A 57,671-nucleotide genomic window follows, 5' to 3' on the forward strand; every position below is an offset into this window, starting at 1 on the left:
CCGGTATCAAATGTGTCGCTCGCACAGACCGTAAATCAAAATCAAACACCGGTATCAAATGTGTCGCTCGCACAGACCGTAAATCAAAATCAAACACCGGTATCAAATGTGTCGCTCGCACAGACAGTAAATCAAAATCAAACACCGGTATCAAATGTGCCGCTCGCACAGACAGTAAATCAAAATCAAACACCGGTATCAAATGTGCCGCTCGCACAGACCGTAAATCAAAATCAAACACCGATATCAAATGTGCCGCTCGCACAGACCGTAAATCAAAATCAAACACCGGTATCGAATGTGTCGCTCGCACCAGGGCCGACAATTACTCAAATTGGGCCTGCTGCCGCGCCAATCAATCTCGCACCGATACCGACACTGCTGGGAGTTCCGGAACTCGCAGCCAGCGGGCTGCCCAGCACAAATCCTTTATTTTCCGCCAGCTTGCAACAGCAAAACCAGATATCTAATTCGTTGCAACAGCGCAATTCACCCTCCGCCGCCCCGAATATTGACGCTTCCAACTTGCCACCTAACCCGGGCGCCGTTATTTTTCCCGCAGAGGACAGATTTACTAGGGAGTTTGTCGATTACCTAAATTTGCCACCCACAAATGCGATCGCCACCCTAAAAGATGCTCAAACTACCCTTCGCGGCGTTCAACAAGCTACAGGAATCAAACCAGCTCTCATCTATATCAGCTTTGTACCCAAGGGTTCTACAGTCGATCGGCCTAACAACAGTTCGCCGCTGTTGCGCGTAGAACAGCAAATTCAAGCCTCTGACGAACTGGAACTGATCGCGATCGCGCCTGAAGGCGCGCCCGTCCGAGTGCGCATCTCAGGAACCTCTCGCGCCCAGGTAATGGAAGCTGTTGGGAGATTTCGCAACGAATTGACTAATCCGGTAAAGCGCAATACTAAAACTTATTTACCCTTGGCTCAGCAGCTCTACCAGTGGATGGTAGCGCCGCTGGAAGCACAACTGCAAGCCAAAGGCATTCAGAATTTATCTTTTATCTCGGATATGGGGTTGCGATCGATCCCGATGGCGGCCCTGCACGACGGCAAAGGCTTTCTGATAGAGCGTTACAGCGTCGGCTCCATGGCGAGTCTGAGTTTGACAGATACCAGCGCCACCAATTTCAAAAATACCCAAGTTTTGGCAATGGGGGCGTCGCAATTTGCAGGGATGAGTCGTTTACCTGCGGTGGAGATAGAAGTATCGACAATCACCCCCCAGGAGTGGCCCGGCAAGTCTTTCTTGAACCAAGGTTTCACCCTGGCCAATTTGCAATCGCAGCGCCAGCAGCACCCTTTTGGGATGATTCACTTGGCTACTCACGCCGAATTTAAATCGGGAAACCCCAGCCAATCCTTTATTCAGTTGTGGGATACTAAATTGCGTTTGGATCAGTTGCGGGACATGGGATGGCACAGCCCGCAAGTTGAACTGTTGGTTTTGAGCGCTTGCAAGACTGCTGTGGGCGATCGAGAGGCGGAGTTGGGCTTTGGCGGTTTAGCCGTGCAAGCAGGGGTTAAATCGGCTCTGGCAACTCTTTGGTATGTCAGCGACGAGGGCAGTTTGGGATTGATGGCGGAGTTTTACGGGCAGTTGAAAACGGCTCCGATTAAGGCTGAGGCCTTGCGGCAAGCGCAATTAGCGATGTTGCGCCAAGAGGTGCGCATTGAAGGGGGGATGTTGCGGACTTCTGTTGGTAGTGTGCCGCTACCGCCGGAGTTGGCCTCCACGGCGACTCGGAATTTTTCTCATCCTTATTATTGGGCTGCTTTTAGAATGATTGGTAATCCTTGGTAATGAGGTTTGTTTTAGTCGATCGACTTTTTGACTGTGCGGGCGATCGACTTTTTGGTTGTGCGAGCGAGCGACTTTTTGAATGGGCGGGATCTCGACTATTAGCTAATTGCGGAAGAGGAAGTATAAATGGATGGATACTGATAATTGCCGATTTTTTAGTGTCTCTTCCATTTTAACTTAATCAGTGCTGCCATCAGGAAGGCAATTCGCTATTGTCATTACTTCGCTTCACGAACCTTACACGGGAAACAGACTCGCTTTTATCTATCATATTGCGTTAGCACCTCAGCCAATTTGTAAACTTCCATCTGAGTCATAAAGTCAATCAAGTCAAGACAACGCACTTGTAGGTTTTTGTCTTGGCTTTGACTATACAATTGCAGCAGTAATTGACTAACTTCGTCTGCTTTAATACTTCCACGCTGGCGAACATCAGCCTCATCAGACCTCAAGCCTTCGAGAAAGCGATCGCACACTCGATAAGTAACCTCATTTGGAAGTTTAGCTGTTGTCTTTTCCAAGGCATGAATTAAGTTGTATTCATCACTAGAAAATGCTGGACTATCAACAAATGCCTCCACTAAACTGATGTAATCACCCAGTTCATCTCCCTCAAAATGCAAGAAGCACCTAGCTGCTTGAGAACGCACTTTTTCAGTCGAATCATCAAAAAAATTTATTAATGCATTTTCACAAAATTTACGAAAGTGTGCTTGACGAAAGTTGACAACAAATATCTCAGCAGCAGCGATGCGATGAGTTTCTGTACCAGACAAGCACAGTTCTGCCAGCCAACGTGCCTCTTCGATATTTAGAGATGCTACACAGGCTTGTCTAGTCCCAACCTTTACTACTTCCGGTAACTCACACATAATCATCCGTTCAACAATCGATGCCAGCATTTCAAAATGCGTTTGTAAAGCGTAGAACAAGAAATACTCAACAGTCTGAGTTCCTAGAAGTGCATCTTCGGTATCACAAAGTTGCTGAAACAAGCTGACAGCTAAGTCTCGGTCATAATTCAACATTGCTGTTAGTGCTTCAACAGCACACGATCTAACAGCAATGGAAGAGTCTTGAACTATCTGTTGGAGATGTTGCCGAAAGTAAGATGCGCGATTTTTATCCGCAAAAATTAGTTTGGCGATGGCACTTACAGCACTACCTCGCGTGGAATTAATTCCAACATTTAAAATATCACCACCATAGTAAACCTGTCCGTTAAAACTCTCTTGTTCTGGGTTAGGGTCGTTTAAGGCATACCAAGTTACAATATCAAAAGCCTCTTGAGACCAAGCTAAATCAGCTAATTTCCCCATCAGCCAACTAATCGACCGACCACAAGGAGAATTAGGTAATTGGTGGCAACGCTGACATACCATAAAAGCAGTTTCAACATCTAGATAAACTTCTGCAAAACCGCGTAAAATTGCATCAAAGTAAGATGAATTCGCGGGATCGGGAAACCGCCATATTAGTTTAGCAAAGCGTACAGGCTCCTGTTTTACTTGGCTTTCTAAAAGTCTAGATAACTCATAAGCTCCACCTATTATTTGCCCAGTCCGCTGAAATCCACTTCTAACATCATTGTAATCATAACGAGCAATAGCCTTTAACCATTGCTCATCAGTCATCTTTTCTGCTGCTTTTTTAGGTATTGGAGAACCAACAATAGAAGCTATAATTTCCTCTGGTGGTTCGATTTTCTCTGATGGTATTAACTGTAGGGCGGTGAACTTGCGTTTCCATTCCTGTAACCGACGATTAGCTATTTCTGTCCGTCGCGAGGAATCAATAGCATCTAGCAAAAGAAGCTGTGGATAACCTCGGAATTTAAGAGCTACGGAATCGATAATTAATGGCTCATAGTAGCTGAGAATTAATGCCTCAAGTTTTACCAACTTTTTTTCAGAGCAATGTGGAGTAGTTGCTTCTATTAGCTGTCTGGTAGCCCAATAGGGAGCAGCCAAAGTATTTCCATTACTCACTAAATATCCTGTTTTGAGTCGTACTGGTTGTTCGCAGAGGTAATCAATGGCTTCATCGGCAAATATTTCTCCATTCGCAGTGTAGGCACGAATCAACAGAAACTGGATTGTTTCAAAATTGGAGTTACGAAGATGCTGCTCTGCGAGGATCGAAAAGTCTTCAGGATGGTTCGCCGCCAAATTCGATATTGCCTCTTCCATCCCACTTAATAAGGCATCATGAATGTCATAGCCTTTACCATAATGTCGGTAATACCAGACTGAATCAGGCCAAGGTGGATTATTTTCCTGCTGAGACGTTACCTCCATTACCCGAAGCATGAAAGGCAGTAGGTGTTCAATAAAAGCTCTGGGAACATTACGGGCGCTTGCCATTAAAATTTTTTCGTGAAATTGGCTGTGAGGTAGAGTGCCAAAGTTGCGATCAAATAAATTGGGTTGTCCAGCAGCAATACTTAAATCTAAATACCGATTGAAATAGCAACCAATAGCTTCACAAGCCCATTCAGGACGCTTTTGAAGTAAAGAATAAATTTGCCTCCCAAAGTCGCGAGTGGAATCGATTCTTCCTCCTGGTTGGTCAAGAATCCCTTCACGAATCAGTCGCAGGAAAAAGTCAAAAAAACGACGCTCAGGAACAATTTTTGCCCCTTGTATAAGGTGGTTTAGCCGATTATGCCATGCTTCTGATACACCAATAAAAGGCTCTGCTAGCTCAGCCACCTGCTCTGGTATCTGCCTCTGCATAATAGAGAGCAGCGTTATCGTTTGCTCGATACGCTCGTCGTTCTCATCCCTGAGCCATTTTTCTATTAATCGTAGAGAGTCTAGTAGTTGGAACCAACGAACCGAGCTACGCAAAGTTCGCCAGACTTGTTGTGTGATAGGCTCGGATTCGTCACCCATCAAGGGGGCTATAATTTCCCACTCCTCTTGTGTGGGGTCATCTAGCGCTGCAAGCAGGGAAAATACTACCTTTTTTATGTGAAAACGAATGTTAGAGCTAGTGAGTAAAGCTTGGAGGTCGGCAAGATAGCGATCGCGATCTGCATCCCTTTCGTAAACCAAAATTTGTCGAACTTGAGCCCGGCGAAACAGATGTTGCTGTTCTCTACTTCCCAAAAAGCCCAATAATTCCTCATCCTCACCTGCAAAACGACGGGCAAAAGCATAGTCAAAAAAACCTTCATGAAAAAATGAATACTGCTGCCCCTCTAGAATCAATACGTGTTCAGATGCCAGCCATTCAGCAGTCTTTCCATATGTATCCACACGAGCTTTGGGAGCAGACAACCTCTGATGTTTACTCATGTAATCACAGAGAGTGTATATTACATCCGTCCAATGCTCAGAAGCACCAAGCCGACCGTAGATAACATCCTTTTTATAGTCCCAGAACTTATCGTATATATCTTTGGCTGTCGTAAAGTTGAGGACATTAGCTTTTGAAACTTCTGCAACTTCTGCTAGCAATCTCAAGTGCAAAGGAATAGATAACAATTCTAGTTGCTGATTGTTCAGTAAGCTGCTATCTAATCCCAGTTCTGCAACCATCTCTCGCACTTTTTCGTGAGACAGGCGGCTAATTATCACTGTCTCGGCAATGCCATTCTCACCTGTTAAACGCTTAAGTCTGTAGTCATAATCTAGGTCAAACTTGCGACAGGCTAGCAGTAGACGCATTTGTGGATAAGCTTTAACCTGGTCGATGATTAGATCGATACATTCAAAAAACTGAGGATTGCGACCAGAAGCTGTACTTACAGCATCAAGCTGATCGATAATCAGGACACAATCACGCCCTTGTGCAATATTTGCTAGAACATGAGCAGGAGAACCGGGTAAATTTTCTAGCTGTTTTCCGATTTGATCGGGTGAGTCTGTTGGGTCTAAACGATCTACCCGAAAAGCTATTAACGGGATACCCTCTTTACGAAGCGCTTCCACAGCTTGAAGAATGACGCCGCTTTTACCAACTCCAGCTTCACCAGCAACTAATACACCGCCTTTACTATCTAGTGAGGTGAGCTTATTTAAAATAATGTCTACCTCATCTCTGGGGATTACTGCTCCTGCGATCGCTTCTTTCTGCAAACGAGAAAGGTAGCGATCGTTCACTCGATCGACAGCAGCCAAAACGTGAGGGTCTTTGCCCCACTCGCGACGGCGATAGCCTCTTTCTTCCAATAGGTAATGCCAGATATCATGTGCTGTTAACTCATTCCTAATTCTGTTTAGTGCTAGTTCAGCCAGTTCAATCCTTACAGTTTTTGAATCGCCCTCAACTAAAGCTGCTAAACGATTATCAACAGTATTAACCAGAAATTGCTCGCCAACTGTTTCCACTTTAACTCGCTTGATCGCTTCGTAAGCATCTGTGCGAGAACAATTCCCCCATTTCTGAAGGAGCGTATCGAAGTGACCAGATAGTTTTTTATTAAGATAAGTTTGCTCAAAGTCTGTCAATGATGCAGCATCTCTTGCATCCATCGCTAACCTTTGCAATTCTTCTGCATCTTGAGTAGAAATAAATACACAAGAAACATCTGGATTCCTAAGACTTCTCCAAAAGTCAGATAGGACTTGAACTTGTTGATCTTCCAAAGATTTTAGTGTCCAGCGCCCAAGCCCACTTTTTTGTCGCTTAACTTGGTGATACTCCAATTTACCATTTCGACGAATAAAAAACTCTATGCCGTCTATACCTGGTGGTTCTAGACTAATAGAATCGGCTTTCTCATCCATGACATCAACCATACAATGCACAGTCCACCGACCTTCGTAGCGATTGCCTAGTTTGTCTGCTACCCCACCAGCAAAAGTCATATCGTTCCTCTCTTTTTAATATCTGCTTAAAAAGGTTGCAGTATAAAACTTGCCACATCGTTATCTGTTAACCATTATGTGCGATCGCACCCTTAACATCCTCTCAGCAACGGCGGATGCACCAAAAGAACCATAAAACCCAGGAAGTAGAGGGGGAGTACGTTTGATGTGTTTGTGCGCGTAAAGGGCGCGATCGCCCCCTCAAGTGCAATTCCTAACCTCGTATCAATCTCCCTGCGGCAAATTCTCCAGCCAAACCTCTAAATCCTCGATCGACTGAAAATCTAACAATTCCTCTGCTAGAGTCTCAATTTGCTCGATCGACAAATCAGCAATTTTGGTAGTGATAGATTCCGGTAATGTTCCAACTCGCCGATTTAACAGACGGCGATTTAACAGACGTAAAATCAAGGCTCTTCCTTCTTGTTCGCGGCCTTGCACAATGCCTTGTACAATGCCTTGCACAATGCCTTGCTCAAGGCCTTGCTCGATGCCTTCTTCCTTAGCTTCCCGATAAAACCGAGTTTCCTCAAGCGTAATCCCTAACATCGCCTCTGCCTCCCTTCGGTTCAAATTTGTAAACTTGTAAACCAGTATCGTCGTCAGCATCTCTATTATGGCGCGACTCGCTGCTTCCGATTCCTCCCGCTGCGATCGCGCCAGCAACAATCGCGCCGCTTCCGGCGTACTCGCTTCGTCGATCGTCGTCAACGCCATCAGCGCCACCCCCAGCGGCAACTGTTCGATCGCACCCAACTCATCCAAATATACCCGATGCACCTGATTGCTGTTCAAAAGCGATCGGTACGGATGCGTTTCTGATTGTTCAGTCGATCGACTCGGATAAATTACGACCGCTTCCCAATCTGTAAACCGCTGACGGTTGCGATAAAAATACAAAAACGACTCACCAAACAATCGCTCATACAACAATTCATCCCGCTGAAACTGCACCTCACAGAAATAGACAACTCCCGGCTCAGCATCCGGCGGCAAAAACACCCCATCAATTTCAAACTTCGGTTCCTTCACAGCAACCGAGTCAAATCGATATTGTTCCGCATTCGAGGGTGACTCTTCCAATAGCTCAAACAGCAGCGTCGGAGCTTCTTGAAATAACTTGTAAAATATTGAATCTCGACGCATTAACCCAACATCTCCTCTAGCGTGTGCCACTCATCCAACCGTCAGTCGATTAAAGAATTGAAGAATTTTAGATTTTAGAATTGACTCGCCTCGATCAATCTGGGAGCTTGAGCTTTGGTCTAAAATTTGGGGAGTATCCACAACGATTGTACGTGGCACGGTACCCGTTTTTTGCTGGTTGCAAAAACAGCAAGTCGGTAATCTGCTCAATCAATTCTAAAGGATTCCAGATAGCCCCAGATCGAAAAACATCCTATATTTTCAGTCCTAGAGGCACTCCCGACAAAGAAACCGGGTTTTTTACGCTTATCTTCGAGTACGAACGAAGGATTTTCCTCCATCAAACCCGGTTTCTGCCCCCCCGTGCGTAAGTCGTAATTTTGTTAATCGGCGATCGAACTTAGCCCATCAGCATTCGGTGTTTCCTTACTTTCAACTCGTCCAACCTCAAGCCGTCAGCCAGAATCAACAAGCGTGACTTGACGGGGTGACACTCGTCTAGTGGGTCAATGGTAGCTTGTTTGATGCGTCCGCGCGATCGCCCGCGGGCACCTCAACAACCGCTAAAAACTCAGAATTGCCACAAAAATTCAAAAACCCAAACCCAAAACTGCCCAACCCCAGTACGATCGATCTAGTTAGCAAAAATAAGTAAAAACCTTACGAGGGTAAATTATATGGATCTGGTCGTACTCCAGAACTGGCTGGACAACATCTCCTTCGCCATCTTGTTCACAACAATGCTCATCTACTGGGTGGGCGCAGCCTTCCCCGGCATTCCCTACCTATCCGCCCTAGGCACCGCAGGAATGGCCGTCGCCAACCTTTCCATCGCCGCCTTACTAGGTTCTCGGTGGATAGAAGCCGGCTACTTCCCCCTCAGCAATCTTTACGAATCCCTATTTTTTCTAGTTTGGGGAATCACCGCCATCCACCTAGTCGCGGAAAACATGAGCCGTTCCCGCCTAGTAGGAGTAGCCACATCCCCCGTAGCAATGGCAATATCCGCCTTTGCAGCCCTGACTCTGCCCGCAACCATGCAATCTGCAGAGCCCCTAGTACCAGCTCTCAAATCCAACTGGCTGATGATGCACGTTAGCGTCATGATGCTCAGTTACTCAACTTTAATGGTAGGAGCATTGCTGGCGATCGCATTTTTAATCGTCACCCGCGGCCAAAAAATCGAACTCACCGGTAGTTCCTTCGGCACCAACAGCACCCGCAACGGCAACTACCGCCTGCAACGCCCACAAAACCCCGAACCTCAAACCCTCGAAACAGTCGCCGACAGCGCCTTAGCATTCAGCGAACCATCTTTCAACTCCAACAATAACGGTTTTGGCACCACCGCAGTGCTCGAATCAGCAACCCTTCAAACCGCATCAACTCCCCAAACTCAAACCGCAGAAGTTCTCTCGCCCCAGCGCTTGAATCTAGCAGAAACCCTTGATAACATTAGCTATCGCATCATCGGTTTAGGATTCCCCTTACTAACAGTTGGGATTATTGCCGGTGCAGTGTGGGCGAACGAAGCTTGGGGCTCATACTGGAGTTGGGACCCGAAAGAAACTTGGGCGCTGATTACTTGGTTAGTATTTGCAGCCTACCTGCACGCCCGCATCACTCGCGGCTGGCAGGGAAGACGCCCAGCAATTTTAGCCGCCACAGGTTTTGTGGTAGTTTGGATTTGTTATCTAGGCGTCAATCTGTTAGGCAAAGGTTTACATTCCTACGGTTGGTTTTTCTAATTTCCGAGCCACAAATCAGCCCCCAAAAAACTGCCTAAATCAAAAAATAGGGATTAATATCATCTCCGGTTGTAGGGCGGCAATTTACCAGCAAAGCGTGTCTGTTCAAGCCTAAAATCCTTTGTATATCTCGTTTACAGCAGAGTCTAGATCCCCCTAAATCCCCCTTAAAAAGGGGAGTAGGGGTCGACTTTGAAACTGCTCTTGTTCCCCCCTTCTTAAGGGGGGCTAGGGGGGATCAGATCCTAATAGTAAAACAGCAGACAGGTACTACGTTTGACGTTAATTTGATACCAATGCAATGCCCAGCTTACTCAACTACCGAGACCGTAAAACTTTCTTCCCTCTTCCCTCAGATTTTTTCCCTCAACATCCGTTAAATCCGTTACAAAATCCGTTGCCGAACTTTCTTCATTAAAATAATGACAATTGATATGGACGATTCACAAATATTTCTCAAAGAAGACGATGTTTTGTCTGCTCCTACCAGCGCTTTGATGTATCAATGTACGTTCAAAGTCAGCGAATATATGACAATTCTGCATTCAAGATTGCTAGAAGAAAAAATATTTTCAGATGGCATGGATTGCGAGCTTTTAAGTGCCGGACAAGCCTGGACACAAGGAAAAGTTAGATTGCGCCTGGAGTTCCTTCCCCTCGAACCTGAAATCAAAGAACAAAAAGCCCTTCCAGCAGCCCCGGAAGAATCAGACGCCGCGCAAAACAACGGCGAAGATAGCTCAGACTCAGAGCAACTTGATACAAATGAGCAATTAGATGTCAGCGACTCAACACAAATAAGTAATGATTTTCCTATTTCTAGGTATCCAGACAGCGACCCCCAGAGTTTAGGAATGTGGAGCTAAGCTGCTACTTACGGCAGAGGGAAAGGAGGAAGATTTTTTAATTTTAAGTTCAGAGTTTTGAGTTGAGGAGCTTAAAACAGCATCCTTCCTACAACTGACAACTGTCAACTATCAACGGGCAACTGTCAACTGTCAACTGTCAACTGTCAACTGCCAACTGTAATGCCTGAATCTTCCAATTGGACGCACCTCCACGCTCAACTGCACCGGACGCTGCTGCACCGACAAATATTGCCCTCAAATCAGCGATTGTTAGTAGCAGTATCCGGCGGACAAGATTCTCTGTGTACGCTCAAATTACTGCTCGATTTGCAGCCAAAATGGGGCTGGAACTTAGCGATCGCACACTGCGATCACCGCTGGCGTTCAGATTCCCAATCTAATGCCAATCATGTAGAAAATTTAGCTAAAAATTGGGGAATATCCTATTATTTGCAAACAGCCGGAGATATCCCGAAAACAGAAGCAGCGGCCAGACAGTGGCGGTATCAAGCTTTAACCGAAATTGCGATCGCCCGCAACTACCCCTACATTGTCACAGGCCACACAGCCAGCGATCGCGCGGAAACACTCCTCTACAACCTGATTCGCGGCAGCGGCGCAGACGGACTTTCCGCCCTCACCTGGACGCGGCCCCTTGCCGATGTTCGATTGCCGATTTTAGATTTTAGATTGGGGGATTCCGAGGAAAATCCCAACTCCCAAATATCGGCCGATTTTCGATCGCACAATCAAAATGAAAATCCGCAATCGAAAATCCCAAATCCCAAATCTAAAATTCACTTGGTTCGTCCTTTGCTGGAAATCACCCGATCGCAAACAGGTCAATTTTGTCAAGAGCAAAAACTCCCAATTTGGGAAGATTCCACAAATCAAGACTTCAAATATGCCCGCAACCGCATTCGATCGCAATTATTGCCTTATTTAGAAACTCATTTCAACCCAAAAGCCCAACAAGCCCTCGCCCAAACAGCCGAACTCCTCCGCGCCGACGTAGAATTTCTCGAACTAGCTGCTACCGACTTGCTACAGCGAGCAATCTCTCCCATTGCAGACAACGAGCCGGTGAAAATTCAACTTCCCGTCAAGTTAAATCGCCAGATTTTGCGAGAAGCACCCCTGGCATTGCAGCGGCGGGCTATGCGGCAGCTACTGCAACAAATATTGCCCTGTGCACCCAGTTTTGACAGCGTAGAAAAACTCACCAGCTTAACCGCAGCCCCCAACCGATCGCAAACCGATCCATTTCCAGGAGGAGCGATCGCCAGAGTTGAAAACCCTTGGATAATTTTAGATATTAAATTTTAAGCCGTCATAAAACCCGAAAGAGCTTGCCGCAAATCGGAAACTACCCGATCTTGCTCCTCTCCACTCTGCTGCACGCGATCGAGTTCTCCCGCCACCGCTTCCAGCTTTTGGCGCAGCCCGCTCAAATTGTCCTGCACCGGTTGCAACATTTCTTGATAAACATTCACCCGGCCCCAGAGTTCCGCCACTGCACCTTTCTGGTTGAACAAATTCTGCTCTAACTGCTTGAGTTCGTAGCGTTTCGCCTCACTTTCCCCCTGAAGGCGGTTGACATTTCCCTCAATTTGAGATATTACTTCCCGCACCTGCTGAATTTCATTTTCCAGCCTTTGCAATTCTTGGCTTTGCTGCTGCCGTCCCGAATTAAGCTGTGCGACGATCGGCCCCAAATCAATATCGCGCTCTTGTTTGGAAGCAGTGGCAGTACCCAAGCGGCGCCACAGCACCCCCTGATGCTGCTTCAAAACATTTTCCCGTTCCTGCAAGCGGAGGCGCTGTCCCACCAGAGTTTCGTTCAACATCTGATAGCTTTCGAGTTCATCAGCCATTTCATTTTCCAAAGCCATGCGATCGTACTCGGAAGCCGCTTGAATTTTGGCTTGCAGCTCCTCGATTGTCTCCCGCTGGAGAGTCAACTCCTCCTCTTGATCGTTAACAAACCGGAACACCTTTTCCAAATCCTGTTGCAAGTGTTGCACCAGCCCCTGCAACTCTTCAACCGGCATCTTCTCCAGAGCGGACACATCTACTTGCTGCTCCGTACCCCCAGCACCCGAAGCAGATGCGAGCCTAGAAAGTTGCTGGTACAAATCCTCAAGGGCCCGCACCTGCACAGACACCGACTGAGCCTGCTCCTGCTTAGCGCTGAGGGTACATTGCTGCCCTTTAAGATCCGCCCGAGCCCCGGCCAAAGCATCTTGAGATTGATACCACTCCTGCCAGCGGTTTTGGAGGCTCTGATTTTGTCGGTCGACCTCTTCCTGCTGCTGTTGAGCGTTTCCCCGTTTTTGCTCCAACTGCTGCCAGTGCAAGTCCAGAATTGCCTGCTGAGCCCCCACAACACCAAAAGACTGATTCAGTTGTTCCCGAACCCCTTGAGCCGAAGAAATTGCTCCTCCCAGCTTGTTCATCAACTCCTGAATCCTCAGTGCCTGCTGCTCGTCAACCACCGCCCCCTGCGGAACCTGAGACTGCTGGTGAGCCACCTGCTGCTGTTCGCCCCGCAACTGCTCCCAAGCCGTCTCAATTTCCACGCGGCTGCGATCGACCTCATCCCGCAGTCGGTTAGCTTCATCGCGAGTATTTTCAATTTCCGAGCGCTGAGCCTCCAGCCGCTCCAGCTCGTCTTCCATTTGAGCCAACTGCTCTTCGCGGGCTTGCATTTCCATTTCCCGGCGATTGAGCTCCTGACTCGAAAAAGTCAGAGAAGCCTTCCACTGTTCGATTTCCTCTTCCTTATCCTTAAACTTGTCCTGCAAGCGCGAGAAATTTTGCAGAATGCTCACCAACTGGCGGGCCGCCTCCTGAATCCGCTGCACTTGCTTGCTAGCGCTCAACTCCACCAGCACCAGCGTGCCGTCGTTAAACTTATTAGCTTCCTCAACTGGGATCGCGTCATCGCCCGGTACGGCGCTCCAATTGTGTTCGCCCCGCTGACAAGCTAGCAGTTTCAGTTCAGCCTTACCGCCACCGAGACCAAAGCCGCTTCTCTGTTTTTGTACTTCTGCTAGATACAGCACACTAATAGTCCTCTCTTTGGTGTCGTTTGCCCAATCCGGGGATAGCATTCTTTCCCAACTGTCTTCAGCACTCGCGCACAGCACTGCCTAAGAACGCAGTGAGTCCAGACAGCACTGCCGCCGCCCGTTTTCTGGACGAATGGGAGAGCAGTATCAATGCCGCTTGATTAAAGACTAGCTCTCACTGCGGGGACTGCCATAGCCCAAAGCCGAAAAATGTCAGTCAGTAAAAAACTTTCATTGATTGTATCAGGCTTTCGTTGCCCGTCGATCGCGATTTTGCCCCAATCTTACTCTAATCCGGCGCCGTCGGCAGTCGAGCTAGGGATTTGAACCGCGCTGCCTTAGAATAGGTTAATGACGCTCGAACTGTGACGCTCACCGCAGGCAAGCAAAAAGGTCGATCGGCAGTAGCGAGTTTTCCTGAAAATTGCCAACAAAGGTTCATTTTGACTGCACCAGATTTTAGGGCTGTGGCAAACCCAAAAAAAACCTCGATCGCAACTCATCCAACCCAACAGACCAGCCTCAAGCTCACATCCGGGATCGATCGGCTGTTTCGGCTGCTGGTAGCAGCGGTAAAACCAGAGAATCCTGGGTATTTTGAAGTTTCCACAAGTCAAGATGTGTGGCCTCAAGTGACGGCATACTCGACCAAAAACTTCAAAATTCTTGCGCTCGAAGACTTGAACCAGTCGTCCATGCCAGCGTTGCACGCTCGAAAAGCCCGGACAATGCAGTGTGATGTGGATTCTACCAGTTGAGGCGACAGTTGGAATACCAGGTGAAACTCTACACTGGGAGAATGCCGCTTTCTTTCGCGGTTTCAGCTTGTGGACTGGTAGCGCGGCCGACTTACAAACAGAAAATTGCCGGCAGTGTCAATTCCCAATTGTGCCAAAGGCATCAAGCGCGTAAATTATTGACCGAAACTAAAGTTAATATCAGCGCCAGCACACAGTCTTTCCGAGCTCAGACGCCAACGGTTTTAAGGAGGACACTTTAGTTGCATGCAGGGAAATTTGAGTGAAATAGACATCCGCAGCATCCTGCAATTAATTGAGTTAGGTCAGCGCACCGGAGAACTGTTCGTAGAGGCATACAGCTCCACCGGCAGCAGCACGGGTACTCTACCTACCCAGCGCTCCCTTGCAGGACAATCCTGGTATGTCTTCTGCTTCAACGGTCAGATTATTTACGCTACCCAGAGTGCGGGCAGTTTGTTTCGCTTGCGCGACTACCTGCGCCGCTACAAAGCAGACACCGCCCTCGACAAAATCCAACTTCCCTATATGGCATCTACCAATGCCCCAGAATACGGCTACCTGTGGGCCCTACTAGAAAACCACATCCTCACCCCAGCTCAAGGGCGCAACATCATCCACAGCATGATCCACGAAACCCTATTTGACTTGCTCAGCCTCCATCAGGGTTCCTTCACTTTTGAAATGGGGTCAGCTTTGGCTCCTCAACTGACCAGCTTAGAAATTAGCTCGCTGCTGGCGAAGATTGTCAAACAGGTGCAGCAGTGGAAGCAGTTTCACCCTCACATTCAGTCGCCCAACCAATGCCCGGTAATTTCAGACCCCGCCGAGCTGCGAGTCGCGCTGCCTGCCAATACCTTTAATACTCTCAGACGCTGGGCCGACGGCCGCACTTCGATCCGCCAAATGGCGCGCTACCTCAACCGAGACGTGCTGACTGTCGCTAAGGCGATTTACCCCTTCGTGCAGCAGGGATTGGTGCAAGTATTTTACGAGCCCTCTGTTGCCCCAGCCAACAACAAAAAAGAATGGTCGTCTCCAGAAACCAAGGTCAAGAGAGTTGTCTGTATTGACGACGACAATGTGATTCGCAAAACAGTCGAGTCAATTTTAAACGAACAGGGTTACGAAGCTACTGGCATCAGCAGCCCCCTTGAAGCCCTGAGTTTGGTTTTTAAACTCAAACCAGATTTAATTCTGTGCGACATCGCCATGCCCGAACTCGACGGCTACGAAATTTGCGCGATGCTGCGCAATTCTAGCGCTTTCCGGCAGACGGCGATCGTCATGCTGACGGGTATCGACGGCTTTATCGATCGCGTTAAAGCCCGCATGGCGGGGGCGACTGACTATTTCACCAAACCCTTTGGCGAAAGCGAGTTATTAATGCTGGTAGAAAAATATGTGGGCCCGGGCTACCCTCGGGCCAATCTATCGGCAAGATTATTAGCACCTGAGCTAGAAGACGAATTAGAAGCCAAATAAATTCCGCACCGGTGGCACCATTGGAGCTTTTTTGTACCGGACGGCGCCAGCGCAGTCTCGACATTCAGAGAGAGAAAGCTCTTTGCTGCGGGCGATCGCACCATAAACTAGAATGTATAAATTCGCGCCGAAACCCTCCGGGCGTCGGTAAAACTCTGTTCAATTTCTCGACTGCTGTCGGGATCAAGTCGCTCAAAGTGCAAATATAATATACTTGTTCTCCACTTTGGGCCGATCGCCAAAACCGATTCGCAGAGCAATGACTCCTTGAGGCTCAAATCTCACCCATACTAGACATACAAGACATCTTCTGTTAAATTTCCCAGGTAAAGCAAACGCTGGCTTTATGGCTAAACCGACCTCGGCTCTGGACTCAAATTCAAAAGAAAAGACCTTCAAACCAAACTGGAATCCGTTTTGTCAAATGATGTCGGATTGGTTGTCATTGCCCGCAAAGCTGGTTGGTGCAGGTTTGGATTCAATCTTATCTCATGTCCGAGCCCTGGATCGAAAACTGAGATATGGGTTCTCAAATCGCGCGACTTTAGCCCAAAACGAGAAATCGTTGAAAATATCCTCGCCATCCTCCACATCTTTAGTTGCAGGCTTGGCGCGAGACTCAGAAAGTACAAACAGCAAGTATGCAAAGACAGTAAGTTACCAAGTTTACCCGTGCCAGGAATTAGCGGCAATCAGGAAAAAGTGGGTGAGCGCTGTTGGCCAAGTTTACAACATTTCAATTGCTGACATCAACGAACATCAAGGTTTTACCCAAATCGGCAAGAGTGGAAGAAAGCGAGGCTTGAGAATGGTGCTAAAAACATCAGGTTTAATTCCTCAATGGTGCATTGATTTAGGGGCGTCCAAACTCTTAGACAATTCATCAATGTCAGCCTGTGAAGCTTGGGCGAAAACAAAACGTGTTAGCGGAAAAAGGACGGCAAAATTTTGCAGTATCCGAGAGCAAAAACTCACGCGGGAATTTGACCCAACCGCTTACAATAAGGGTGGGTGGATGGTTGAAACGACTAAGCACTCAGACAAGCCTGAATTTATTGGGCCTAATTTTTGTATAGTAACCGATCGCGCCACCGAACTAACTTACCAAAAAAGTCGGTGGTTCGCTCGCTTTGTAGTTGAGGCTGAGTGCCAACCAAGTGAGTCAGACAGATTAAGTGCTATCGGGCCAGGAATTCGTACTTTCATCACCGGGTTTGAGGGTAATGAATTCTGGGAATTGGACAGCGGTGATTTTAACAAAATTGCTAGATTATGCGTTCGTATCGATCGCTTAAAGTCAAGACATTACCGGGCGAAGGGTTCTAACTTTAAACGAGTTCGCTATAAATTGCGTAAAGCAATGGCAGTCTTAAGAACCCGGATTCAGGATTTACATTCGGAGTGTCACAAACAAATTGCTTCCCAGCTTGCCCAAACTTACGATGTTAGAGTTTTGCCGACATTTGAGACATCTCAAATGGTAGTAAAAAAAAGCCGTAAGTTAAGGAGTAAAATGGCGAGAGCAATGATGAATTGGGCTTTCGATCGACTCAGCCCAACCTTAGAACACTTGTGTTACCGTTACGGTTCCAAGTGGGTTCGGATTAGAGACGAATATACCTCTAAGACTTGCACGTCTTGTGGACAGGTACACTTAAAATTGGGTGGTTCCAAAAAGTTTAAGTGGCCTCGCGGTGGGTATGAAATCCCTAGGGATTACAAGGTCGCGGTCGGGATTTTAGGGAAGGCTATGCGGGATACCGCCGGGATCGTTCATGCCCTGCTCGATCGTGTTGTACTTAGCATCTAGGATATCTAAAATGTCCCTGGTGTAACGGTTAAAAGTATCAGATAGTTAATACTGGCAACAAAATAAAGACTTGCACAGTCGAATTGGTACCCGCAACCGTTGAAGTTTTAAGGTTTCAACTCAAACAGGATTGGTGCAAGGAATTAGTCATAAATACTGCCAACACATTCACAAAAAGGACGGTTATAGTTATGTTTCATAGACCCAGCGCGCATTTTCCTCCCAACACCGACTTGAGTACGGGTACGGTGTGGGTTTCCCAGAGAGAAGAATTATGATTAGTGGTGGCCCAGACTTTATATTACCAGGACAAGGCATAGATCAGGCTCCGGAATTCCAAGAACTAGAAACTCCCGAAGGCGAGCTGCACCTGCGGTTTTACGTTCCTTCGGGGAACGAGTTCGCACTGCCGGCGACAGGGATTAGAGAGGTGCTATCCCCGTCCCCAGACAGGATGACACCCATTCCCAACGTTTCCTCTTTGCTTTTAGGTACGCTAAACATGAGAGGACGTGTGATTTGGGTGGCAGACCTCGGCCAATTTTTGGGAGACCAAACACCTCTGAATACAGACAGACCCGAAATCCCGATCGTGGCTGTGGAAGACCAAGACACGATTTTGGGGCTGGCAGTCGATCGAATTGTGGGGATGGACTGGCTCGACGTAGACCAACTGCACTCTCAGAACAATGCACCAGACGGCATGATTCCATTTCTGAGGGGAGAATGGATGTTAGGTGCACCAGCGACTAAAGTGCTCCGACTGCTAGATCAAGTGAAAATTCTGCGCTCAGCGCGGTGGGCAGCGTGAAATCGATTTGAGATTTGCGATTTGCGATTTGCGATTGGGGTCTAACTATCAACAGTCACAGGACTTGAGGCGCGCATCTAAACATTCCAGATAAAAATCTAAAATCAAAAATCTAAAATCAAAAATCTAAAGAGGGCGGCAAATGGCAACAAGTACCAACTTTCAGCAGGACTACCAACGGGCAGAAGCGGCCTACATGGATGGCAACTATTCAGAAGCCGCAGCCCTAGTTTATCAATTAGTAGAAGATTTTCCCGAAGACCCGAGCGCTCGGCTGCTGTGCGGGCACATCTACTGCTACGGACTGCAACAGTACGAGGTGGCACGGGAACAGTACACGGTGGTGCTAGGCCTGAGTGACGACCAGAGTCTGGTCGAACACGCTCACAGCGGAATTACCTACACAGACCAATTTTTATCCGGAGAACTGCACACGGAAAATTTGGAGGCTTTGTCTGCTGAAACTGAATTGGAATTCTACCCAGACTTATCTCTGGATCAAGGGTTGGAAGACCCGGACTTGGGACTTTTCCAAGGGAATTCCCCATCCATGTCCTACGGGAGTCAATCTCGACAGGACATGGAAAACGAGGACTTGGCAGACTTGGGCATGAGCGGGTTGGAGTGGGAACCAGAAGACCGCAGTGGCGCGGGCTCTGTCGAAGATTTAACCTCGCATTCTAACCCCTTTGCTGGCGACAGCGGCGCGATGGCAGCTTATGCTGATGCGTCCGAGCCGCTAGACATGGACGAATTCGGCTCGGACTTGGGAGATCCTTTTGGCTTAGATGATGGAGGGTTTGATGCTGCTGACTTGTCAGACAGCAAAGTGTCTGCTTCAAGAGCACCTTATTCAGAAGATTTGTTTTCAGAAGCTCCGACTCAGGTACTCAACGGTCAAAGTTTTGCCGGCTCGTCCACCGGGAATTCCTTCGACTACAACCAACTCGACTCCCCCACCGGGCCGTCTGACAATTTTGGCGAACCTTTTGCGCCGCTCGATTTGCCAGACGAACTCGACATGAACGACGACTACGACTACCAAGCCCCGCCCCAGACGGGGCAAAGTCACGGTCAGAAGGCACCCGCGGCCCCAGAGGCAGACCCCTTTGCCGAGCCGATTTCCCCGTCGTCGGGTTTTGGGTCTTCTCGACCTCAAAACAAGCAGCCGGATGCTGGCTCGGACTACTCGTCCAACTATTCGCTGGCGGAAGATGAAACGCTGCTGATGGGAGGTGCTGTCCCCAATTCTCACTCGTCAAGGTCGAGCCGGGGACAATTTAATTCGGCCGATCGCTCAAACTCCAACAGCAACGGTTACGGCGACTCGAGACCGCCGGCATTTGGCTCGATCGACAGCTTTGAGTTAGACGCTTTTGATGACGACGCTTTCAGCGATTCTTTCTCTCTCGACGAAAACGAGCAAGCCACTGCTTTCGGGGCTGCCACTAAGAACAGCAGCGACTGGTCGTCAAGAACAGGGAACACTCAAGAACACAGCGGCTTTTTAGACGAATTTGACGAGTTTGACGATTTGGGCAATTTGCCGGACTTTGACATCTCAGAAGATGCCAGCAGTTCGATCCTGACTAGAGGTAATACCAATTTCGGCAACTCGACCAGCGGCATGATGGGCACGAGCGGCAGCGGCCTGGACTTTGATAACAGCGACGGCTCGGCAATTCGAGACGACGAGATCTTTAGCATTTCCGGCCCTGCTGATGCGTCGGTGCCGACTTTTGCTCCGACAGAAACAGAAGCGCTCGATACTTCGGTGACTGTGGAACAGGGGGGACTGGCTTTCTTGGAAAATGCCCCTCTGTTTACAAAACAGTTGTACACGGCAATCGGGGCCGGACTGGTTTCTCTGATAGCTGTAGCTTTCGTGACCAACATTGCTTCCTATCAAGCTCTGCGGCAAGACGAGCCGGAGGCGACGATCGTTTACCTGCGCAAAACAGGCTGGGCAATGACCGCCGCCGCTGGCTTGACGAGCTTTGTAACTTCTTGGGGCATCGGCCAGTTGATCGCCAAGCAGGTGCGCAAGTCCTCGGACAATTTGCAAGCTCAGTTCGATGCTGTATCTCAAGGAACTTTGGACGCTCGCGCTACGATTTACTCGGAAGATGAATTTGGCAAAATGGCTGCTAAATTCAACCACATGGCGAAGGTGATCCAAACTACGATTAGCGATACCAGGCGCAAGTCTGACGAACAGGAACAGGCAAAAGAAGATTTGCAGCGCCAAGTGATTCGCTTGCTAGATGACGTGGAAGGAGCGGCTCGGGGCGACTTGACGGTGACGGCGGAAGTTACGGCAGACGTTTTGGGCGCTGTGGCTGACTCGTTTAACTTGACAATTCAAAACCTGCGCGAAATTGTCCATCAGGTGAAGCAGGCGGCTCGGGAGGTCAGCAAAGGCGCTACGGATAGTGCCAAGTTTGCGGGCGATTTGTCTTCCGATGCGCTGCGGCAGGCTGAGGAACTGGCGGCGACGCTGAATTCGGTGCAAGTCCTCACCGATGCGATTCAACGGGTCGCAGAGAGCGCTAGAGAGGCGGAAGAAGTGGCCCGGGGCGCGGCGGCAACGGCTCTGAAAGGGGGCGAGGCTGTGGAGCGGACGGTGGCCGGGATTTTGGAAATTCGAGAAACGGTAGCAGAAACCACGAGAAAAGTCAAGCGGTTGGCGGAAGCTTCTCAAGAAATTTCTAAGATTGTGGCTCTTATTGCTACTATTGCCTCCCGGACGAATTTGTTGGCCCTCAACGCCAGTATCGAGGCGGCGAGAGCTGGGGAAGCGGGCAGGGGGTTTGCGATCGTGGCAGACGAGGTGCGACAATTGGCAGACCGATCGGCTAAGTCTTTGAAAGAAATTGAGCAGATCGTGATGCAAATTCAAAGCGAAACCGGCGCGGTAATGACGGCGATGGAAGAAGGGACGCAGCAGGTGATTGAGGGGACAAGATTGGCAGAACAGGCGAAGCGATCGCTTGAAGATATCATTCAAGTAACTAATCGAATTGACGTGTTAGTGCGATCGATTACTGCGGACACTGTAGAGCAAAACGAAACAGCTCGCGCCGTGGCCTCTGTGATGCAAGCTGTCGAGCTGACCGCTCAGGAAACATCGCAAGAAGCACAGCGAGTTTCCGGTGCTCTGCAAAATTTGGTAGGCGTTGCCCGCGACCTTTTGACATCGGTGGAAAGATTCCGAGTAGAAACAGCAGAAAGACAATAATTAATTGTCTAATGCTCTTTTTAGCGGCTGATTTACAAGCAGATTAGTGTGGCAATGATGGCAGACAAAAAGCAACCTCGCAGTCTTGAAAGCGCTGCGGGGATGCCAATCCAACACCTAAACAAAGTAGGAGTTGCACAGATGGACGATAACATATTAGAGGTAATTCCTGGCATCTTTGGCGAGGTTCAGCCGACGGGCTGTATTATCTCTACCCTAACCAAATCTAGCAGTGGCTATTCCAACAATAGACTTCGCATTAACGGTGAATGGAAAACATTTACCGTCCACCGCTTAGTATTAGAAAATAGCTTAGGTCGTCCGATTAGACCAGAATACTTTGCTTGCCATAGTTGCGATGTCCGAAACTGCATCAATCCTAACCATTTATGGGAAGGTTCTAGGCTGGAAAATTCTCAAGACAGGTTTAGAAAAGGACGAATTAAAGTAGGAAGTAAATCGGCTCCGAAACCTCAAAAAGAACTGCGAGGCAGAGAAATAATTCCCGGGATTCGGGCCCAAATACAGCCGAATGGCTGCATGATTTGCACCTTGGCTAAAAGAAGTGATGGTTACGCCATTAAGGGTACTAAAATTAATGGCAAAACAAAAAGTTTCTACGCTCACAGACTGGTACTGGAACACAAACTGGGAAGGCCTGTCAAACCCGGTTATTTTGCGTGTCACAGTTGCGACGATCGCGGTTGTGTCAATCCAGACCATTTGTGGGAAGGAACTCCCGCCGATAACTCCCGCGATGCTATAGAAAAAGACCGCTTTCCTTTCGTTCCATCTGTCAACCGCAAACTCAAACCCGAACAGGTGGGGGAGATTCGCTATCTTTTAGGTGAGGGGATATCGAAAGCAGAAATAGCTAGGACATTTGCAATATCTCGCAGTCAGATTATTCTGTTGGCAAGGGGACAGATTTACAGAGATATTCTCTAAGACTACTAAAATAGACCCAATACAATAACGATTAAAATCAGGAATAAAACTATGCTGCCGGAGCAACAACAGAGGATAATGGGCTACTTTATTGAGGAGGCAAAAGACCACCTCAATACGATCGAACAAGGCTTGCTGAACCTGCAAGCGACGATCGAAGACCCAGAACTGGTCAACGAAGTATTTAGGGCCGCTCACTCTGTCAAAGGAGGAGCCGCAATGCTGGGGCTGACGAGCATTCAGCAAACATCTCACCGACTAGAAGATAGTTTTAAAGTTTTAAAAGAGTGCAGCGTTAAAGTAGACCAACAGCTAGAGTCCCTGTTCCTGCGAATTTTTGACACTTTGCAAGGGCTGTTAGAGCAACTGTCGGGGCCTTTTGGGCTGACAGAGGAATTGGGAGAGCAGATGGTTCGAGAATTAGAACCGGTATTTGAAGAACTCAACGGGCACTTGGGGGGACTTGTCGGACACTGCGGAAACGATGCAGATGAGAGCAGCCCGCTGCCAGTACCCCAACAAGTTCTGGCCGCTGCTATGGGAGCAGGCGCGTTTAACTCGTCGAAGAGTTTTGCGGACTCGGGTTCAGTTTACGCGCAGTTAGATGCCACAGCAACAGAAGAAAGCGCGCTGCACCTAGTATTTGACTCGGATGTGCCGGCGAGGATGCGGGAAATGCTGCAAGAGTTCAAACAGCCTGAGGGGTCAGACAGCAGGCGGCAGCTCCGGAGCATTTGTCGGAACTTGAAACTGGCGGGGGAGGAATTAGAACTGCCCGAGTGGATAGAATTGATCGCCGTGGTAGAAAAGGCGATCGCCAACCCAGAAAATAACTACCGCACCTTAGCCCCGACGGTCATCAAAGACATCAAACAAGCGCAAGAACAGGTACTTTCAGGTCGCTCCGGGTCGATCGCGCCGAGCGCAAAACTTCTGGCGCTGCTGCCGGCGGTTGTGGTTGCGGAAACGGATTTTGAAGATTTGCTGGCATTCGCTCAACCGGGTAGCTTCGGGACAAATGTGGTTTCGGTTGAGGATGCGGCCTGGGATCTGGCTCTCGATCGCGATTCTCGGGCGGGGGAACAAATGCTGCCGACTATTTCTGGGCTGAGCATAGACGAGCTGTTCGAGCAACTCGACGGCGACTTGAGCGACGATGGCGCCGGGGGACGCGCGGCGCCGCTATCTCGCAGGGAATCGCCCCAGTTTGACAATTCCCCGGGGTTCGGAGAATCGGATCTGGAGACGGGTTCTTTTAGGATCTCGACCCGCACCGGCCCAGAAGTGGGCGCTGCAGAACTCAACAGTTTAGCTGACTTGTTTGACGGCGAGTCGCCGGATCTCGACGGCGCTTGGGAAGAAGAAGAAGATTTGGACGGCGCGCCCTCGAATAGGATGCCGGCGGGGGGACTGCTGGAGTCAGAGGATGATGACAATTCCGGCGATTTTACTGATTTGTTGTTTGACGAATACGGTGTGGAAAATTCGGAAACGAAGGCGCCGCATCCGATAGAAGACCTCACGAGTTTGTTTGGGGACGATTTGCTGTTTGTTCGCGAGCTTGATGGTTCGGGGGTGACGGCCGATCGGGAAAATGCGGGTTTGAGGCAGCCACCAAATCGCAAAAAGCTTGAAACAGGTAACAGGCGGGGTTTGGCTCCCGGAGACGGCACAAACGGCACAAACGGCCGGAGGCAAGCTGATGAAGATGCTTTGGGTACGCTTTTGGACGAAGTAGCGGCCCAAACTTCTGCTGTTGGTGCCGAAGATTCTGATTTGGATAACTTGTTCGGCGATTTAGGTTTATCTGATGGGGCTGCGGGTGTGCCGGCAGTCTCTTCGGAGTATGCTCTCCACAGAGACGCTTTCGACGCAGAATTGGACGATCCCGCAGGTGGTGGCAATGATTCAGGGGATGCCGAAAGGCAGACTCTAACCGAAATAGATGATTTCGAGTTGCTCTCTGAGCTTGGCGACGACTCGGATGTGAGCGAGCTGTTGAGCATTTCTTCTGGTTTCTTTTCTTCTGAAGGCGAAGGTGGGGAGAGCGGGGGCGATCGATTTTTAGCTGCTGGCAGCACACAAAACGAGGAAATTGGCAGCGTTTTTAACATGACATCAAATTCTGATTCTGGTTTAGATATTTCTGCGGATGGAAATTGGCTAGAAGATGCTTTTGGCCTGGAAGACGAGTCTGTGCAATCAGCCAACCTGGAGCTGGACGATACGGATTTAGATGCGCTGTTTGGGGAGATTACCTCGGGCCCGATTTCTGAGGATGAGGAGACTGTGCCGGATCGTCCGGCGGGTGCTACTTCCCGAGAGGCGGCGGATTTGGCTGAGCTGTTCGGTTCTGTACCTACGGGTACTGAGTATGACGGGGAAGCTTCGGGAGCAGTCCGTGGGGATTGGCTGAATTTAGATGGGGATTCTGAATTGGCGAGTGCGGGTGCTGCAGCGGATGAGGGCGACTTGGCGAGTTTGTTCTCGGGATCGGAGGAAACAGTCGCCTCCGAAGGCTTGGCAGATTTGGCAGCGGTAGAACTTGTGCCTCAGGACGATCGTCCTGATGCGGAAATTTCAAATTTCGAGTCAGATGAGGGCACTTTCGATTTGTTGGAGGATATGTTTGGCCAAGAGCCTCAACCGCAGGTGGATGCCGAAGCTGGTATGGATTTGCAGGAGTTGTCGGCCCCTGTTCCTGAGGGTTTGTTGGACTCGGAAGTTGCGGATTTGTTCGCTCGACCGAACCCAGATGCGGTTGGTTCGTCAAGCGACGAGGATGATTTGTTTGAGGCGCTGGAAACGGATTTTTCGGTTGGCGATTTAGAGGCGCTGTCGGCAGAATCTTTCGACGGTATGTTTGAGGGCGATGCTGATTTGCTGGCAGCTCTGGAAACCGGGGCGACTCTCAACACCGAAGAGTTGGAGGCTTTTGATGATTTGTTGGATTCGCTCGATGCTGGGCCTCTGGTGACTTCGGGACTGACGACGGGGTTTTACGACGCTGACGATCGATCGGCCTCGGTGGATTCCGCCGAAGAGTTGGAAGACGAGTCGCTGGCAGACTTTTTTGGCGGCGTTCAATCAGGTGGTGATGATGCCGAAGACAATTTTGACGATTTAGAAGCGCTGTTAATTGCAGGGGGTGCGGTCGCTGCCGCTGCCGCCTCTGGGGGAACAAATCCGAACCCGGTAACTACGGAAGTTTTCTCGGATCTCGAAGATCTGCTGAGCGAGACCGCAACTATGCCGGAAATTCCGGCACCGGCGACAACTGCCCGTAAAGCTCCACCGGCTGCTGCTTCCGAGAGCGACGACGAATTTGGCGATTTGGAAAAATTGCTGGAAGATTCAAAGGACGGGGGCGGCCGCTCACAGGGCGAAGCCAATATCGGGCAGTCGGCGGTGAACAGACCCAGGCGGAATCCCCGCGCGGGCGGGTTCGGCGACCAAACGATGCGGGTGCCGGTCAAGCAACTGGACAACCTCAGCAACTTGATGGGGGAACTGGTAGTCAACCGCAACAGTTTGGAGCAAGACCAAGAACGGATGCGGCAGTTTTTGGACAATTTGCTCCACCAGGTGACGCTGCTGAGCGATGTCAGCCAACGGACTCAGGATTTCTACGAGCGGAGTCTTTTGGAGATTGCTTTGCTGGCAAACCGCCAGGGACACCGATCGGCCTGGCGCACCGAAGACTCATCCCACAACCGGGAAAGTGCCTGGAGACCAGAAGAAATGGACAGGTTTACTCCTTTCCACAGTTTGGCTCAGGAGATTATCGAGCTGATCGTGCGGGTGCGGGAGTCGGCTGCGGACATTGAGTTTTTGGTGGATGAGGCGGATCAGGTGACTCGCCAACTGCGGCAAGTCACGACTCAACTGCAAGAAGGTTTGACTCGCGCCCGGATGAAGCCGTTTGCGGAGACGACGGACAGGCTGTTCCGGGCGGTGCGGGAAATTGGGATTAAGTGCGGGAAGCAGGCTCAGTTGCAGGTTGAGGGTAAGGATATTTTGATCGACAAGATGATTGTGGATCAGCTTTATGACCCGATGACTCACTTGGTGAACAATGCGATTACTCACGGGATCGAACCGCCGGAGGTGCGTCTGGCGGCCGGGAAGCCAGCAGTCGGCAGGATTACGATTCGGGCTTTCCACCAAGGGAACCAAACGGTGGTTTCGGTTTCTGACGACGGGGCCGGAATTGACCCGCAAAAGGTGAAGGCGAAGGCAATTAAGCAAGGTTTGCTGACGGCGGCTCAGGCTCAGAGGATGTCTCGCTCGGAAGTTTACAATTTGCTGTTTATGCCGGGTTTCAGCACTCAGGAACAGGCGACGGAGTACGCCGGCCGGGGGGTCGGTATGAACGTCGTGGAGACTTCCTTGCACGAAATTCGGGGGACTGTGGGGATTGATTCGACGATCGGCAAAGGCACTGTGTTTACCATCCGTTTGCCTCTGGTGTTGAGTATTTCTAAGGCTCTGACTTGCATTAGCGATCGAGCTCGGATTGCTTTCCCGATGGACGGGGTGGAGGACATGATCGATGTCCCGCGCGATCAGGTGACGACGGGGGCCGACGGTTTGCCCTGCATTGAGTGGCGGGGTTCGGTTTTGCCGTTCCGGCCGCTGCGGGATTTGTTGGGTTACAACCGCCATTTGGGCCGGGGCAGCGTTTACGGGTTTAATACTGACGATGACATGATTTCGGTGATCGTGCTGCGCTCTGCTGGGAATTTCTTGGCGGTGCAGGTGGATCAGGTTTCGACGGAACAGGAAATTGTGATCAAGCAGTTGGAAGGGCCTGTGCCTAAGCCGATCGGGATTGCGGGTGCTACGGTGCTCGGGGACGGCCGGATCGTGGCGATTGCGGACGTTCTGGAACTGATCGATTTGGCTACTGGCAGGCTGCGGAAGGAAGCTGGCGGTACGCTTTGGGATGAGAGCGATCGAGCTGCTGCTGAGGCGGAAACTGAGAAGACTGAGCCTACTGTACTGATTGTGGATGATTCGATTACGGTGCGATCGCTCTTGTCGATTACTTTTGAGAAGGCTGGCTACCGTGTGGAAGAAGCTCGCGACGGTAAGGAAGCTTGGGAAAAGATGAAGTCTGGGCTGCCTTGCGATATCGTTTTCTGCGATATTGAGATGCCGAGAATGGACGGTTTGGAACTGCTTTCTCGGATGCAGAAGGATGCGGTATTGTGCGAATTGCCGATCGCGATGCTAACTTCTCGCGGTGCTGACAGACACCGCCAAATGGCTTACAGTTTGGGCGCGAAAGGCTATTTCACTAAGCCTTATTTGGAGGAGCAATTGCTTGATGCTGCTTCTCGGATGTTGAAGGGTGAGGTTGTTGGTGCTCCGGTTGGTGTGTAATGTGTAAGTCTGCGTTTATCTGCGGTTGAAAAAGGGAATTTCTTAACCGCAGATAAGAATTGATAAACGCGGATTAACGCAGATAATCTCTAATTCATCTGCGTTAATCTGTGTAAATCTGCCTATATCTGCGGTTAAAAAAGGGAATTTGTTAACCGCAGATGAAAATGGATTGACGGGGATTAACGCAGATTTATATCGCGCTTTCGGTTTTGGTGATAGGCTGGGAAAGTGGGGTGTAGCGGAATGGCGATCGAGGTGATTTATGAAAGCTGAAGAACTTTTAGAAAGATACGCTAAAGGCGAACGAAAATTTCATTCAGCAGACCTTAGAGAAGAAAACCTCAAAGGTGCGGACTTGAGTGGAATAGACCTCTACGGTTCTAATCTATCTGGTGCAGACTTGAGTGAAGCAAATCTAACTCAAGTAAACTTTAATAGTGCCAATCTCATTAAAGCATCCCTGACAAATGCTAATTTGAGCAGTTTAGTAGGCGCTTCTTCAGCAAATTTGAGTTGGGCCGACCTGAGCGGTGCAGATTTGAGTTGGGCCAACTTTAGTAGTGCTACTTTAAATTATGCTAACTTAGACCGGGGAACTCTGACAGGAGCAAACTTTAATAACGCTAAATTGTTTGGTGTCAATTTAGACGAAGCAAATCTGAGTAGTGCAAGTTTAGATAGTGCTGACATACGAGTAGCTTCTTTGCATAAAGCGAACCTAAGTAAAGCGAATTTGAATAAGGCTGATTTGACTGAGGCATACTTAGTGGAAGCTGACTTAACTCTGGCAAATTTGAATGAGGCGATATTGACATCAGCTAAACTTCAAAAAGCTAAATTCCAGAAAGCTAATCTGCATAAAGTGAATCTGTCAAGAATGAATTTGACTAATGCCAATTTAGAACAAGCAAAACTGGACAGTACAAATCTAAAATATGCTTGTCTGCAAGGTGCAAATCTAGAAAGAGCCAATCTACGATCTTCTAATTTGACCGGAGTTAATCTGATAGAAGCAAACTTAAAAAGGGTAGACTTTAGTTGGTGTGATTGTTATGGCTGGAATATCGAAAAGGCCGACTTAACTGGTGCTATAATGCCCGATGGAGAACTCTACCAGTCCGAAACCTCTGAGCGAGAAATCTACCAGCCAGAAACTTCGGAAAAATTATCCCAAACAGTAACATCTATGACGCGCAAAATTATTCGTACTGACAAAGCACCGGCACCCGTGGGCCCTTACAATCAAGCGATCGCCGCTACGGGCACTATGCTGTTTGTAGCTGGTCAAATTGCGATCGACACTAGACTAAACGATATCGTCTACACCGACGACGTGGCAAAGCAAACCGAACAAGTCATGGCAAATCTCGAAGCGATTCTCACAGAAGCCGGCGCTACTTGGTTGGATGTGGTAAAAACTACGGTTTTTCTTAAAGATATGAATGATTTTGCCGCTGTGAATGCGGTTTATGGGAAATATTTTGATGAGAAAACTGCACCGGCACGCGCTTGTGTGGAGGTTTCGCGTTTGCCGAAAGATGTGTTAGTTGAGATTGACTGTATTGCTGTGATTTGATTTCATCTTCTTTGAGAAACCAGGCTTTTTCAATAAGTCTGGTTTCTGGATATTTTGTTTTTTTTAATATTTAGGAGTGATTTAACCGCAGAGGGCGCAGAGGGCGCAGAGGAAGAGGGGAGAGAGATGAATAATTTGAAAGTTTATTTATAGCAACCGCCGAGGGTAAAGTGCGCGACTGTATTAACTTCTACAGCCGATCGCACTTTTGTCGATCTGTCGCTGTCGCGCACTCTACTCCCAAATCAATCTGAAACAATCAGATTTAATCTCAATTAGCAATTAGCAATTACTAATTACCAGTTACCAATTAGCAATTAGCAATTACTCTACAAGTAATTACCAATTACCAACTCTCAACTATTTATTCAACGCTTCGCGGGCAGCAACCGCTTCGTCGGGATGAATGTTCAAGCGGGTCAAATTAATTCGACCTTTGTTGTCAATTTCTCGCACTTTGACAATGACTTCATCGTTGACAGCTAACTCGTCTTCCACTTTCCCGACGCGGTAGTCCGCTAACTGGGAAATATGAATCATGCCTTCTTTTCCTGGCAGAATTTCCACAAAAGCGCCGATCGGAATAATTCGAGTTACGCGGCCGACATACACGTCTCCTGCATTCAACTTGCGCGTCATGCCTTGGACAATGTTGTAAGCCCGCTGAGCTTTTTCGCTGTCGTTGCCGGCAATTGTCACGGTTCCGTCATCTTCGATGTCAATCTTGACACCGGTTTCTTCGGTGATGGCTTTGATTGTTTTGCCACCGGGCCCAATTACCAAACCGATAAATTCTGGATCGATTTTCAGGGTTAGCAAACGCGGTGCAAACGGCGACATTTCCTTGCGGGGAGTGTCGATGGTTCCCAGCATTCTTTCTAAAATGTGCAGTCTGGCCGGTTTTGCTTGACGGATGGCATTGGCAATCACATCTAAGGATAAACCTTTGATTTTCATGTCCATCTGCAAAGCAGTAATTCCGGTGTCGGTACCGGCTACTTTGAAGTCCATGTCGCCTAAAAAGTCTTCAATTGCCTGAATGTCAGTCAAAATTCGGACTTCATCGCCTTCTTTAATTAACCCCATTGCCGCGCCGCTGACGGGTTGGGAAAGGGGAACGCCTGCATCCATTAATGCTAGCGTTGAGGCGCAAACTGAACCCATTGATGTGGAACCGTCGGAAGAGAGGATTTCTGAGACTACGCGAATGACGTAGGGGAAATCTTCTTTGGATGGCAAAACGGGCAGCAAAGCGCGTTCTGCGAGGGCTCCGTGACCGATTTCTCGGCGTCCGGGCGATCGCATCGGTTTAGTTTCTCCCACGGAAAACGGCGGGAAATTGTAGTGATGCAGGTAGCGCTTGTCTTGCTGCGGGTGCAAGTCGTCTCCTAAGTCTTGGGCGTCGCCTGGGGTTCCCAGGGTGGCTGCGGACAAGACTTGGGTCAACCCGCGATTGAACAGCGCACTGCCGTGTACTCTTGAAGGCAGCACCCCTACGCGGCAAGAAACGGGCCGCACCTCGTCTAGCTTGCGGCCGTCTACGCGGACGCCATCTTCGAGGATTTGCTTGCGCATCATTTTTTTGGTAACGTCTTTGAAAACGTTGCCGATCGCCTTGCTGTTGGCGCCCGCGGCTACTTTTACCGCGTCGTCTTCGGGAAGTTCGGCGATCGCAGCTTCGACTGCATTTGCCTTAACTTCGTCCAAAGCTGCATTGCGCTGGGTTTTGTCTTGTTCAAATTTAGACAAAATGATGCGGATTGGGGCTTCGGCGCGATCGCGAATAAAGTTTTCCAGGGCCGAGTCTAGGGATGGCCGTTCCTCTACCACCAAATCGATGCCCAATTCCGCCATTATTTCGCGCTGGGCTTGAATCAAGTCGCAGGTTGCTTCGTAGCCGAAGTCGATCGCCTCGATGATATCCTGTTCCGGCAATTGGTTGGCGCCTGCTTCTACCATGATTACTCCGTCAGGAGAACCGGCTACCACGAGATCCAACTCGCCTTCTCTGATTTCGCTGTAGGTTGGGTTGATGATGAAATCGTCCCCTACCAAACCGACTCGCACCGCCGCCATCGGCCCGTAAAACGGCATTTTCCCCAGCAGAATCGCTACGGAAGCGCCCGTTACCGCCAAAACGTCCGGCGGCACTTGTTCGTCCATCGAAACCGTTGTTGCTACAACTTGGATGTCATCTCGCAGCCAGCTTGGAAATAGCGGGCGCAGCGGTCGATCGATCAAACGCCCAGTCAAGGTCACTTTTTCTGGGGGACGCCCTTCCCGGCGCAAAAATCCACCGGGAATTTTACCGCCTGCGTAGAGTCTCTCTTCGTAATCCACCAACAGGGGCAGGAAATCAATTCCCTCTCTCCCCGGAGATCGAGTCGCCGTCACTAAAACCGCCGTGTCACCCGACTGAATCAAAACTGCACCGCCTGCTTGAGGCGCCAGTAAACCAATCTTCAGTCTAATATCCCGTCCATCAAAGGATATTGACTTGTCTATCTCTACCATGTAGCACTGCTTCCTTATCTACCACATTCTTTCTCTGTCGGGATCGTAACATTACCGCAGGATGTTTGAGAGTCCGACGGCAAAAGACAGAGATAATCGGCGGGCGATCGACTGTCCGGGCCTCGATTGTAAGCATTTATACTTTTTTATGTTCTCCCGTCAATTCTCCGGTCGATCGCCCGCCAAACGCCTGCCATAGATGGTACGATGAATTTTCGATTTGGTAATTGGTAATTGGGAATTGGTAATTGGGAATTGGTAATTGGGAATTGGTAATGCAGAATCATTTCTAATGACTGATGACTAATGACTGATGACTCCATTTTATGTAGTTCGTTTAAAAAATATCATTCACAAATCAAATAGGACTGCTGTAATAAGTATCGCAATTAAATAAAATTATCAGGATTAAAAAAATGGCAATTTTACACGGCAGTTGGTTATTAGAAAACGAAAAAAGTGGCTTATTTATTTGGGGAGAAACTTGGCGGAAAATAGGGGCGATGGATACCGCTGAATCGGGGATGAATCTTCGCCATCCCTTGGCAATGACCGAAGCTGAATTTAAGATTTTCCTAACTTCCTTGCAGCAGTCGGGCAAACTCAACTGGCAATTACCCGAAACCGCAGAGATTAAGGAAAAAAGCAAGAAAACTAGGATCTCGCCCAAAACTCAAAACGCACCCCTTCCCACGGAAAATTTATCGATTCAGAGGCAAGTTCGGGCGATCGCGCTTCCCACCCAAATCTCGGCAGACAACGCAACTGTGATGCCGCAGCACTCAGCAGCAACACTTGAAGAATCAACTAAAACCGAGGAAATTTACCTTTATCCTTGGCAAGTCGAGGGTTATTTACTAAACCCTCAAGCAGCTTTTCTTTTCTTGCAATCATTACCTCTCAATAGCACAGAATTAGACTATTTTGTGGGTTCAGATTTGCGTTTTTGGTCTCATATTGCTAGGTGGAGTTTGGATTTGTTGGCGAGGTGCAAATTTTTGCCAGCTTTGGAGCAACAATCCGATGGTTCGGCTATTGCTAAGTGGCAACCTTTGTTAGATAGTTCTACTGATATTCTCCGTCTCGCTACTTTTTCTAGGCAAATGCCGACGGCTTGTCGAACATATCAATCGAAGGAAGGTTCGGCAGCGGATTTTGTAACGGATGTAACGGATGTAATAAGAGAAGGTTTGCCAGGGAGTAAGGTACGGGATGTTGCGGTGGATTTGCCGGTGGGGACAGAGGAATTGGTGTTGGGGTTTTTGAGCAGTGTTATAGATGGTGAAGTGCGATCCTCTTCGAGGGCTGCGCTAACGGCTGCTAGCTCAACTTTAGACATCAAAACAGTTTCTCCAACCCGCGAATGGCTGCAAGCTTTGCAACAAGAATCTGGGATTGTGCGCGCAGAATCAGCAGCTTTGGAAAACTTGGCAGCCAAGCTGACTGCTTGGACTGCACCGCTGCAAAATCAACTATCTCAACAAAATCAATTTCACACTTGCTTTCAACTAATACCGCCGTCGCCCGGTAAAGTTAACTGGAGTTTAAATTATTGCTTGCAAGCAGTAGATGAAACCGATTTCTTGGTAGACGCGACAACTGTGTGGAACAACTCAGTCGAGCGTTTGAATTATGCGGGGCGGACAATCGAATTGCCTCAAGAAACTTTGCTCAGCGGCTTGGGTTTAGCCTCGAAACTTTATCCGTTAATTGAACCGACTTTGCAAGCACAGCGGCCTCAATCTTGTCAATTAAATCCGCTGCAAGCTTACGAGTTTATTAAGTCTGTGGCTTGGCGGTTTGCTGATAGCGGGTTGGGCGTGGTTTTGCCGCCGAGTTTGGCTCATACTGATGGTTGGGCGAGTCGTTTGGGTTTGAGCATTCAAGCGGAAACTCCGAAGGTGAATCCGGCGAAAGGCCCGCTGGGATTGCAAAGTCTGCTAAGTTTTAAGTGGGAATTGACGATCGGCGGACAGCGCATTTCTAAGGCTGAGTTTGACAGATTGATCGCGCTGAATTCACCTTTGGTGGAAATTAACGGCGAGTGGGTGGAGTTGCGCGCGCCGGATGTGAAAGCGGCTCAAACTTTTTTTGCCAGCCGCAAAGAGCAAATGACTCTTTCTTTGGAGGATGCTTTGCGTTTGGCTTCGGGCGATTCTCAGACGATTGAAAAATTGCCTGTGGTGAATTTTGAAGCAACGGGTCAACTTCAGGAGTTGCTGAATACTTTGAGCGATAATCAAGCGGTAAGTGCGATCGCAACTCCAGCTACTTTCCGAGGACAATTGCGGCCTTATCAAGCGCTAGGGGCAGGCTGGTTAGCATTTTTAGAACGCTGGGGTTTGGGTGCTTGTCTCGCGGACGATATGGGATTGGGAAAGTCGATCGAGTTAATTACTTTCCTCCTCCACTTGCAAGAACAAGATGCCCTAGAAGCACCGACATTACTGGTTTGTCCAACATCATTATTAGGCAATTGGGAGCGAGAAGTAAAGAAGTTTGGCCCGACGTTGAGAGTGTTACTGCACCACGGAGACCAACGCGCCAAAGGCAAAGCATTTGCAGCGGCAATTAAGGGCAAAGATTTAATAGTTACCAGTTATTCCCTGGTGTTTCGCGATGCTAAGGAAATTCAAGGTATTAAGTGGCACGGATTGGTTTTAGATGAAGCGCAAAATATTAAGAATTCTGAGGCGAAGCAGTCGCAAGCGGTGCGGCAAATCGAGGCATCTTTTAGAATTGCGCTGACGGGAACTCCGGTGGAAAATAGACTGCAAGAATTGTGGTCAATTTTAGAGTTTCTGAATCCGGGATATTTGGGGCCGCGCAATTTCTTTCAGCGCCGATTTGCTATTCCGATCGAGAAATACGGCGATCGCGAATCATTGCATACTTTGCGATCGCTCGTGCGGCCTTTCATCCTCCGCCGCCTGAAAACCGACAAGGAAATCATCCAAGATTTGCCGGAAAAACAGGAGATGACTGTATTTTGCGGGCTGGCCTCTGCACAGGCGGCATTATATCAGAAAATAGTCGAAGAGTCAATAGCTGATTTAGAATCAGCCGAAGGCATTCAGCGCCGGGGAATGATTCTGGCTTTGCTGGTAAAACTCAAGCAACTTTGCAACCATCCGGCGCTTGTGAAAGCAGAAGCTAAGCCTAAAGAATTGAGCATTAACAGCCAAGAATCGGGGAAATTGCAGCGGTTGGTGGAAATGTTGGAAGAGGTTGTCGCCCAGGGCGATCGGGCTTTGATTTTTACTCAATTTGCGGAATGGGGAAAACTCCTGAAACCGCATCTAGAACAGCATTTAGGGCGAGAAGTTTTGTTTTTGTACGGCGGAATTAAGCAACAGCAGCGGGAAGAAATGATCGATCGCTTCCAGCATGACCCCCAAGGCCCGCCGATTATGATATTATCCTTGAAAGCGGGCGGTACGGGCCTGAATTTAACCAGAGCCACCCACGTTTTCCACTATGACAGGTGGTGGAATCCCGCAGTAGAAAATCAGGCAACTGACCGCGTATTTCGCATCGGTCAAACCCGCAACGTGCAAGTCCACAAATTTGTCTGCACTGGCACGTTAGAGGAGAAAATACACGATATGATCGAGAGCAAGAAAGCTCTAGCGGAACAAGTAGTCAGCGCGGGCGAAAACTGGCTCACCGAACTCGATACAGACCAATTGCGGAATTTACTAATTCTCGATCGCAATGCTATTATAGAAACCGAAGAAGAATAATTTTCATGGTTCGATCGTTCGGACTTCAGTCCTTCTTTTTGCGGACTAAAGTCCTCACTACAAACCTTCTTATTTCTTTCTTTCTTCCTTCTTCCTTCTTTTTGCGGACTAAAGTCCGATGCTGCGAACCAGGTTTTATTAATGTATTTAACGCTCAAATGTATTTAACGATCGTGATTTATTCCATCCGTTAAATCCGTTACGCAATCCGTTGCCGAACTTCTTCCTATGATTGACAGAGAATGGTGGACACAACAGTGGTTAGATTTAATCAATACCTACCGCTTCAAAAAGCGCTTAGAACGCGGCTGGCAATACGCGCGCGAAGGTAAAGTTCTCAGCATTAAATTTCCCAACCAAGAAGTAATCGCCCTAGTTCAAGGCACCGAGCCCAAACCCTATCAAGTTTCTTTGGGACTAGATACATTGAGCGATGAAGATTGGGATTACGTGATTGAAAATATGTCGCAAAGAGCGGTGTTTTCAGCTAAACTATTAGCAGGAGAAATGCCGCACAATATTGAAGATGTATTTGCAGCGGCCGGAAAAACGCTATTTCCCTTAAGCTTGTCAGATATTCGATCGCGCTGCACCTGTCCCGACCCGAAAAATCCTTGCAAGCACATCAGTGCAGTATACTACTTATTGGGCGATCGCTTCGGCGAAGACCCCTTCGTACTGTTTCAACTGCGGGGCAGAACCAAAGAGCAAATCTTGAGTGCACTCCGCCAGAGACGGGGTACGCAAGGAGAGGAAAATTCCCAACTCAACGAGGGCGAAAATTCTCCGACTGCGAATGCTAAATTGCCGAAGGTCGATCGCTTTTGGGAATACAACCAGCAGCTAGAATCATCTTTAGTAGTGATTGTACCGCCGCCCAGCAGCGAAACAGTGTTAGATATTTTAGGCCCAATTCCCCTCGCCACCGACGGCAAAGGAACAACTACCAAATCGTCCCCCGCATCAGACGCCATCAAGCAGCATTTTAGCAAAATCTACCAAGCAGTTAGCCAACAAGCAGTTTTAACAGCACTGAAACGGGGCGAAGGAGACTAACAAATTCTTCTTTCTTTCTCGGGATGATGCTCGCGTCTCCGAAACCCGGTTTCTGAGAAAATCTGGGTGGCGCGGCGAAATATTTGACAAGAAACCGGGTTTCTGGGAATAATGCAAAGTCTCAGAAACCCGGTTTCTTAGAAAATTTGGGTGGCGCGGCGAAATATTTGGAAATAAACCGGGTTTCTCTGAATCATCCATCACGCTAAGAAACCCGATTTAGTATACTACAAATTTCACAAAATAATTCAACTAATTCCGTTTAGCAGAAGGCGGGTTGGCGAAACGCAACCAAGTTGCCAAAGTAGCTACCGCGAAAACTGAAGCCAAACTAAAAGTCAAGAAAGTTTCAAAGGCTGACATAATGCTGTTCCTCTTTATTTGAGCGATCGAATAAGTCTTTATCCTTTATCTTTATATCAAGAACGATCGGCTTTTTCAATGCGATCGCGCATAAGTTTTTACTGCTTGAAGTTTTGTTACATTGGTTTACATTAGTTTACATTGGTCTCATCTGACTCATAATTTCTATCAATTCCTGGGGGCGTTCAATCAAAAAATCGGGATTGTGTGCAGCCAAAGCCTCCTGAGAATTAAAACCCCAACCTACAGCAATTATCTTAATTCCCGTTTTTTTTGCAGCGTCTATATCTCGGATTTCATCTCCCACATAAACGACTTCTTCAGGATTTATATGCTCTCTTATCAGCCATCTATTAATAACTTTATGTTTGCCAAAAGTTGAACTAGAGTAAACAAACGTGAAAGTGCCTTGCAAACCGTTGATTTCTACCGCTTCTAAGACATTTTCTAGTGAATTAGAGGTGATAATACCCAGTTGAAAGCCCAGGTTTTTTAACTCCAGCAAAACTTCTTTAATTCCCCCAAATAATTGAATATTGGGAATTTCACGGCGCAACTCCGATCTTAACTTTCTAATCAGCAGCGGGAATTTGAAGAGAGAAATGCCAGAATACCGGAGGATTTGCCAAGAAGTTAAGTTGCTCAGTTGAGCGAGTTCCTCTTTGGTCGCAGACTTAAAGCCGAATTCTGCTGACAAACGGTTGGTGATGCTCAGAAGAATGTCAATTGTATCTGCTAAAGTACCGTCAAAATCAAAAATAATTACTTTGGTCATTGGACAATAGCAAATAAGGAACCGCGAATCATACCATTGAAGAATTGAAGAATTGAAGAATTGAATAATTGGGGAATGACTTACTGCATAATAATGTATGGGATATTGGTGCTTGTGGTGCACCCTACGGTTATTCTCTATAGGGTAAGGTGCTTGTGGCGCACCCGGAGCGCGAACATCTCAACTTTTAATGGTGAATTTGATTTGCTTTCGCATTCCGCCGCAGCATTTCCGGTTTAATTCGCCGCAGCGCCGAAGCTGTAAATCTGCGGTTCCATTCCTCGTCGGAAATTTCGGCTAATTCTGCAAGTGTCGGTGCTATATTTTCAGGATAAGGCTCAAATTCTGCAACATCAGTTGGTTTGGCAAATCTCTGATTCCAGGGACAAACATCTTGACAAATGTCGCAACCTGCTACCCAACCTTGTAAATTAGATGCAATTTGGTCGGGGAGTTTTTCGGCTCGATTCTCGATCGTATGATAAGCTATGCACCGATCGGCATTCACGACAAAAGGCTCAGTAATTGCTTTCGTCGGACAGGCCTCAATGCAGCGAGTACAACTACCGCAATGTTGGGTGTGCGGCGCATCGGGCTCTAACTCCACATTAGTCAAAATTTCGCCCAAAAACACCCAAGAACCGTATTCTCGCGAAATTACATTACCATTTTTGGCAATCCAGCCAATCCCGGCCCGCTGCGCCCACATTTTATCCTGAATCGGCCCGGTATCAGCATAATAACGCGCTTCAATTCCCTCGCCTGGCGATCGCACCCAATTTGCTAACAGCTTCAGTTTTTTGTGCAGAATTTTGTGGTAATCGCGCCCCCAACCGTAGCGAGAGATTTTAGCATATTTTCCAACTGCATCGTCCCCCCCTTCAAAGGCGGGATTCTCAGGGCGTTGGTGAGGCGTGTAGTAGTTGATGGCGACACATATTAATGACTGCACGTCTGGCATGAGCGATCGAACATCCAGCCGCTTCGGGTTGGCCATCCATGCCATATCCGCCTGATAACCCTTGTCCAGCCAAGCCTGCAATCTTTGTTTTTCTCGATCGACATCTGCGTCTGCCGAGGCGATCCCGACTTTGTGAAATCCCAACTCTAGGGCTTTTTGCTTCACCAAAATGCTGCTAATTGGCGCTTTCATTTGACACCAGGGAAATATTTACCTTTTGTATTGACTGTTTTGATTTTATATGATATGCAAAGCGATTTTAACGATCGGCTTCCTAAATAAACTAATTGGGAGCAAAGTCTAGTGACGGCGATCGCAATTTACCAAACCATTGATTATAGTTTTGTAACTCAGCTATATGTAATTTATATTTGCAAATGTTAACAAAACGTTACATGATTTTAATCAAGGGAGTTCAAAATTCGCTAACGACCGTACCTCACTAAAACAGCGAATCTCACAAAATACACATGGCAGTTAGTATTCAATCGGCTCAATCTATTTTCTCCAACACCGAGATTGCTAGCATTGTTCCGGCTACCACGGAAGCGTTCTACAAACTCAGCGTCGAAGACCAACTCGCACTGCTCTGGTATGCCTACACCGAAATGGGCGTTTCCATCACCGCAGCAGCTCCGGGAGTAGCCAGCATGGCGCTTGTCGAAGGCATCCTCAGCGAAATCAAGCAAATGTCGCCGGCTGCTCAAAGCAAAACCATGTTTGACCTGGCCAGCAACGCCGACACCACGATCGGCCGAATTTACACATCCTTGCGCGTCAACACCAAACTCGGTTTCTGGTACGAGTTGGGACAGTTGATGAAACAGGGCCTTGTGGCTCCGATCCCCGCCGGCTATCAAATGTCTCCCGAAGCCACCACAGTTCTTGAAACTATCAAGAAACTCGATCCGGGTCAACAAATTACCGTACTTCGCAATACCGTAGTTCACATGGGCTACGACCCCGATTTCAGCCAAGAGTACGGCAAACGCTCGGCCCCCCGCAGCACTCCTACCGCTGTAGAAGAGCGGGTGAAAACCAAGATTGAGGGTATCAGCGAGCAGACAGTCCTCAACTACATCGACTACATGAACGCCTTCGACTTCACCCCAGCCGTGGGTTTATTTGCCGAAGAAGGCGCTCTGCAACCGCCTTTCCAAAAGCCGATCGTCGGTCGCGAAGCTATCCTCAACTATATGCGGGAAGAGTGCATCGGACTGAAAATGATGCCTAAGCAAGGCGTATCCGAACCCGCAGAAGACGGCTACCGCCAAGTTAAAGTCACCGGCACTGTCGAAACTCCTTGGTTCGGCGCGAATGTGGGTATGAACATCGCGTGGCGGTTTATGCTCGATCCTCAAGGTCAAATTTTCTTTGTGGCGATCGACTTGTTGGCCTCTCCTAAAGAATTGCTCAATTTGATGCGCAAATAGAATATTCTTGTTTGCTCAGTCAAACAGAATTCTACAGAAACCCAGATGCCTTAAGGTGTCTGGGTTTATACTATTTTGGATTTGGGATTTTAGATTTTAGATTGGGGAATTGGGAATGACTTATGGCATAAGGGTTTGGAGCTGACCTACAGTTGCATTTTTTTTGAAAGTAGTATTGATTTTGGTCGATCGCGACAATTGCTGCGATCGGCGCTAGGAGGGTTCCTCCTTTTTTCGGAGAATTTTTTACAGGGTCTACTTATATCTTTTGAGGGATTTGCTGCGACAAAGAGAATGATTACATTAGACTCATTCATCTAAAATCACTTCTTTTATGACCGCAACAACTCGACCTATTTTAACTCGCTCTATAAAGATTGCCGGCATCACAAAGCCAGCGGTACTGCGATATTTTGAAACTTTAAACGCGGGCGATTTTGCAGCGACGGCTAATTTGTTTGCTGGTGACGGGGTTCTGCACGCGCCGTTTGAAGAGCCAATTATCGGGAAAAGCTCGATCGCCGCTTATCTAACAACAGAAGCGCGAGGAATGCAGCTCGAACCGCAGCAAGGTATCAGCCAAATTTTAGAAGATGGCGTAGTTGAAGTTCAAGTCAGCGGTCGAGTGCAAACTTCCGCATTTGCTATTAATGTCGGATGGCTGTTCCTGCTCAATTCTCACCAAGAAATCCTTTCTGTCACCGTCAAGCTGTTAGCTTCTCCCCAAGAATTGCTAAATCTGCGCCCTAAGAAATTTAACGTTTAATATAGCAATTATCAAGTGAGTGAGGTAGAGATTGGTAATGGGTAATTGCTAATGGGGAAAAAGGTAATTGGTAATTGCGAATTGGTAAGAATGCTACCGCAATCAAATTATAAAAACCCGGTTTCTTTGGTATTTGTGGCCAATTCAAGCAGAAACCGGGTTTTTTACCCAACTCTCTGGTGAAATGTCGCCAACGGTATAAAAACCCGGTTTCTTCGGTATTCGTGCACCGGGGACTGTACCCTACAAATTTACAGTCTCTTAGAGAGGGACGAGATTGCACGAAAAAGTTGCTGTCACCGCACGGTGCGACAGACAACCAAAGCGAGTCAAAAAGTGCATTGTCATTGACCGATGACGGCAGGACCGATGACTAACAGCTAATTAAGATTTTTCCGGCAAACTCGCTTCCAACTTCAGACAGTTGCGACCGTCTAATTGCAAACTGTAGTCCACCCGATCCATAAGTCTGCTCATAATCAGCCAGCCATAGCCGCTTTCCTGTTTAGCTTCCGGTCTCGGGGGACTGTAAGTATCCATTTCGTAACCTTTACCGTAGTCCCAAATTTCTAAACCAATATCCCGATTTTTTAAATTCAAGCGAATTAACACCGGCAAATTGGGTTGATCTTTGTGAGCATGGCGGATCACGTTAGAATAGGCTTCTGCTAACACCAAGCGCAAACGATTCGACTGGCGCGGCCAATCGACGTGCTCTCCTAGCTCTACTTCCAAACTGCTCAGCAACCAATTTTCAACAATTGTTAAGAACCGCAAGTCGCTTGGCACATGAAGCTCAGTATTCATAAAAAAATCCTGTAAGTTTGGAAGCCCTGTGTCTTCAGACCAGGGATGAAATACGACACGCCGAATTAATTTGGCGTTAATATTTGTCGCTACATGAAGGATACTCAATAGCGGGCGATCGATGCAATACACTTTTTTTTGAAAGCATTCATCAAAAAGCATCAGTTAAGAGTTAGGCATTGACCCCGCCCAAAAACGGATACCGTGCCGCGTACTTCAGTCGTGGAGAGATAGAACATTTTAGAGGAAAGTTCAAGCTCCCAGATTCACGGCGCTGCGAGTCAAATCGAAAAATGGAAAATCGAAAAATGGAAAATCGACTGACGCGCTAGTTCTGTAACTTTTGCCGATCGCCCGCGTTCCCAGCGGTAATCTGTGGGGCCTTCAACCAGCAATGCTTCAGTTTTTGAGACCCGAAGCCCCCGACTATCCGTCGGGAGTTGCTGGCAGATTCAGAGAACCTCCAGAGAGAGTATGGTTTGGTCGTCTTCCTGAACTGGATTGTCAGCTCGGATGTGAGCCAACAAATTGTCCAAGCTGAAGGAACCAGGCTCCTCAATCAAAAGTTTCCAAAGCCCTTCTTGTTGTAGCATAGAACGGGTTGGTTCAGCCCCGGAGACCGCTTGACTTGTCACGCTAGCTTCAGTAATCCCGTCACTCGTCAGCAGAAATACATCTCCTGACTTTAATTCGATCGCACCTGCTTTGCCTTTCCAGACTGGCAGTATCCCCAAGGGAATGCCGCGAGCTTTGAGGAAATTCGGCTCGGCTGGCGTTGCACCGCTAGCGGCACTCGCTTTCACCTCTGACTGAGACCAAACGATCGGGTAAATGTGACCGGCATTAGCAAAGGCGAGGTGTCCCGTTGACGGAGTGTAACGAGCTACAACCATTGTAATAAAATGGTTGTTGCCGATCAGGTCGTCAGCCATACTGCTATTCATGTTCTGCATAACTCGATCGGGCTCGGGAGAAACTTCTTGAGAAAGTTCGCGCCGCATCACCGAAATCGCGCTCGCCATAAATAGAGCAGCCGGAACACCCTTACCCGAAACATCACCTACCGCTATCCAAATATCCCCTTGCGAGTGGACGTAGACTTCAAAAAAGTCGCCGCCAACTTCCCGCGCCGGATAGCAACAAGCTTGCACCCTGACAGTTTCAAAATCCGGCCAACTTTGGCGCAACAAGTTTGTTTGGATTTGGCGGGCCACTTCCAACTCGTTTTGCATCTGCTTGGCTAAATCCAGAGTCCGCTGGTAGAGCTTAGCTTGAGACAGGGCGAGAGCAGCTTGAGCTGCTACACCTTCTATTAACTCTATATCTTCTGCAGACCAAGGGTTAGTGCCGCCAATCTGACACAAAGCTAGTACCGCCAGCAAGTCTTGCTGGTAAGTCAAGGGCACAGCAATCTCAACCGAGTTACCGTCACTCCCACTGTTGGCGTTGACTTGAGTTTGGCGGCTGGCTACGGCTTGAACCAGCAAATTTTCATCAAATGAAAAGCTGCTAGGTTCGGCGGTTTGGGCTTGGTAGGGGAAGGTACTCGGCAACAGTCGATCGACCTCTACGGGCCGCAGCATACAATAGTTGGCCTCAAAAGTTTGACCTACGGTTTGAACAATAGTTTGTACCATACTAGAGTAATCTAGCGACCCGCGAATCACGCTCATTACCTCATTAAACAGAGATTCCTTGCGTAAAGCGCGGCGCAGTGCAACGCTGCGCTGCTTGTAGTATTTGTAAGTTTCTGACGCTTGATTGATAACTGATTTCAGTTCTTCTGGATTCCACGGTTTGGTGATGTACTTGAAAACTTGACCTGCGTTGATTGCTTCTACCAAGTCTTCAACATCGGTGTATCCAGTCAGCAGAATCCGAATTGTATCGGGAAAGCGATCGACTGTTTTCCCCAAAAACTCGGTACCGTTCATTTCTGGCATCCGCTGGTCAGATATAATCACCGCCATCTCGCCCTGTTCGTCTAGAACGGACAGGGCGCTGAGGGCGCTATCTGCTTTGTAAACCTGAAAGTCGCGTCGAAACGTCCGGTACAGCAAATCCAAGTTGTCGGGTTCGTCATCGACTACCATTAGTTTCAGTTTGCTTCCATCTCCCCGACTCATGCTATTCCCTACTCCTAGGCGAATTAATCAGGTCTAAAACTAGCTTGTCAAGTACCCTTCGCGGATTGGGCCGAGCCGAATCAGCGTCAGGGGTTCGGGTTTCATAGGTCAGTGCCGTGACGGGTGATACAACAAGGATATTCGGAACTTGCATCCGGTCGCGGCCTTACCTGACCCCGCCTTGTTTTGGAACTCATCCTTTACTGCCATTAGTGCCGAATCAAGTTAATTTTTCTGCCAGTCTGAGCTTAGCAGAACGAGAGCGGGGATTTCTAGCTAGTTCGTCGGATTGGGGTACGATCGGCTTTTTTGTCAGTACCTGCAAACACTCTGTTGCTCTCAACTGGTGCTTAACCGGCCTGTCTTCCAGGCTGTGAAAAGTAATAATTCCGATTCTCCCACCGGGTTTTAACCATTTAGGAGCTTCGTTGAGAAAAGTTTCTAAAGACGCAAGTTCGGAGTTAACAGCTATCCTTAAAGCTTGGAAAGTGCGGGTAGCGGGATGGATTCTACCGTTGCGCTGCTTGGGCGGGAAGCTGCTAGCGATCGCCCCAGCGAGTTCTGTTGTAGTTTGAAAAGGACGGCTTTGCACAATCCGCCTCGCGATGCGCCGCGACAGTCGCTCCTCGCCATATTTGTAAATAATATCTGCTAGTTTAACTTCTTCCCAGTGGTTGATAATCTCTTCTGCGGTCAAAGATTGCTGCTGGTTCATACGCATATCTAGTTGAGCTGGGTGGCGAAAACTAAATCCTCGTTCCGGTGTATCGAACTGAGCCGAGCTGACGCCCAAGTCTGCTATGATACCATCAAATTCGGCATCTGGGGACTTGTATTGAGCAAAGTTGCCGTGCCAAAACTCAACGGGCGAGTTGGCAAATCGGGTTTGGCAAAAACGGATGGCTTGTTCGTCGCGATCGATCGCCACCACAGTCACATCAGGCGCCGCCGCTAAAATCAAACTCGTGTGTCCGCCGCCCCCAAGCGTCGCGTCCAAATAGCGACCGCCCGGACGCACAGCCAAACCGGCAATTAACTCGCTTCCCAAAACTGGAACGTGATAGGTGTCTATACTGACATCCGATCCAAGGGTCTCCTTCTCAGAGAGCTCAATATCCTTCATAATCATAAAAGCCAAACAAAAATCAACAATAGCTAGTAATCATTAATTCATTTAATTATGTCAAGAATTGAGACTAGAACCGAACCGATGGTGCTCAACATGGGGCCGCACCACCCCTCCATGCACGGGGTACTCCGGCTAATCGTCACCCTAGACGGGGAAGACGTAGTGGACTGCGAGCCTGTTTTGGGCTATCTGCACCGCGGGATGGAAAAAATCGCCGAAAACCGCACCAACGTGATGTACGTGCCCTACGTGAGCCGCTGGGACTATGCAGAGGGGATGTTTAACGAAGCGGTGACGGTGAATGCGCCCGAAAAGTTGGCGAATATTGCTGTCCCCAAACGGGCGAGTTACATTCGGGTAATCATGCTGGAGTTGAACCGGATTGCTAACCATTTGTTGTGGTTGGGGCCGTTTTTGGCGGACGTGGGGGCGCAAACTCCTTTTTTCTATACTATGCGCGATCGCGAACCAATTCTCGACTTGTGGGAAGCAGCCACAGGTTATCGCATGGTGAATAATAACTATTTCCGCATCGGCGGAGTCGCCGCAGATTTGCCCTACGGCTGGGTAGATAAGTGCCACGATTTCTGCGATTATTTCGTTCCCAAAATTGACGAGTACGAACGTTTAATTACCAACAATCCAATCTTCCGCCGCCGGATTGAAGGCCTGGGTACTATTTCTCGCGAAGAAGCGATTAACTGGGGACTGTCCGGCCCCATGTTGCGCGCTTCCGGCGTTAAGTGGGATTTGCGGAAAGTTGACCATTACGAATGTTACGACGACTTCGACTGGGAAGTTTGTACCGAAGCTGCTGGCGATTGTTTGGCCCGGTATGTGGTGCGGATTCGGGAGATGCGCGAGTCGGTTAAGATTCTCTATCAAGCCTTGAAAGGACTCCCCGGCGGGTCTTACGAGAATTTGGAAGCGAAGCGACTCGAAAGCGGGCCAAAATCTGAATGGAACGGTTTTGACTATCAGTTTATTGGCAAAAAAGTTGCGCCGACTTTTAAGATTCCCAAGGGCGAACACTATGTCCGCGTTGAAAGCGGCAAGGGTGAGTTGGGGATTTATATTATCGGGGATGATAATGTGTTTCCTTGGCGCTGGAAGATTCGGACTGGGGATTTTAATAATTTGCAGGTTTTGCCTCACATTGTTCGCGGCGTAAAAATTGCGGATTTGGTGGCAATTTTGGGGAGTATCGACATTATTATGGGCTCGGTTGATAGGTAGGTTTGGTCGGTTTTTATCTGATAATTTAACCCGGTTTTTTTGTGGAACCGGGTTGATTTTTTTTAACCGCAGATGAACGCGGATAAACGCGGATGGATATCGATTAATATTGCTATTAACGTCGCTAAAATCTACCTTATTTCTCTCTTCTCTCTTCCTCTGTGCTCTCTGCGCCCTCTGCGGTTAATAAAAAAAAATCTCTCCTTCACAAATGAAATAACATCAACTTTGATTCGATAAATTATGAAAGTTCAGCAATCAGATATCAATGATAGTAACCCGGAACTCTGCGCTTTAATCTGCGAAAGAATTGCCGCCAGTCCGCAGCGGCGTATTACTTTTGCTGAATATATGAATTTGGCATTATATCATCCGCACCACGGTTATTACAATAGCGATCGCCCGTCGATCGGCAAACAAGGCGATTTTATCACGTCGCCTCACTGGAGTGCTGATTTTGCGGAGGTTTTGGCAGAACAGTTTGTGGAAATGTGGCAAATTCTCGTTAGCGGAGCCCTCGAAGAGGATCGCCCTTTCAATTTCGCGATCGTAGAAATGGGCGCTGGGCGGGGAACTTTTGCAGCAAATGTGCTGCAATATCTGCAACGGCAACATCCCGACTTATTTAAAACTTTAACATACATAATTGTTGAAATTTCGCCAAGACTTCAAGCGGAACAACGCCAAAGCTTAAGCGATATCAAGTGCGTTAAGTGGTGCAATTGGGATGAGATAGTTAATAATTCAATTGTCGGTTGTTTCTTTTCTAACGAGTTAGTGGATGCTTTGCCAGTGCATCAATTCATTGTGGAAGAAGGGCTAGTTAGGGAGATTTACGTTGCCGCCGAAACAAAAAAAAATGAACAAGAAGAGATAAACTTTGTTGAAGTAATTGGCGAAGTTTCTACGCCTAAAATTGCCGAATATTTAGATTTTGTAAGCATCGATTTGTCGGCGAGTGTGTACGGGGATGGTTATCGCAGTGAGGTGAATTTGGCGGCTTTGGACTGGATGAGTACAGTTGCTCAAAAGTTGCAGCGGGGATATTTGTTAACTATTGATTACGGTTATCCGGCGCACCGCTATTACAATCCGAGGCGCAGGGAGGGGACGCTACAGTGTTATTATCTGCACCGATATCACAATAATCCTTATATTAATGTGGGGCGGCAGGATTTAACGGCTCATGTTAATTTTACGGCGCTGGAAAGGCAGGGTGAATTGTGCGGTTTGGATGTGGTAGGGTTTACTCAGCAGGCTTTGTTTTTGATGGCGTTGGGTTTGGGCGATCGTATTGCTTCTCTGTCTGCAAATGATGCGGAAGCATGGGATTTGGCAACGTTGTTGCGCCGACGGGAGGCTTTGCATCAGTTGATCGATCCGATGGGTTTGGGCGGTTTTGGGGTGTTGGTGCAGTCGAAGGGGTTGAGGGAGGAGGAAAAAGTGCCTGAAGCGAAGCTATCCCCTAGGGAATCGCTCAAAGGTTTCACGGTGCCTTAAGTTAACTATAATCAGCAACACGCACTTTTTTCCAATTACTTTTGTCATCACTTAAGCGCACTGACTCAGTGGCGGAAATTCCCATTTTCCAGAATATAAAGTAGATGGCAGCTTTAAACAATAGGCAGCAGGAACCACCTCGATCAACCACCAATTAAACATATCTCGTCGGGCTTCAGTAAAACCAGAAATGGCGTCCCCGGTAATGGCATCATACAAAATATCCAAGATGGCATTATAGGCTGTTTTGGTGTTGAGTGTTTGCAGCAAGCCGTAGAAAATATTATAAGCTTCGTTACTAGCTTGATATTTTCCAAGTTTGTTGATATTAGGAAACAAGGTATCAGCCCAAGTTTCTGGGATTTCACAGCCATCCTTAAGCCAACAAGATACAATTGCTTCAACGATATCAGCTTTGTGTTCTTCAGGAAAGTAATGTTTAATGGTCGGTTTAGCTGCTAATGCTATTCCATAAGCCATATAGACGTATCGCTGATGGGATATTGGATCATTAGGCATTCCAAAGGCTGTCATTACTTCTACAAAAGCTTCTTCTACATTGCACTTTCCACCTCGTTCGTATAAATCGTCATATTTTCTGTCCCAAACCGTCTGAAGTGTTTGCTGTAATTGCTCTGGAATAGTTGAGTTGCTGGGCAACTTAAAATCGGTGTAGTAGCCTAGATCAAACTTTATCATTGACTTTCCCTCCTTATGTATTTCCCTCGATCGTCAACCAAGATCGAGCTAATTTTAAGATTCATATCACCTCCATTCTACCTTACCCAGAGAAGCCAGTAAAGCCTTCCTTGGCTCTACTGGCTTTTTATCCTATATTTCTACGGATATGGCTCCTTGTAGAAGATAATCACTTCAATGTTCGGGAACAACCTAGCAAAGTCTTCATCGCAGGTAGTGTTGCAGCCAGAACACATCTCCATCTCCGTGTAAAGGTAAAGCCTTCCTGTCGCCTCAGAAGGTACACTATCTCCTTCCAATTCTTCTGCAAGTGCATTGAAGAGCTTGTACTCGGCGTGTTCTTTGTTGTAATTATTATGGAGTGCTGCTCTGTCAATCCTTTCCTGAAAAAACAACTTTGGCCCATTGTCTCTGCCTGGAATATTGAGAGGCTTTTTCTTGCTGGTAGCTTCTTTGCTATAAACTCGGCCAGTTTCTAGTTCTAGTTTGGCAGCCGCAGCATTACCAGAACTTGGTTTTCTAATATGCATCGATCGAACCTCTTGAGCCTTAGTCCGCAGTTCCTCTACGATGTCCGCAAACTGCTCAGGTATGTCTTGAGGATCTTCGTAATGAGGTGTGTTTCTATAGGGGTTTCCTGTAGTTAAGTTTTGTTTCACGCGATTAATTTTCGTTTTATATAAAATTTTGCATATAACCTGACTTAGACATAAGCTTAAAGCCTAGTCTGACTCAGGTATTTTAATTATAGCACGCACATTTCAAATTAACTGCAAACTCTGCTCGGACACCTCTAATTAAGCCCATTTTAATCGTTGTTGAATTGACATCCCCTGCAACTTTTTACTCATTTCATATAAATCAACTTGCGGATAATCCCCCTTAAATAGCGGAATTAAAGCCTCAACAACAGCAGCGATTCCCAGCGGCGGCACTGCATTGCCAATCTGCCGCCGCACTTCAGTAGTAGAACCTTCAAAAACAAAATCATCGGGGAATGTTTGCAATCTTGCCCTTTCACGATTGGTCAAAGAACGCGGTTCTAAATAATGATAACCCCAAGTCCCGCCACCTCCACCAGCAATAATTGTCGATGATGGTTTATCTGGATGAATTCGCCGATAAACGTGACTGATCATGCCTTTGACATAGTACGGACTATCCTTGGGAATATCAGCAAAATTGCCTCCCGGTTGAATTCGATTTAAAATTTCAACGGTGCGGGTCTGAATTTTATGATGTTTGTTATTGTCCAGAACTGCTTCCACATTTTTGAGTGCTTCGCCTGCAGTTCGATAGGGATTATTGCGATTTGGCCCGTATTCTGGCTGAGGATGCACAAAGTTAAATCCTGTATCCATCCGAATGCCAACTAATAACACTCTTTGGCGAAATTGGGGAACTCCGTAATCAGCAAAGTTGTAGAGTTTAGGTTTAACTAAGTAGCCCGGTGCTATACTTTCAAAGTCAGAAATTATTTGTTTTATTGCTTGATAATTATTTGCACTTAATAAGCCTTTGACATTTTCTGCTACAAAAGCTTTGGGCTTTTTTTTGTTGACAAATTCGAGAAAGTATGTATATAAATTGCCTCTGGTTCCTTCAAGTCCGGGCCGCTTCCAAATCAGGGAGAAATCTTGACAGGGGAATCCTCCTATACATATGTCAGCTTCGGGAACTTGTGCAATGTCTATATTTTCTATGCTGTCGTTGATGATGACATCGGCGATGTTTCTGCTGAATGTTTTACAGGCGTATTTATTGGAGTCGATCGCCCAAACTACTTTAAACCCCGCTTTGTGGAAGGGCAAGTCCATGCCGCCGCAACCTGAAAACAATGATATCAGTCGCGGTTTTTTTTCCCAATTTATGGGTTCTAGACGTTCAATTAACATAGGACTGTAACCTGAGGCAATAGCGGGAAGGATGCCCGGGACACAAGAGTGTGATTATACCAAATAGTCGTAAGGTGCGCACGGCTCACCTTACTAAGACTCTATTTCTTTTCGTGTTTCACTCTTCGTCATCTAATTCGATTCCCGCTTGACGCAATTTTTCGGCCAATCTTTCAGCGCGGAGTCGTTCGCGATCGCCTCGCTGGCGTTCTTGTTCTACTCGTTCTTCCGACCAAAGCAACAACTCGCCTTCTGCATCCCACCACCTCAGCCAACAGCCTGTCCTTCCTTCGTGCGTTCCTTCCCAAATACCTAAAAATAGGTTTAATCCCGGTATCCAATAACGTCCGTTTTCATCGGGTTTTTGCAAGTTGTAGTGCTCGGATTCTAAAGCGTAAACTTCTAAATGAGCTGTTTTCGCTCGGAATATGACGTATCGGGGGACTTTGATTACTTGCTCGTAAAAATACCACTTTCCCACCCGCGAGGTAAATTCAACGGAGTATTCTTCTCCATAGGTTTCTGAAAGAAATTCCATCACGATTTGGGGGATGGTTCCTTCTGTGTGCGGGGTGTAACTGCGGCGGACTTGCGAGACATTTTTTGGATTGACGGGTTTCACGTACATCCAATCTGGTGCTTTGCAGATAATGCGCTGTTCGTCGCTGCTTGAACCTGGGAAACTTATGCCGGCACACAAGGCAAAGTTGGAAACAATTAAGGCATCCTGCATTAATTCTGGAAATGCTGTTAGCGGCTGGCGCAAAGCGGCGGCTAATAACGGTTGGCTTTCGTCTTCTACGGGGTCGTCTGGTAGTTGCAAATCTTCTGGTAGTAGCGGCCAGGTGATTGTGAGTTTTGTTTCTGGGTTTTTAGTTGCTACAGACATAGTTTATCAGAGGTTAAATGTTTTAATGGTTAAATTATATCTCTTGGTTTTTGGGATTAATGTTAATGGCTTAATGATGAGGCAGAGCCTCTGGATATGCGTTACCGGGCAGAGCCAATTAGTAACGACTTAAGCCGACAGTCCGCCAGGGGTTGAAACCCCTGGCTAATAGCTAAAGTCCTCTTAAGAGGACTGAGAAGAAGACTGTTAAAATAATTAGTCCTCTTCAGAGGACTTTAGCTTTGAGGCAGGGAATTCATTCCCTGCCGGACTTAATATGCAGCTATGATTTTCTGCTGTAGCTCGTTTGTCATTGCTAGTAGTTCCGATTGGGCGATCGCACTTTGTTCACCACTCGCCAACCACTTCAATTGTACCGTCTCGTTTTCAGCTTCCGCATCTCCCAAAACTAAACACGCAACTGCACCGCTGCGATCGGCTCTTTTAAACTGTTTCCCGAAAGCACTACCACTCAAATCTATCTCTACACTAAACCCGGCACTTCGCAATTTTTGAGCTAACAATACCGATTGCTGTTCTGCTTTTTCGCCCCGGGATACCAAATAAAAATCCAACTTGGGCGCGGGCAAAGGTTGCAACTTTTGCAGCAGGATAATCAACCTTTCGATACCCATTGCCCAACCGACTGCCGCCGTATCTGGGCCGCCCAATTCCTTTACTAAACCGTCGTAGCGGCCGCCTCCGCAAACTGTTGCTTGCGCTCCCAAATCGTCGGATATAATTTCAAATGCGGTGTAGGTATAGTAATCTAAACCGCGCACTAATCTGGGATTTAACTGATAGCTAATTCCTAAATTTGTGAGCATAAGCTGCACTTGCTCGAAGTGATCTCGCGATTCCTCTCCCAAATATTCTAAAATGCTAGGCGCACCAGCTACAATTTCTTGAGTGCGCTGATTTTTGCTGTCCAATATCCGCAGCGGGTTGCGAGTCAAGCGGTCTTGAGAATCCGCGTCTAATTCGTCTTTGTGCGGTGTAAAATAATCGATCAAAGCTTGTCGGTAATTTTGTCGGTCTTGCTTATTTCCGACTGAATTAATATCGAGGCGCAAATTTTTTAAACCGATCGCTTGCAGGATATCGCAGGCGATCGCAATTACCTCGACATCCGCCCGGGGATTGGCACTCCCCAAGACTTCCACGCCAATTTGATTGAACTGCCGCTGTCTGCCTGCTTGGGTGCGTTCGTAGCGAAACATCGGCCCAGTATACCACAGACGCTGCACGTCACCAGCGGCGTACAAACTGTTTTCAATAAAAGCTCGCACTACTCCGGCGGTGCCTTCCGGGCGCAAAGTAGTCGATCGATCGCCCTTATCTTTAAAAGTGTACATTTCTTTGCCGACAACATCGGTAGCTTCGCCGATGCCGCGTTCAAATAAAGATGTCTGTTCAAAAATTGGCGTCCTAATTTCTCGATAAGCCGCTTTTCTCAAAATTCTTCTAGCGACTTCTTCTATATTTTGCCAGTATTGAATTTCAGCGGGCAAAATATCCCGCGTTCCCGGTAAAGTTTTAATTGCACTCATTCATTTTGTTAGTCATTGGTCATTAGTCATTAGTCCGCAGTCAGTAGTTATTAGTTAACGGTTATTAGTTGTTAGTCAACAGTCAACAGTCAACAGTCAACCGTCAACACCTAACAATTCCCAATAACTAATGACTTAATAATTCCCAAACTCCGTAACGATCGCCATAATAAGCCAAAATGCGATCGACCCGCTCGCGATCGACCAAATCGAACCCATCAGGATACTGTATCCACAAACCCCCAACTTGGCTGTCGCTGTAATCAAACCGCTGCGACTGCTGCGGAATTAAACCGGTTTCCACCCCTTCAACTTGACGCAAATGGGCTGCCACTTCCCGATACACCGCCAGCGGCAATCCAGGGCATTGAATTTGATAGCGGAGTTGTTTTTCTTGTGCCGTTTGCATCATTTCTTTGTCTGTCCCCAACCAGAACCCGTACTTAAGATACTTCTTTATCGATCGGCCCCGGTAGAGGGCAGCAGTTAATATTGTCCAAACATACCTTCCCCCACTGCAGGGCCCAGCGCACCAGCGTAACTCGATTGTCAGCGCGCGTCTTGTTCAAGATATTGCTAATGTGGTTGTCAACTGTACGCTTGCTAATCTCTAACTTTTCGGCGATTTTCTCATTGGTCAATCCCGCCGCTACTAACTCTACCACTTGCAATTCTCTGTCCGACAGGGTGACAGGGGTCCCAGAGACGCTCCCGCTCATAAATTTTTCCTATGTCTGCATATTTACCTATCTACAATTCTAGAGGATGAGGGATCGAGTATGAAGAGAAAATTAAATCTGCTGCTGCTCCTTTTTCGGGCACGCAAGCACCAACTCGCTTGCAGAATCGCGGCTTCGTGCAATTCCCCAGCCGACGACACAGCCAGACGCCCAGACACTTGCGGCGCCAGCTTTCTGGGTGGCGGATGCTCGCTTTACCTGCGTGCACCTGACATCCGGGCCGAAAAACCCGCAGATGTTTGCACGTAAAACTACTGATAAGCCCGCACTGCACTTGTGCGTTGAGTGTGTAACTGCCCGTATCAGTAAGTCTGATATTATAGGAGCTGTCATTAAAAAATAGCTGGCAATTTTTCTGGGATGGGTTAAAAATAATTATTAACTTGTCTACTGCTGCTCTAAAATCAAAAATCAAAAATCAAAAATCAAAAATCAATATGACTTATCCTCGCGTTCTGTGTCTGGGTGAAATTTTATTTGATTGTTTAGCAGACAAACCAGGAGTATCTCTAGAAAATGTAGAATCTTGGACGGCATATGCTGGCGGTGCTCCTGCTAATGTTGCCTGTGCTTTGGCTAAATTGGGGACGGCGGCGGGATTTATCGGTGCTGTAGGCGCGGATGAATTGGGGGATTCCCTGGTGCAGGTATTGCAAGAAGTAGGGGTTGATACCGCTGGAGTGCAGCGCCATCCGAGTGCGCCGACGCGGCAAGTTTATGTTTTGCGGAATGCAGCGGGCGATCGCACTTTTGCCGGTTTTGGTAAATTGGATACTGCGGATTTTGCCGACACCCGCCTCCAGGCTGCCCAAATACCCGAGGTGCTGTTTGAAAATGCGGAGTTTTTAGCGATCGGCACTTTAGAATTAGCTTATCGGGAAAGTCGAGAGGCTATAGAAAGAGCGATCGAACTAGCAGAACGTTACGACGTTAAAATTATAGTTGACATCAATTGGCGTCCCGTGTTTTGGCCAAATCCCGACGAAGCAAAAGCGCACATTAGAAAACTCTTAAAAAAAGTTGATTTTCTCAAGTTATCTGACGAAGAAGCCGAATGGTTGTTTGGAACTACCGACGCTGGAGCTATTACCTACCGCCTCGATTCCGTAGAAGGCGTTTTGGTGACTGCGGGCGAGAAAGGTTGCAGCTATTGTCTCTCGCAAAATGAAGGAAAAATCCCCGCCTTCGCAGTAGATGTTGAGGATACAACTGGTGCCGGCGACGGGTTTGTCGCTGGTTTTGTGTGGCAGTTGTGCAAGTATGGAATTAAGAATTTAGCCGTTCCAGAAATCGCCAAAAACATTGTAACTTATGCGAGCGCGGTGGGTGCGATGACAGCGATGAAACCTGGGGCAATTGCAGCACAACCAACTGCGGCTGAAGTAGAAGCTTTCTTGTATTTGTACAAAAATTAGCACGCATAACATCTTTATTTTGAGATTAACCGTAGGTCAGATGATTTTTAATTTGGCGAGCGATTTCCTCTAGGGGCTGCGAAGCATCTACGATAATTGCATCTTTTGGTTCTTCGAGAGTAGCGAACTGACTTGACAATAAGTCGGCTTTCATGTAGTGATTTTCGCGAGTTTTTAACCGGGATGCGAACAGCTCAAAATCACCTTTGAGATAAACTATTTTCATCCGCAGCTTGTCTCGAAAGAGCATTTCGCGGTAAGATGCTTTTAGGGCAGAACAAGCTAACACGACATTTTTATTTTCCAACAGCCACCTGTCTATTGTAGCTTGCAAGTGCAACAGCCAAGGCAGGCGATCGCCATCTTCTAAAGGAATGCCCAAACTCATTTTCTCGATGTTTGCTGGCGGGTGAAAATCGTCGGCATCGCTGAATTCCCAATTGAGAGATTGCGCCAGCAACTTGCCAACAGTAGTTTTGCCCGAACCGGAGACTCCCATCACGATCGTAATCATGGCACTTATTTACCGAATACTTGCAATTTTATCAAGTTGTGCGATCGAGAAACCGGGTTTCTTAAGTTGCCAGATGAATCATACAATTATAAACAATTCAACAAACCCTGTCTAGTTCTAATTCTCGATCCAATTTATTCCAGAGTGCGTCTAATGAATTCAGAAAAATTAACTTGGGTTATTCCCTAATTTTGCGATCGCGATTTTACTGATTGTTGTTGTGCAAGCCGATCGCACTTACAGCTAAAACATCCGCGCCAACAGGCTGGTACATCGGGCCTGTGAAGGGGCGAAAGTCTCGCCAATCGGCGGTTATCTTGCACAGTAACCGGAACTGTAGCGGCGTTGGAGGTTGGTTGAGGCGATCGACTTCTACGCGAACCAATTCTGGATGCTGCGAGATAATTTCAAAAAGAACCTCCAAAAGATAGCGCGGACAATAGCCTGCAATCCAGTTATTTTCAGTACAAAGCAGCAAGCCGCGAGGATAAAATTTGTGCGCTAAATACAAAAGTTCGCCCGCTTGAAGCCCATTAATCCGTTCAATTGCCGACTTTGAAAGGTATCGCAGTCCCTGTGCAAAAAAATGGATGCGGTAACGTCCATTTTCATCCGGTTCGGGACAAGGGAAAACCTCAAATTTATCCGTTACCCGTTTACCTCCGCTGCGCGCCAATAAAGCAATTGGGTCATCTTCGTGTTGAGGGATATTCAACCATTGGACAAATTCAGGGTAATCAGGGCGCGATCGCGGCCGCACTCGATTGGAAAACAACGGAAACAGTCTTTCTGAAGTATAAATTTTGTCAAAATCCGGGAACGACAGCAACGGTTGAAACCCGCACTTAAGTTTAGCTTCTAGAACACCATTTGTATAATTGAACTGGTATTCTTTACCGTTAAATGTCAATCGACCAATCGGAAACCCAGAACCGCTGCCAGGGTCTTGCCAAGCTAAAAATAGTGTTTTCAAAGCAAATCTCCTGTCAATTTAAGTAGGTACGAACCTTAAGTTTACTTTGAATTAAGAATAATTTTTTGTAATTCTTGCCGACTTTTACCGTCGATTATCTCTTTACCAACATTGGGTTTGCTGACATTAACTCTGACAAAATCGATATCATCTTTTTCGGTAAATTTGCGATCGCCATCGGAGTCTTTTCTAATTGTAACAAAAATCCCGCCGCTCTTTTCATCAAATACCCAACTCATTAACTGGGTATCGGGCGGAGTGATTGCCTGAAGCGATTTGCCTCCCAAGTTAGATAAATATCCAATGATTGCGTCTGCATCGTCAAGTTTGCCATCAGCATTTGTGTCGCTATCTATTATGTGAAATAACAGCAACTGATTCTGGGGCTTGCTGGATACTTTTTTTGAGGGATTTTGCTTGGGTTGACTTGTTTGTCCATTTTGACTGCTGGGATTTTCTGGTTTTTGTTTACCTAACAGATATTCAAATTTAGATATTAACGCTTTTCTGTTTAATAAAATATTAGATTGCCCGTTAGTTTTGTTATAAAAAATCATATTATAACCAATCATCGGATGCCCCCTTGAAAAGCTTAATTTTGATGAGATAGGATTGTGTTCAGCTTTTTTTTCATCGCTAGATAAGATAACTGGAATCATAATATATTCGGATTCCGGGTCAACGATTAAATTGTCGTAAGCAACCTGTGGCTGTAGCTTTTCTGCTTTTTTCTGTGTTTGAGTTACTATGTTGGTTGAAGTGCAAGATAGGGTAATAGCAATTAGGGCAAATGTGGTGGTAACCTTACCAAAAATATTAGGATTTATCATGAGTTTTGATATTTGATATAGATAGTTATTTTCATTTTATTCTAACTAGCCTATCGCTGTCAAATTCAGCGATAGGTAAACCCATCTAAAAAAAACAGAATACCCAGATCCTCGACTTTTTTAAGAAGTCGGGGATCTAAGATTCTAAACATCGCTAACAACTTCTAAGCCAGGAATTCGCGCGGATCGGTTACGTGCCCAGTCAGCGCAGAAGCCGCCGCAGTGTAAGGCGAAGCTAGATAAACTTGCGCTTCTTTGTTCCCCATCCGGCCGGGAAAATTGCGGTTAGTTGTAGACA

The 57,671-nt window shown here is 47.6% G+C and carries 41 protein-coding genes (1 of these 41 running past the window's edge); 19 read left to right on the forward strand and 22 right to left on the reverse strand.

Annotated features, from left to right (window positions below):
* Positions 1 to 1,818, forward strand: a 1,818-nt coding sequence (locus QUB63_RS24000; protein ID WP_332947838.1) for a CHAT domain-containing protein, incomplete at its 5' end; no start/stop codon positions are given.
* 260 nt (positions 1,819 to 2,078) lie between these two features.
* Here the strand turns inward: QUB63_RS24000 and QUB63_RS24005 are convergent.
* A complete protein-coding gene (locus QUB63_RS24005; protein ID WP_332947839.1) occupies positions 2,079 to 6,632 on the reverse strand; it encodes a hypothetical protein in 4,554 nt (1,517 codons plus the stop codon).
* Between the two features lie 225 nt (positions 6,633 to 6,857).
* Positions 6,858 to 7,778, reverse strand: coding sequence for an Rpn family recombination-promoting nuclease/putative transposase (locus tag QUB63_RS24010; RefSeq protein WP_332947840.1), 921 nt, complete (start codon positions 7,776 to 7,778; stop codon positions 6,858 to 6,860).
* Positions 7,779 to 8,455: 677 nt separating this feature from the next.
* Between QUB63_RS24010 and ccsB the strand changes: the two genes are divergently transcribed.
* The 3 genes from ccsB to tilS all read left to right on the forward strand — a co-directional run bounded on the left by ccsB (position 8,456) and on the right by tilS (position 11,700).
* Entirely contained in the window at positions 8,456 to 9,526 is a 1,071-nt protein-coding gene (gene ccsB / locus QUB63_RS24015; protein ID WP_332947841.1) for a c-type cytochrome biogenesis protein CcsB, read from the forward strand.
* Between the two features lie 434 nt (positions 9,527 to 9,960).
* Entirely contained in the window at positions 9,961 to 10,392 is a 432-nt protein-coding gene (locus QUB63_RS24020) for a KGK domain-containing protein (RefSeq protein WP_332947842.1), read from the forward strand.
* Between the two features lie 162 nt (positions 10,393 to 10,554).
* On the forward strand, positions 10,555 to 11,700 hold the full coding sequence (gene tilS / locus QUB63_RS24025; RefSeq protein ID WP_332947843.1) for a tRNA lysidine(34) synthetase TilS: 1,146 nt from the start codon (positions 10,555 to 10,557) through the stop codon (positions 11,698 to 11,700).
* Here the strand turns inward: tilS and hmpF are convergent.
* Positions 11,697 to 13,487 carry a pilus motility taxis protein HmpF gene (hmpF, locus tag QUB63_RS24030; protein ID WP_332947844.1) on the reverse strand — a complete coding sequence of 597 codons (1,791 nt, stop codon included), beginning with the start codon at positions 13,485 to 13,487 and terminating at the stop codon, positions 11,697 to 11,699. The genes tilS and hmpF overlap by 4 nt on opposite strands.
* 323 nt (positions 13,488 to 13,810) lie before the next feature.
* Here hmpF and QUB63_RS24035 point away from each other — a divergent pair, with 323 nt between their 5' ends.
* The 8 genes from QUB63_RS24035 (at position 13,811) to QUB63_RS24070 (ending at position 29,459) form a co-directional block, all read left to right on the forward strand.
* Positions 13,811 to 14,203 (forward strand): hypothetical protein, encoded by a 393-nt coding sequence (locus QUB63_RS24035; RefSeq protein ID WP_332947846.1) that lies wholly within the window; start codon positions 13,811 to 13,813, stop codon positions 14,201 to 14,203.
* Between the two features lie 246 nt (positions 14,204 to 14,449).
* On the forward strand, positions 14,450 to 15,688 hold the full coding sequence (locus QUB63_RS24040) for a response regulator (RefSeq protein WP_332947847.1): 1,239 nt from the start codon (positions 14,450 to 14,452) through the stop codon (positions 15,686 to 15,688).
* Positions 15,689 to 16,394: 706 nt separating this feature from the next.
* Positions 16,395 to 17,498: a transposase gene (locus QUB63_RS24045; protein ID WP_332947848.1), complete on the forward strand. Its 1,104-nt coding sequence runs from the start codon at positions 16,395 to 16,397 to the stop codon at positions 17,496 to 17,498.
* Between the two features lie 277 nt (positions 17,499 to 17,775).
* Complete coding sequence (locus tag QUB63_RS24050; protein ID WP_293251166.1) at positions 17,776 to 18,309, forward strand: chemotaxis protein CheW; 534 nt, start codon at positions 17,776 to 17,778, stop codon at positions 18,307 to 18,309.
* Positions 18,310 to 18,451: 142 nt separating this feature from the next.
* Complete coding sequence (locus QUB63_RS24055) at positions 18,452 to 21,547, forward strand: methyl-accepting chemotaxis protein (RefSeq protein ID WP_332947849.1); 3,096 nt, start codon at positions 18,452 to 18,454, stop codon at positions 21,545 to 21,547.
* Positions 21,548 to 21,601: 54 nt separating this feature from the next.
* On the forward strand, positions 21,602 to 22,495 hold the full coding sequence (locus QUB63_RS24060; RefSeq protein ID WP_332947850.1) for an HNH endonuclease: 894 nt from the start codon (positions 21,602 to 21,604) through the stop codon (positions 22,493 to 22,495).
* A 51-nt stretch (positions 22,496 to 22,546) separates the two neighbouring features.
* Positions 22,547 to 27,880: a hybrid sensor histidine kinase/response regulator gene (locus QUB63_RS24065; protein ID WP_332947851.1), complete on the forward strand. Its 5,334-nt coding sequence runs from the start codon at positions 22,547 to 22,549 to the stop codon at positions 27,878 to 27,880.
* A 265-nt stretch (positions 27,881 to 28,145) separates the two neighbouring features.
* Positions 28,146 to 29,459, forward strand: a complete 1,314-nt coding sequence (locus QUB63_RS24070) for a Rid family detoxifying hydrolase (RefSeq protein WP_332947852.1) — start codon at positions 28,146 to 28,148, stop codon at positions 29,457 to 29,459.
* Positions 29,460 to 29,819: 360 nt separating this feature from the next.
* On the opposite strand, the gene QUB63_RS24075 is transcribed toward QUB63_RS24070, so the two are convergent.
* Positions 29,820 to 31,973 (reverse strand): polyribonucleotide nucleotidyltransferase, encoded by a 2,154-nt coding sequence (locus tag QUB63_RS24075; RefSeq protein ID WP_332947853.1) that lies wholly within the window; start codon positions 31,971 to 31,973, stop codon positions 29,820 to 29,822.
* Between the two features lie 146 nt (positions 31,974 to 32,119).
* Positions 32,120 to 32,296, reverse strand: coding sequence for a hypothetical protein (locus QUB63_RS24080; RefSeq protein ID WP_332947854.1), 177 nt, complete (start codon positions 32,294 to 32,296; stop codon positions 32,120 to 32,122).
* A gap of 93 nt (positions 32,297 to 32,389) precedes the next feature.
* On the opposite strand from QUB63_RS24080, the gene QUB63_RS24085 reads away from it, so the two are divergent.
* Complete coding sequence (locus tag QUB63_RS24085) at positions 32,390 to 35,716, forward strand: DEAD/DEAH box helicase (RefSeq protein WP_332947855.1); 3,327 nt, start codon at positions 32,390 to 32,392, stop codon at positions 35,714 to 35,716.
* A gap of 228 nt (positions 35,717 to 35,944) precedes the next feature.
* Positions 35,945 to 36,772 carry an SWIM zinc finger family protein gene (locus QUB63_RS24090; RefSeq protein WP_332947856.1) on the forward strand — a complete coding sequence of 276 codons (828 nt, stop codon included), beginning with the start codon at positions 35,945 to 35,947 and terminating at the stop codon, positions 36,770 to 36,772.
* Positions 36,773 to 37,271: 499 nt separating this feature from the next.
* Here the strand turns inward: QUB63_RS24090 and QUB63_RS24095 are convergent, their stop codons facing one another.
* Positions 37,272 to 37,910 carry an HAD-IA family hydrolase gene (locus QUB63_RS24095; RefSeq protein WP_332947857.1) on the reverse strand — a complete coding sequence of 213 codons (639 nt, stop codon included), beginning with the start codon at positions 37,908 to 37,910 and terminating at the stop codon, positions 37,272 to 37,274.
* Positions 37,911 to 38,097: 187 nt separating this feature from the next.
* On the reverse strand, positions 38,098 to 39,063 hold the full coding sequence (queG, locus tag QUB63_RS24100; protein ID WP_332947858.1) for a tRNA epoxyqueuosine(34) reductase QueG: 966 nt from the start codon (positions 39,061 to 39,063) through the stop codon (positions 38,098 to 38,100).
* Positions 39,064 to 39,341: 278 nt separating this feature from the next.
* Here queG and QUB63_RS24105 point away from each other — a divergent pair, with 278 nt between their 5' ends.
* Both QUB63_RS24105 and QUB63_RS24110 read left to right on the forward strand, forming a co-directional pair.
* Positions 39,342 to 40,304: an orange carotenoid protein N-terminal domain-containing protein gene (locus QUB63_RS24105; protein ID WP_332947859.1), complete on the forward strand. Its 963-nt coding sequence runs from the start codon at positions 39,342 to 39,344 to the stop codon at positions 40,302 to 40,304.
* A gap of 334 nt (positions 40,305 to 40,638) precedes the next feature.
* The gene (locus tag QUB63_RS24110) at positions 40,639 to 41,070 is read left to right on the forward strand and encodes a nuclear transport factor 2 family protein (protein ID WP_332947860.1); all 432 of its coding nucleotides are present in this window, start codon (positions 40,639 to 40,641) and stop codon (positions 41,068 to 41,070) included.
* A 384-nt stretch (positions 41,071 to 41,454) separates the two neighbouring features.
* Here the strand turns inward: QUB63_RS24110 and QUB63_RS24115 are convergent, their stop codons facing one another.
* The 3 genes from QUB63_RS24115 to rsmH form a co-directional block, all read right to left on the reverse strand.
* Positions 41,455 to 41,877 carry an ATP-binding protein gene (locus tag QUB63_RS24115; protein WP_293256122.1) on the reverse strand — a complete coding sequence of 141 codons (423 nt, stop codon included), beginning with the start codon at positions 41,875 to 41,877 and terminating at the stop codon, positions 41,455 to 41,457.
* A 452-nt stretch (positions 41,878 to 42,329) separates the two neighbouring features.
* Positions 42,330 to 44,003 (reverse strand): SpoIIE family protein phosphatase, encoded by a 1,674-nt coding sequence (locus QUB63_RS24120; RefSeq protein WP_332947861.1) that lies wholly within the window; start codon positions 44,001 to 44,003, stop codon positions 42,330 to 42,332.
* Between the two features lie 220 nt (positions 44,004 to 44,223).
* Entirely contained in the window at positions 44,224 to 45,126 is a 903-nt protein-coding gene (rsmH, locus tag QUB63_RS24125) for a 16S rRNA (cytosine(1402)-N(4))-methyltransferase RsmH (protein ID WP_332947862.1), read from the reverse strand.
* A 57-nt stretch (positions 45,127 to 45,183) separates the two neighbouring features.
* On the opposite strand from rsmH, the gene QUB63_RS24130 reads away from it, so the two are divergent.
* The gene (locus QUB63_RS24130; protein ID WP_332947863.1) at positions 45,184 to 46,368 is read left to right on the forward strand and encodes an NAD(P)H-quinone oxidoreductase subunit H; all 1,185 of its coding nucleotides are present in this window, start codon (positions 45,184 to 45,186) and stop codon (positions 46,366 to 46,368) included.
* 243 nt (positions 46,369 to 46,611) lie between these two features.
* Positions 46,612 to 47,868 carry a class I SAM-dependent methyltransferase gene (locus QUB63_RS24135; protein ID WP_332947864.1) on the forward strand — a complete coding sequence of 419 codons (1,257 nt, stop codon included), beginning with the start codon at positions 46,612 to 46,614 and terminating at the stop codon, positions 47,866 to 47,868.
* Positions 47,869 to 47,919: 51 nt separating this feature from the next.
* Here QUB63_RS24135 and QUB63_RS24140 read toward each other — a convergent pair whose 3' ends face one another.
* From QUB63_RS24140 to QUB63_RS24175, 8 genes are all read right to left on the reverse strand, one after another.
* A complete protein-coding gene (locus QUB63_RS24140) occupies positions 47,920 to 48,567 on the reverse strand; it encodes a hypothetical protein (RefSeq protein ID WP_332947865.1) in 648 nt (215 codons plus the stop codon).
* A 140-nt stretch (positions 48,568 to 48,707) separates the two neighbouring features.
* On the reverse strand, positions 48,708 to 49,226 hold the full coding sequence (locus QUB63_RS24145) for a deaminase domain-containing protein (protein ID WP_332947866.1): 519 nt from the start codon (positions 49,224 to 49,226) through the stop codon (positions 48,708 to 48,710).
* 138 nt (positions 49,227 to 49,364) lie between these two features.
* Positions 49,365 to 50,462 carry a DNA cytosine methyltransferase gene (locus tag QUB63_RS24150; protein ID WP_332947867.1) on the reverse strand — a complete coding sequence of 366 codons (1,098 nt, stop codon included), beginning with the start codon at positions 50,460 to 50,462 and terminating at the stop codon, positions 49,365 to 49,367.
* A gap of 118 nt (positions 50,463 to 50,580) precedes the next feature.
* Positions 50,581 to 51,351, reverse strand: coding sequence for a Uma2 family endonuclease (locus QUB63_RS24155; protein ID WP_332947868.1), 771 nt, complete (start codon positions 51,349 to 51,351; stop codon positions 50,581 to 50,583).
* 272 nt (positions 51,352 to 51,623) lie between these two features.
* Entirely contained in the window at positions 51,624 to 52,901 is a 1,278-nt protein-coding gene (gene hisS / locus QUB63_RS24160) for a histidine--tRNA ligase (protein WP_332947869.1), read from the reverse strand.
* Positions 52,902 to 53,028: 127 nt separating this feature from the next.
* Positions 53,029 to 53,310: a hypothetical protein gene (locus QUB63_RS24165; protein ID WP_332947944.1), complete on the reverse strand. Its 282-nt coding sequence runs from the start codon at positions 53,308 to 53,310 to the stop codon at positions 53,029 to 53,031.
* Between the two features lie 34 nt (positions 53,311 to 53,344).
* On the reverse strand, positions 53,345 to 53,620 hold the full coding sequence (locus tag QUB63_RS24170; protein ID WP_293251134.1) for a helix-turn-helix domain-containing protein: 276 nt from the start codon (positions 53,618 to 53,620) through the stop codon (positions 53,345 to 53,347).
* 31 nt (positions 53,621 to 53,651) lie between these two features.
* A complete protein-coding gene (locus tag QUB63_RS24175) occupies positions 53,652 to 53,849 on the reverse strand; it encodes a hypothetical protein (protein WP_332947870.1) in 198 nt (65 codons plus the stop codon).
* Positions 53,850 to 54,078: 229 nt separating this feature from the next.
* On the opposite strand from QUB63_RS24175, the gene QUB63_RS24180 reads away from it, so the two are divergent.
* On the forward strand, positions 54,079 to 55,056 hold the full coding sequence (locus QUB63_RS24180; RefSeq protein WP_332947871.1) for a carbohydrate kinase family protein: 978 nt from the start codon (positions 54,079 to 54,081) through the stop codon (positions 55,054 to 55,056).
* Positions 55,057 to 55,081: 25 nt separating this feature from the next.
* Here QUB63_RS24180 and QUB63_RS24185 read toward each other — a convergent pair whose 3' ends face one another.
* From QUB63_RS24185 to QUB63_RS24200, 4 genes are all read right to left on the reverse strand, one after another.
* Positions 55,082 to 55,570, reverse strand: a complete 489-nt coding sequence (locus tag QUB63_RS24185; protein WP_332947872.1) for a gluconokinase — start codon at positions 55,568 to 55,570, stop codon at positions 55,082 to 55,084.
* A gap of 205 nt (positions 55,571 to 55,775) precedes the next feature.
* Positions 55,776 to 56,543, reverse strand: a complete 768-nt coding sequence (locus QUB63_RS24190) for a DNA-binding protein (protein WP_332947873.1) — start codon at positions 56,541 to 56,543, stop codon at positions 55,776 to 55,778.
* A gap of 41 nt (positions 56,544 to 56,584) precedes the next feature.
* Entirely contained in the window at positions 56,585 to 57,373 is a 789-nt protein-coding gene (locus tag QUB63_RS24195; protein WP_332947874.1) for a hypothetical protein, read from the reverse strand.
* Between the two features lie 164 nt (positions 57,374 to 57,537).
* Positions 57,538 to 57,671 carry the end of a 3-isopropylmalate dehydratase large subunit gene (locus tag QUB63_RS24200; protein ID WP_332947945.1) on the reverse strand. The gene runs 1,189 nt beyond the window's last position, so the window shows 134 of its 1,323 coding nt (coding positions 1,190-1,323); the start codon falls outside the window, past its right edge; its stop codon occupies positions 57,538 to 57,540.

The organism is Microcoleus sp. ARI1-B5, from assembly GCF_036705795.1.
Lineage (GTDB): Bacteria > Cyanobacteriota > Cyanobacteriia > Cyanobacteriales > Microcoleaceae > Microcoleus.

What these genes read in the sequence shown, in the direction of transcription:
- QUB63_RS24005 (WP_332947839.1), bottom strand. Translation starts at nt 6,632, where the DNA reads ATGACTTTTGCTGGTGGGGTAGCAGACAAACTAGGCAATCGCTACGAA.
- rsmH (WP_332947862.1), bottom strand. Translation starts at nt 45,126, where the DNA reads ATGAAGGATATTGAGCTCTCTGAGAAGGAGACCCTTGGATCGGATGTC.
- tilS (WP_332947843.1), top strand. Translation starts at nt 10,555, where the DNA reads ATGCCTGAATCTTCCAATTGGACGCACCTCCACGCTCAACTGCACCGG.
- QUB63_RS24060 (WP_332947850.1), top strand. Translation starts at nt 21,602, where the DNA reads ATGATGGCAGACAAAAAGCAACCTCGCAGTCTTGAAAGCGCTGCGGGG.
- QUB63_RS24115 (WP_293256122.1), bottom strand. Translation starts at nt 41,877, where the DNA reads ATGAATACTGAGCTTCATGTGCCAAGCGACTTGCGGTTCTTAACAATT.
- QUB63_RS24110 (WP_332947860.1), top strand. Translation starts at nt 40,639, where the DNA reads ATGACCGCAACAACTCGACCTATTTTAACTCGCTCTATAAAGATTGCC.
- QUB63_RS24195 (WP_332947874.1), bottom strand. Translation starts at nt 57,373, where the DNA reads ATGATAAATCCTAATATTTTTGGTAAGGTTACCACCACATTTGCCCTA.
- hisS (WP_332947869.1), bottom strand. Translation starts at nt 52,901, where the DNA reads ATGAGTGCAATTAAAACTTTACCGGGAACGCGGGATATTTTGCCCGCT.
- QUB63_RS24180 (WP_332947871.1), top strand. Translation starts at nt 54,079, where the DNA reads ATGACTTATCCTCGCGTTCTGTGTCTGGGTGAAATTTTATTTGATTGT.
- QUB63_RS24130 (WP_332947863.1), top strand. Translation starts at nt 45,184, where the DNA reads ATGTCAAGAATTGAGACTAGAACCGAACCGATGGTGCTCAACATGGGG.
- QUB63_RS24165 (WP_332947944.1), bottom strand. Translation starts at nt 53,310, where the DNA reads ATGCAAACGGCACAAGAAAAACAACTCCGCTATCAAATTCAATGCCCT.
- QUB63_RS24065 (WP_332947851.1), top strand. Translation starts at nt 22,547, where the DNA reads ATGCTGCCGGAGCAACAACAGAGGATAATGGGCTACTTTATTGAGGAG.
- QUB63_RS24040 (WP_332947847.1), top strand. Translation starts at nt 14,450, where the DNA reads ATGCAGGGAAATTTGAGTGAAATAGACATCCGCAGCATCCTGCAATTA.
- QUB63_RS24055 (WP_332947849.1), top strand. Translation starts at nt 18,452, where the DNA reads ATGGCAACAAGTACCAACTTTCAGCAGGACTACCAACGGGCAGAAGCG.
- QUB63_RS24070 (WP_332947852.1), top strand. Translation starts at nt 28,146, where the DNA reads ATGAAAGCTGAAGAACTTTTAGAAAGATACGCTAAAGGCGAACGAAAA.
- QUB63_RS24170 (WP_293251134.1), bottom strand. Translation starts at nt 53,620, where the DNA reads ATGAGCGGGAGCGTCTCTGGGACCCCTGTCACCCTGTCGGACAGAGAA.
- QUB63_RS24080 (WP_332947854.1), bottom strand. Translation starts at nt 32,296, where the DNA reads ATGGAGTCATCAGTCATTAGTCATCAGTCATTAGAAATGATTCTGCAT.
- QUB63_RS24120 (WP_332947861.1), bottom strand. Translation starts at nt 44,003, where the DNA reads ATGAGTCGGGGAGATGGAAGCAAACTGAAACTAATGGTAGTCGATGAC.
- queG (WP_332947858.1), bottom strand. Translation starts at nt 39,063, where the DNA reads ATGAAAGCGCCAATTAGCAGCATTTTGGTGAAGCAAAAAGCCCTAGAG.
- QUB63_RS24020 (WP_332947842.1), top strand. Translation starts at nt 9,961, where the DNA reads ATGGACGATTCACAAATATTTCTCAAAGAAGACGATGTTTTGTCTGCT.
- QUB63_RS24010 (WP_332947840.1), bottom strand. Translation starts at nt 7,778, where the DNA reads ATGCGTCGAGATTCAATATTTTACAAGTTATTTCAAGAAGCTCCGACG.
- QUB63_RS24155 (WP_332947868.1), bottom strand. Translation starts at nt 51,351, where the DNA reads ATGTCTGTAGCAACTAAAAACCCAGAAACAAAACTCACAATCACCTGG.
- QUB63_RS24090 (WP_332947856.1), top strand. Translation starts at nt 35,945, where the DNA reads ATGATTGACAGAGAATGGTGGACACAACAGTGGTTAGATTTAATCAAT.
- QUB63_RS24095 (WP_332947857.1), bottom strand. Translation starts at nt 37,910, where the DNA reads ATGACCAAAGTAATTATTTTTGATTTTGACGGTACTTTAGCAGATACA.
- QUB63_RS24105 (WP_332947859.1), top strand. Translation starts at nt 39,342, where the DNA reads ATGGCAGTTAGTATTCAATCGGCTCAATCTATTTTCTCCAACACCGAG.
- QUB63_RS24085 (WP_332947855.1), top strand. Translation starts at nt 32,390, where the DNA reads ATGGCAATTTTACACGGCAGTTGGTTATTAGAAAACGAAAAAAGTGGC.
- ccsB (WP_332947841.1), top strand. Translation starts at nt 8,456, where the DNA reads ATGGATCTGGTCGTACTCCAGAACTGGCTGGACAACATCTCCTTCGCC.
- QUB63_RS24140 (WP_332947865.1), bottom strand. Translation starts at nt 48,567, where the DNA reads ATGATAAAGTTTGATCTAGGCTACTACACCGATTTTAAGTTGCCCAGC.
- QUB63_RS24185 (WP_332947872.1), bottom strand. Translation starts at nt 55,570, where the DNA reads ATGATTACGATCGTGATGGGAGTCTCCGGTTCGGGCAAAACTACTGTT.
- QUB63_RS24075 (WP_332947853.1), bottom strand. Translation starts at nt 31,973, where the DNA reads ATGGTAGAGATAGACAAGTCAATATCCTTTGATGGACGGGATATTAGA.
- hmpF (WP_332947844.1), bottom strand. Translation starts at nt 13,487, where the DNA reads ATGCTATCCCCGGATTGGGCAAACGACACCAAAGAGAGGACTATTAGT.
- QUB63_RS24150 (WP_332947867.1), bottom strand. Translation starts at nt 50,462, where the DNA reads ATGTTAATTGAACGTCTAGAACCCATAAATTGGGAAAAAAAACCGCGA.
- QUB63_RS24135 (WP_332947864.1), top strand. Translation starts at nt 46,612, where the DNA reads ATGAAAGTTCAGCAATCAGATATCAATGATAGTAACCCGGAACTCTGC.